This is a genomic window from Pelagimonas sp. KU-00592-HH (assembly GCF_040369695.1).
Taxonomy (GTDB): domain Bacteria; phylum Pseudomonadota; class Alphaproteobacteria; order Rhodobacterales; family Rhodobacteraceae; genus Shimia.
Genome location: NZ_BAABWM010000004.1, coordinates 340,763 through 398,071, shown reverse-complemented (window position 1 = coordinate 398,071; position 57,309 = coordinate 340,763). Strand labels below are relative to the sequence as shown.

General features: G+C 59.6%; 53 protein-coding genes (2 of these 53 only partly in view). 27 read left to right on the top strand and 26 right to left on the bottom strand.

The features are described from left to right. On the top strand, positions 1-939 hold the 3' portion of the coding sequence (locus tag ABWV42_RS17200) for an AEC family transporter (RefSeq protein WP_353341252.1). 3 nt of this gene lie to the left of the window's left edge; only the last 939 of its 942 coding nucleotides appear in the window; its start codon lies beyond the left edge, outside the window; the stop codon is at positions 937-939. Positions 940-963: 24 nt separating this feature from the next. On the opposite strand, the gene ABWV42_RS17195 is transcribed toward ABWV42_RS17200, so the two are convergent. Next, positions 964-2,466: a malonate--CoA ligase gene (locus ABWV42_RS17195; protein WP_353341251.1), complete on the bottom strand. Its 1,503-nt coding sequence runs from the start codon at positions 2,464-2,466 to the stop codon at positions 964-966. A gap of 129 nt (positions 2,467-2,595) precedes the next feature. Here ABWV42_RS17195 and ABWV42_RS17190 point away from each other — a divergent pair, with 129 nt between their 5' ends. Beyond that, positions 2,596-3,516, top strand: coding sequence for a DMT family transporter (locus tag ABWV42_RS17190; protein WP_353341250.1), 921 nt, complete (start codon positions 2,596-2,598; stop codon positions 3,514-3,516). Positions 3,517-3,583: 67 nt separating this feature from the next. Here ABWV42_RS17190 and ABWV42_RS17185 read toward each other — a convergent pair whose 3' ends face one another. After that, on the bottom strand, positions 3,584-4,453 hold the full coding sequence (locus ABWV42_RS17185; RefSeq protein ID WP_255107029.1) for a branched-chain amino acid aminotransferase: 870 nt from the start codon (positions 4,451-4,453) through the stop codon (positions 3,584-3,586). Positions 4,454-4,621: 168 nt separating this feature from the next. Between ABWV42_RS17185 and ABWV42_RS17180 the strand changes: the two genes are divergently transcribed. The 7 genes from ABWV42_RS17180 to dxs all read left to right on the top strand — a co-directional run bounded on the left by ABWV42_RS17180 (position 4,622) and on the right by dxs (position 10,573). Then, on the top strand, positions 4,622-5,116 hold the full coding sequence (locus tag ABWV42_RS17180) for a MarR family winged helix-turn-helix transcriptional regulator (protein ID WP_255107030.1): 495 nt from the start codon (positions 4,622-4,624) through the stop codon (positions 5,114-5,116). Further along, the gene (locus ABWV42_RS17175; protein WP_353341249.1) at positions 5,116-5,817 is read left to right on the top strand and encodes a response regulator; all 702 of its coding nucleotides are present in this window, start codon (positions 5,116-5,118) and stop codon (positions 5,815-5,817) included. The genes ABWV42_RS17180 and ABWV42_RS17175 overlap by 1 nt, the downstream gene beginning before the upstream one ends. A gap of 140 nt (positions 5,818-5,957) precedes the next feature. Continuing rightward, entirely contained in the window at positions 5,958-6,446 is a 489-nt protein-coding gene (locus tag ABWV42_RS17170; RefSeq protein WP_353341248.1) for a hypothetical protein, read from the top strand. Between the two features lie 84 nt (positions 6,447-6,530). Beyond that, positions 6,531-7,466 (top strand): histone deacetylase family protein, encoded by a 936-nt coding sequence (locus tag ABWV42_RS17165; protein WP_353341247.1) that lies wholly within the window; start codon positions 6,531-6,533, stop codon positions 7,464-7,466. Then, a complete protein-coding gene (locus tag ABWV42_RS17160; protein ID WP_255107034.1) occupies positions 7,463-7,705 on the top strand; it encodes an exodeoxyribonuclease VII small subunit in 243 nt (80 codons plus the stop codon). The genes ABWV42_RS17165 and ABWV42_RS17160 overlap by 4 nt, the downstream gene beginning before the upstream one ends. Before the next feature lie 49 nt (positions 7,706-7,754). After that, the gene (locus ABWV42_RS17155; RefSeq protein ID WP_502930974.1) at positions 7,755-8,627 is read left to right on the top strand and encodes a polyprenyl synthetase family protein; all 873 of its coding nucleotides are present in this window, start codon (positions 7,755-7,757) and stop codon (positions 8,625-8,627) included. Positions 8,628-8,644: 17 nt separating this feature from the next. After that, a complete protein-coding gene (gene dxs, locus ABWV42_RS17150) occupies positions 8,645-10,573 on the top strand; it encodes a 1-deoxy-D-xylulose-5-phosphate synthase (RefSeq protein ID WP_353341246.1) in 1,929 nt (642 codons plus the stop codon). 32 nt (positions 10,574-10,605) lie between these two features. On the opposite strand, the gene ABWV42_RS17145 is transcribed toward dxs, so the two are convergent. Then, positions 10,606-11,460, bottom strand: a complete 855-nt coding sequence (locus ABWV42_RS17145; RefSeq protein WP_353341245.1) for an SDR family oxidoreductase — start codon at positions 11,458-11,460, stop codon at positions 10,606-10,608. Positions 11,461-11,539: 79 nt separating this feature from the next. On the opposite strand from ABWV42_RS17145, the gene ABWV42_RS17140 reads away from it, so the two are divergent. Then, positions 11,540-12,178, top strand: coding sequence for a class I SAM-dependent DNA methyltransferase (locus tag ABWV42_RS17140; RefSeq protein WP_353341244.1), 639 nt, complete (start codon positions 11,540-11,542; stop codon positions 12,176-12,178). Here ABWV42_RS17140 and ABWV42_RS17135 read toward each other — a convergent pair. From ABWV42_RS17135 to ABWV42_RS17115, 5 genes are read right to left on the bottom strand one after another with little or no spacing between them, the layout of a single operon-like run. Then, on the bottom strand, positions 12,168-12,593 hold the full coding sequence (locus ABWV42_RS17135; protein WP_353341243.1) for a DUF1810 domain-containing protein: 426 nt from the start codon (positions 12,591-12,593) through the stop codon (positions 12,168-12,170). The genes ABWV42_RS17140 and ABWV42_RS17135 overlap by 11 nt on opposite strands. Beyond that, on the bottom strand, positions 12,590-13,375 hold the full coding sequence (locus ABWV42_RS17130; RefSeq protein WP_353341242.1) for a carnitinyl-CoA dehydratase: 786 nt from the start codon (positions 13,373-13,375) through the stop codon (positions 12,590-12,592). The genes ABWV42_RS17135 and ABWV42_RS17130 overlap by 4 nt, the downstream gene beginning before the upstream one ends. Before the next feature lie 4 nt (positions 13,376-13,379). Next, positions 13,380-15,407, bottom strand: coding sequence for an acetate--CoA ligase family protein (locus ABWV42_RS17125; protein WP_353341241.1), 2,028 nt, complete (start codon positions 15,405-15,407; stop codon positions 13,380-13,382). A 44-nt stretch (positions 15,408-15,451) separates the two neighbouring features. Then, complete coding sequence (locus ABWV42_RS17120) at positions 15,452-15,742, bottom strand: Rdx family protein (protein WP_353341240.1); 291 nt, start codon at positions 15,740-15,742, stop codon at positions 15,452-15,454. 3 nt (positions 15,743-15,745) lie between these two features. After that, complete coding sequence (locus tag ABWV42_RS17115) at positions 15,746-16,909, bottom strand: acyl-CoA dehydrogenase family protein (RefSeq protein ID WP_353341239.1); 1,164 nt, start codon at positions 16,907-16,909, stop codon at positions 15,746-15,748. A 77-nt stretch (positions 16,910-16,986) separates the two neighbouring features. On the opposite strand from ABWV42_RS17115, the gene ABWV42_RS17110 reads away from it, so the two are divergent. Further along, the gene (locus ABWV42_RS17110) at positions 16,987-17,931 is read left to right on the top strand and encodes a GlxA family transcriptional regulator (RefSeq protein WP_353341238.1); all 945 of its coding nucleotides are present in this window, start codon (positions 16,987-16,989) and stop codon (positions 17,929-17,931) included. Here the strand turns inward: ABWV42_RS17110 and ABWV42_RS17105 are convergent. The 3 genes from ABWV42_RS17105 to ABWV42_RS17095 form a co-directional block, all read right to left on the bottom strand. Beyond that, a complete protein-coding gene (locus tag ABWV42_RS17105) occupies positions 17,928-18,653 on the bottom strand; it encodes a sterol desaturase family protein (protein WP_353341237.1) in 726 nt (241 codons plus the stop codon). The two genes, ABWV42_RS17110 and ABWV42_RS17105, sit on opposite strands and share 4 nt — an antisense overlap. Before the next feature lie 242 nt (positions 18,654-18,895). Beyond that, the gene (locus tag ABWV42_RS17100) at positions 18,896-19,903 is read right to left on the bottom strand and encodes a sterol desaturase family protein (RefSeq protein WP_353341236.1); all 1,008 of its coding nucleotides are present in this window, start codon (positions 19,901-19,903) and stop codon (positions 18,896-18,898) included. A 26-nt stretch (positions 19,904-19,929) separates the two neighbouring features. Beyond that, complete coding sequence (locus ABWV42_RS17095) at positions 19,930-20,685, bottom strand: class II aldolase and adducin N-terminal domain-containing protein (RefSeq protein WP_353341235.1); 756 nt, start codon at positions 20,683-20,685, stop codon at positions 19,930-19,932. A gap of 109 nt (positions 20,686-20,794) precedes the next feature. Between ABWV42_RS17095 and ABWV42_RS17090 the strand changes: the two genes are divergently transcribed. Next, positions 20,795-21,688, top strand: a complete 894-nt coding sequence (locus ABWV42_RS17090; protein ID WP_353341234.1) for a LysR substrate-binding domain-containing protein — start codon at positions 20,795-20,797, stop codon at positions 21,686-21,688. Here the strand turns inward: ABWV42_RS17090 and ABWV42_RS17085 are convergent. Both ABWV42_RS17085 and ABWV42_RS17080 read right to left on the bottom strand, forming a co-directional pair. Continuing rightward, positions 21,685-23,958, bottom strand: coding sequence for a calcium-binding protein (locus ABWV42_RS17085; protein ID WP_353341233.1), 2,274 nt, complete (start codon positions 23,956-23,958; stop codon positions 21,685-21,687). The genes ABWV42_RS17090 and ABWV42_RS17085 overlap by 4 nt on opposite strands. 129 nt (positions 23,959-24,087) lie before the next feature. Then, complete coding sequence (locus ABWV42_RS17080; protein ID WP_353341232.1) at positions 24,088-24,507, bottom strand: VOC family protein; 420 nt, start codon at positions 24,505-24,507, stop codon at positions 24,088-24,090. 72 nt (positions 24,508-24,579) lie between these two features. Between ABWV42_RS17080 and ade the strand changes: the two genes are divergently transcribed. The 3 genes from ade to ABWV42_RS17065 all read left to right on the top strand — a co-directional run bounded on the left by ade (position 24,580) and on the right by ABWV42_RS17065 (position 28,372). Continuing rightward, a complete protein-coding gene (gene ade / locus ABWV42_RS17075) occupies positions 24,580-26,388 on the top strand; it encodes an adenine deaminase (protein ID WP_353341231.1) in 1,809 nt (602 codons plus the stop codon). Beyond that, positions 26,385-27,866: an AMP nucleosidase gene (locus ABWV42_RS17070; RefSeq protein WP_353341230.1), complete on the top strand. Its 1,482-nt coding sequence runs from the start codon at positions 26,385-26,387 to the stop codon at positions 27,864-27,866. Before ade ends, ABWV42_RS17070 begins: the two co-directional genes overlap by 4 nt. 218 nt (positions 27,867-28,084) lie before the next feature. Then, positions 28,085-28,372: an HU family DNA-binding protein gene (locus ABWV42_RS17065; RefSeq protein ID WP_255107052.1), complete on the top strand. Its 288-nt coding sequence runs from the start codon at positions 28,085-28,087 to the stop codon at positions 28,370-28,372. A 68-nt stretch (positions 28,373-28,440) separates the two neighbouring features. Here ABWV42_RS17065 and ABWV42_RS17060 read toward each other — a convergent pair whose 3' ends face one another. After that, positions 28,441-29,124, bottom strand: a complete 684-nt coding sequence (locus ABWV42_RS17060; RefSeq protein ID WP_353341229.1) for a Crp/Fnr family transcriptional regulator — start codon at positions 29,122-29,124, stop codon at positions 28,441-28,443. A gap of 216 nt (positions 29,125-29,340) precedes the next feature. Here ABWV42_RS17060 and ABWV42_RS17055 point away from each other — a divergent pair, with 216 nt between their 5' ends. The 4 genes from ABWV42_RS17055 (at position 29,341) to ABWV42_RS17040 (ending at position 31,947) form a co-directional block, all read left to right on the top strand. Further along, the gene (locus ABWV42_RS17055) at positions 29,341-29,769 is read left to right on the top strand and encodes a CBS domain-containing protein (RefSeq protein WP_353341228.1); all 429 of its coding nucleotides are present in this window, start codon (positions 29,341-29,343) and stop codon (positions 29,767-29,769) included. Positions 29,770-29,874: 105 nt separating this feature from the next. Beyond that, a complete protein-coding gene (locus ABWV42_RS17050) occupies positions 29,875-30,750 on the top strand; it encodes a DMT family transporter (protein ID WP_353341227.1) in 876 nt (291 codons plus the stop codon). A gap of 57 nt (positions 30,751-30,807) precedes the next feature. Beyond that, a complete protein-coding gene (locus ABWV42_RS17045; protein WP_353341226.1) occupies positions 30,808-31,521 on the top strand; it encodes a cytochrome c biogenesis CcdA family protein in 714 nt (237 codons plus the stop codon). Between the two features lie 18 nt (positions 31,522-31,539). Beyond that, a complete protein-coding gene (locus ABWV42_RS17040) occupies positions 31,540-31,947 on the top strand; it encodes a thioredoxin family protein (protein WP_353341225.1) in 408 nt (135 codons plus the stop codon). 32 nt (positions 31,948-31,979) lie between these two features. Here ABWV42_RS17040 and ABWV42_RS17035 read toward each other — a convergent pair whose 3' ends face one another. Then, positions 31,980-32,885 (bottom strand): LysR substrate-binding domain-containing protein, encoded by a 906-nt coding sequence (locus ABWV42_RS17035; RefSeq protein ID WP_353341224.1) that lies wholly within the window; start codon positions 32,883-32,885, stop codon positions 31,980-31,982. A gap of 99 nt (positions 32,886-32,984) precedes the next feature. Here ABWV42_RS17035 and ABWV42_RS17030 point away from each other — a divergent pair, with 99 nt between their 5' ends. From ABWV42_RS17030 to ABWV42_RS17015, 4 genes are read left to right on the top strand one after another with little or no spacing between them, the layout of a single operon-like run. Next, positions 32,985-34,505, top strand: a complete 1,521-nt coding sequence (locus ABWV42_RS17030) for a trimethylamine methyltransferase family protein (protein WP_353341223.1) — start codon at positions 32,985-32,987, stop codon at positions 34,503-34,505. Then, entirely contained in the window at positions 34,492-35,667 is a 1,176-nt protein-coding gene (locus tag ABWV42_RS17025) for a mandelate racemase/muconate lactonizing enzyme family protein (protein WP_353341222.1), read from the top strand. The genes ABWV42_RS17030 and ABWV42_RS17025 overlap by 14 nt, the downstream gene beginning before the upstream one ends. A 10-nt stretch (positions 35,668-35,677) precedes the next feature. Beyond that, positions 35,678-38,152 (top strand): GcvT family protein, encoded by a 2,475-nt coding sequence (locus tag ABWV42_RS17020; protein ID WP_353341221.1) that lies wholly within the window; start codon positions 35,678-35,680, stop codon positions 38,150-38,152. A 22-nt stretch (positions 38,153-38,174) separates the two neighbouring features. Beyond that, positions 38,175-39,170: a GlxA family transcriptional regulator gene (locus ABWV42_RS17015; RefSeq protein ID WP_353341220.1), complete on the top strand. Its 996-nt coding sequence runs from the start codon at positions 38,175-38,177 to the stop codon at positions 39,168-39,170. On the opposite strand, the gene ABWV42_RS17010 is transcribed toward ABWV42_RS17015, so the two are convergent. Next, complete coding sequence (locus ABWV42_RS17010) at positions 39,167-39,691, bottom strand: glutathione peroxidase (RefSeq protein WP_353341219.1); 525 nt, start codon at positions 39,689-39,691, stop codon at positions 39,167-39,169. The genes ABWV42_RS17015 and ABWV42_RS17010 overlap by 4 nt on opposite strands. Positions 39,692-39,830: 139 nt before the next feature. Here ABWV42_RS17010 and msrB point away from each other — a divergent pair, with 139 nt between their 5' ends. The 3 genes from msrB to ABWV42_RS16995 are packed head-to-tail and all read left to right on the top strand — an operon-like array spanning position 39,831 to position 42,362. Beyond that, complete coding sequence (gene msrB / locus ABWV42_RS17005; protein WP_353341218.1) at positions 39,831-40,277, top strand: peptide-methionine (R)-S-oxide reductase MsrB; 447 nt, start codon at positions 39,831-39,833, stop codon at positions 40,275-40,277. 1 nt (position 40,278) lies between these two features. Beyond that, positions 40,279-40,782 carry a peptide-methionine (S)-S-oxide reductase MsrA gene (gene msrA, locus ABWV42_RS17000; protein WP_353341217.1) on the top strand — a complete coding sequence of 168 codons (504 nt, stop codon included), beginning with the start codon at positions 40,279-40,281 and terminating at the stop codon, positions 40,780-40,782. A gap of 35 nt (positions 40,783-40,817) precedes the next feature. Then, positions 40,818-42,362, top strand: a complete 1,545-nt coding sequence (locus tag ABWV42_RS16995; protein ID WP_353341216.1) for a cryptochrome/photolyase family protein — start codon at positions 40,818-40,820, stop codon at positions 42,360-42,362. Here the strand turns inward: ABWV42_RS16995 and ABWV42_RS16990 are convergent. The 10 genes from ABWV42_RS16990 to ABWV42_RS16945 all read right to left on the bottom strand — a co-directional run bounded on the left by ABWV42_RS16990 (position 42,359) and on the right by ABWV42_RS16945 (position 56,432). Then, positions 42,359-43,432: a Hint domain-containing protein gene (locus ABWV42_RS16990; protein WP_353341215.1), complete on the bottom strand. Its 1,074-nt coding sequence runs from the start codon at positions 43,430-43,432 to the stop codon at positions 42,359-42,361. The genes ABWV42_RS16995 and ABWV42_RS16990 overlap by 4 nt on opposite strands. A 100-nt stretch (positions 43,433-43,532) precedes the next feature. Beyond that, positions 43,533-45,539, bottom strand: coding sequence for a hydantoinase/oxoprolinase N-terminal domain-containing protein (locus ABWV42_RS16985; RefSeq protein ID WP_353341214.1), 2,007 nt, complete (start codon positions 45,537-45,539; stop codon positions 43,533-43,535). A gap of 49 nt (positions 45,540-45,588) precedes the next feature. Next, positions 45,589-46,647, bottom strand: coding sequence for a tRNA epoxyqueuosine(34) reductase QueG (queG, locus tag ABWV42_RS16980; protein ID WP_353341213.1), 1,059 nt, complete (start codon positions 46,645-46,647; stop codon positions 45,589-45,591). Positions 46,648-46,742: 95 nt separating this feature from the next. Beyond that, a complete protein-coding gene (gene fzlA, locus ABWV42_RS16975; RefSeq protein WP_255107070.1) occupies positions 46,743-47,408 on the bottom strand; it encodes an FtsZ-binding protein FzlA in 666 nt (221 codons plus the stop codon). Positions 47,409-47,467: 59 nt separating this feature from the next. Next, on the bottom strand, positions 47,468-48,187 hold the full coding sequence (mtgA, locus tag ABWV42_RS16970) for a monofunctional biosynthetic peptidoglycan transglycosylase (protein WP_353341212.1): 720 nt from the start codon (positions 48,185-48,187) through the stop codon (positions 47,468-47,470). A 71-nt stretch (positions 48,188-48,258) separates the two neighbouring features. Then, entirely contained in the window at positions 48,259-48,630 is a 372-nt protein-coding gene (locus ABWV42_RS16965) for a DUF4189 domain-containing protein (protein ID WP_255107072.1), read from the bottom strand. A 61-nt stretch (positions 48,631-48,691) separates the two neighbouring features. Next, the gene (locus ABWV42_RS16960) at positions 48,692-49,507 is read right to left on the bottom strand and encodes a hypothetical protein (protein ID WP_353341211.1); all 816 of its coding nucleotides are present in this window, start codon (positions 49,505-49,507) and stop codon (positions 48,692-48,694) included. 54 nt (positions 49,508-49,561) lie between these two features. Next, the gene (gltB, locus tag ABWV42_RS16955; protein ID WP_255107074.1) at positions 49,562-54,100 is read right to left on the bottom strand and encodes a glutamate synthase large subunit; all 4,539 of its coding nucleotides are present in this window, start codon (positions 54,098-54,100) and stop codon (positions 49,562-49,564) included. A 151-nt stretch (positions 54,101-54,251) separates the two neighbouring features. Beyond that, entirely contained in the window at positions 54,252-54,920 is a 669-nt protein-coding gene (locus tag ABWV42_RS16950) for a hypothetical protein (RefSeq protein ID WP_353341210.1), read from the bottom strand. Positions 54,921-54,998: 78 nt separating this feature from the next. Further along, the gene (locus ABWV42_RS16945) at positions 54,999-56,432 is read right to left on the bottom strand and encodes an NAD(P)-dependent oxidoreductase (protein ID WP_353341209.1); all 1,434 of its coding nucleotides are present in this window, start codon (positions 56,430-56,432) and stop codon (positions 54,999-55,001) included. Positions 56,433-56,654: 222 nt separating this feature from the next. Here ABWV42_RS16945 and ABWV42_RS16940 point away from each other — a divergent pair, with 222 nt between their 5' ends. Then, positions 56,655-57,309: the 5' portion of an undecaprenyl-diphosphate phosphatase gene (locus tag ABWV42_RS16940; RefSeq protein ID WP_353341208.1), read on the top strand. It continues 149 nt past the right edge of the window; the window shows 655 of its 804 coding nt (coding positions 1-655); it begins with the start codon at positions 56,655-56,657; its stop codon lies off the right edge, out of view.

The window sequence follows — 57,309 nt, the reverse complement described above, 5'->3', positions numbered from 1 at the left end:
GGCGCAATCCTCGCCATTACCTTTCCGATCTACGCCGCGATTGCCCTTGGCTATGTCGTGGTGCGGATGGGCTGGTTCAGCGCCGGGGACATGCGGACACTTGGCAAATACGTCCTGAACATTGCGCTACCGGCTCTGCTGTTCAACGCGGTGGCCTCGCGTGATCTTGGGGATGTGCTGCATCCCGGTTACATGGCGGTGTTCCTGTTGGGGGGCCTGGCGACGATCTTGCTGGCCTATCTCTGGTTCTCGATGACAGCCCCTGACGCGACTCGACGCGCAGTCGCGGTGATGGGCAGCGCCTGTCCGAACTCGGGCTTCATCGGATTTCCGGTCATGTTGCTGGTGTTTCCGGACATCGCCGGGGTGATCCTCGCGCTCAACTTCCTTGTTGAAAACGTCATCCTGATCCCGATCTGTCTGATCCTGATGGACCTGTCACGGGGCAAGGGACACACCTCGGTCACGCGGCAGATCCTGATGATCCTCTGGGGTGTTGCCAAACGGCCAATGGTGATCGGGCTGGCCCTTGGCATCCTTGTCTCGCTAAGCGGCGTGGCTCTGCCCGACTCGGCGACGCGGTTGTTCAAGATGCTGGCGGCCTCGGCGTCGGCCCTGTCACTGGTGGTGATCGGCGGCTCATTGGTGGGCTTACCGACCAAGGGGAACCGCGCCCTGGCCCTGCAAATCTCGGCGGGCAAGCTGCTTTTGCATCCCGCGATGGTCGCCCTCGCGCTTGTGGCGCTCGCGGCAGTTGGCGTGACCCTCCCGGCGGACATGGCGGTTGCCGTTGTCCTATCCGCCGCAATGCCGATGTTCGGCATCTACTCGGTTCTGGCGCAGGAACACGGGTTGGAGGGTCTGGCCTCTATCGCCATGCTGGTGGCAACCTCTGCCGCCTTTGTGACCCTATCGGCCTTCCTTTTCTGGATGGTCTAGGCGGGTATTGCCCGCCTGCCATGATCAGGCAAACAGACCGGCGTATTCCTCGCGCAGGGCTTTTTTCTGAACCTTGCCCATCGTGTTACGTGGAAGTTCGTCGAGCAGGATCACGGTTTTTGGCTGTTTAAACTTAGCCAGTTGCTCCACCAGTCCCGCAGCAATCGCCTCGGTTGAGGTGCCCTCGCCTTCGGGAACGACAACGGCAACGACGGCTTCTCCGAAATCCGGATGCGGCACACCGATCACCGCGCTTTCCTTGACACCAGGCATGTCGTCAATCAGGGCTTCGACTTCTTTGGGGTAGACGTTGAACCCGCCAGTGATCACCAGATCCTTGGAGCGGCCGACGATGGTGACATAGCCGTCTTCGTCCACCTTGGCCAAGTCGCCAGTGATGAACCAGCCATCCGGCAAAAGCTCTTCCGCCGTCTTCTCGGGCATCTGCCAGTAGCCCTGAAAGACGTTGTCACCGCGCACTTCCAGCACCCCGATCTCGCCCGCAGGCACCACTTCGCCCTCATTGCGAATCCGGGCCTCTACGCCCGGAAGGGGGAAGCCTACGGTGCCGGCCCGACGCTCTCCGTCATAAGGGTTCGACGTGCTCATGTTGGTTTCGGTCATGCCATAGCGTTCGAGGATACGGTGGCCTGTCCGGTCCTCCCATTTCTCATGCGTATCCACCAAGAGCGGCGCAGAGCCGGAAATGAACAGCCGCATGTTGGCGGCGCGGTCCTTGGTCAGGCGCGGGTCATCCAGCAGGCGGGTATAGAAGGTGGGAACCCCCATCATCGCCGTGGCGCGCGGCATGGCCTCGATAATCTGGTCCGCATCAAAGCGGGCGAGGAACTCGACAGAAGCGCCTGCCAGAAGTGCGACGTTGGTGGCCACGAAGAGGCCATGGGTGTGAAAGATCGGCAGGGCGTGGATCAGGGTGTCAGACTTGGTGAACTGCCAGTAGTCGCGCAGCATTTCCGAGTTGCTGGCAAGGTTCTTGTGCGACAGCATCGCGCCTTTCGAACGGCCCGTGGTGCCGGAAGTGTAAAGGATGGCGGCAAGGTCATCGGCCCCGCGCGCAACAGGGGTGAAGCCGCCGCGTCCCACAACGGCCTCTTCCATCGTCCCGCGCCCCTTGGCATCGAGCGTCATCACCTTGGCCGCGCCCGCAACCGTTGCAATCGCCTCGGCCCTGGCCGGGTCACAGACCACGACACGCGGGGTTGCATCGCCAAGGAAATAGGACACTTCGGCGGTGGTGTAGGCGGTGTTCAAGGGCAGGAAGACCCCGCCCGCCATGACCGTCCCAAGGTAGAGCTGGATGGCTTCGATGGTTTTTTCCACCTGAACGGCCACACGGTCTCCGGGTTCCAGACCAAGGTCGACAAGCGCACCTGCCATGCGTTCCGCACCGGCAAACAATTCGCCAAATGTCATGCTCGCACGCTGCGGAATACGAGCGAAATTGCGGGTTTCCTGGCCCACTGATGCGGCATGCAGGCGGGAAATCAGATAGTTGGCGTCATACATTGTGAAACCCTTGAGAAATTGGCTTCGCCTTTTCTCACTTGCACCTGCCCCAAGATCAAGCCCCAACTCCTTGCCAATCTGCCGCAAGAGGGCCACGATAGCTGCGCGCACGAACCCCACGAGATTTCCATGACCCCGTTTCGCGGCATTGCCCTCAAAGTGATTTCAGTCCTGCTGTTTGCGATCATGGCAAGCTGCATCAAGGCAACGGCCCCACATGTACCACCGGGCGAGGCGGTATTCTTCCGGTCATTCTTTGCCCTGCCGGTTATCGTAGGCTGGCTTTTGGTACGTGGCGAATTGCGTACCGGCCTGAAAACCCAAAACAAGATGGGCCATTTCTGGCGCGGTTTCATCGGCACATCGGCAATGGCGCTTGGCTTTGCCAGCCTCGGGCTTTTGCCGCTGCCCGAGGTGACGGCCATCGGCTATGCAGCACCGTTGCTGACCGTTGTCTTTGCCTCGATGTTCCTCGGCGAACAGGTCCGGGCCTTCCGCCTTTCGGCCGTTGGTCTCGGACTGGTTGGGGTGCTCATCGTGCTCTATCCGCGTTTGACGATTTTCGGCACCGGCGATCCCTACAGCGCCGCGACGCTTGGGGCGGTTCTGGTGCTGGGCTCCGCCGTGTTCAGGGCGCTTGCGCAAATCCACATCCGCAAACTTGTCCAGACCGAGGAAACCGCGGCCATCGTGTTCTATTTCTCGATGACGGCCACCCTGCTCTCTTTGCTGACCCTGCCGCTTGGCTGGGTCTGGCCGACGCCGTGGGAAGCCGCGCTGTTGGTCTCCGCCGGCCTGATCGGCGGTGCGGCGCAGATTTTCCTGACGTCTGCTTACAGGTTTGCGCCCGCGTCGGTGGTGGCCCCGTTCGACTATGCCTCGATGCTCTTTGCCATCCTGATCGGTTTCTTCATTTTCGATGAAGTGCCCACCGTCGTGATGCTGATCGGGTCGAGTATCATCATCGGGGCCGGCGTGCTGATCATCTGGCGTGAACGCCAGCTGGGCCTGCAACGCGGGGCACGTCAGAACCTGACGCCGCAGGGGTAAGCAAAGAAAAGGGCCGCCCATGGGGCGACCCGAAGGCCCGTGTCGGACCTAAGATATTCAAGCGCGATTATTCACGCACGAGGCGCTCGTAGCTTTCCGCGATGTCGCGGGTCAGGTCGCCCACTTCGAAGGTATAATCGCCGATCTGGCCAACCGGGGTCACTTCTGCCGCGGTGCCGGTCAGGAAGCACTGTTCGAAATCGGCCATCTCTTCCGGCATGATGCGACGTTCGTGGACGGTAACGCCCTTGTCTTTCAGCATCTGGATGATGGTCTGACGGGTGATACCGTTCAGGATCGCGTCCGGGATCGGCGTGTGCACTTCGCCGTCTTTCACAAAGAAGACGTTGGCACCGGTCGCCTCGGCAACGTAACCGCGGTAGTCCATGAACAGGGCGTCAGAACACCCTTTGGCCTCGGCCGCGTGTTTGGAGATGGTGCAGATCATGTAGAGGCCGGCGGCCTTGGCCGCGGTCGGAATGGTTTCCGGGCTCGGGCGCTTCCACTGGGCGATGTCGAGCTTGGCGCCTTTCATCTTGGCGTCGCCATAATACGCGCCCCACTCCCAGACCGCGATGGCAAGGCGCACGGGGTTCTTGGCGGAGGCCACGCCCATGTCTTCGCCCGCACCGCGCCATGCAACTGCACGCACGTAGGCGTCGGTCAGGCCGTTGGCCTTGAGGGTTTCTTCCTTGGCGGCCTCAATCTGGTCGACGGTCCACGGAATGTCCATGTCGATGAGTTGGCCCGATTTCAGCAGACGCTCCGAATGCTCGCGGCTTTTGAAGATCTTGCCGTTATAGGCGCGTTCGCCTTCGAAAACCGAGCTTGCATAGTGCATCGCGTGGGTCAGGATATGCACGTTGGCATCGCGCCACTCGACCAGCTTGCCATCCATCCAGATCTTGCCGTCGCGATCATCATAAGACCCTGCCATGGTCTTCCCTCCAACTTGGGTTCGTTTTGCATAAGTTGCGCGAGAAATGGCCGATGTGGTCACATTGTTGCGCAAAATCTGCGATTCGCTACCAGTTCGCCCTTGGAGTGTCAATAAAGCTGACTTATTGTGGCGCTAAATTGATCGAAAAACGACTTGGACACTCCAATGGCCGACTCACACAGTGGCGAAAGCCTGCTGTACCTGACCGATGAACAGCTCAGGCAAGGCATTGAGGCGATGTATTTTGCCTATCGCGGCTTTACCGCAGACCCCGACCGAATCCTTGCGACGATGGCATATGGCCGTGCACACCACCGCGCGATCCACTTCATCAAGCGTGCTCCGGGGACCACGGTGACCAACCTCCTCGAGATTCTCGGCGTGACCAAACAGTCGCTGAACCGCGTGCTGCGCACCCTGATTGAAGACGGGCTTGTCGAAAGCCGTGTCGGCTCGGCCGATCGTCGCGAGCGCAACCTGTTCCTGACCGAAGCGGGGGAAGCCCTGGAAAACCGCCTGTCCGACGCCCAGCGCACACGGATGCGCGCCGCCTATCGCGATGCCGGACCGGAAGCGGTATCGGGTTTCCGCCGTGTGCTTGAGGCGATGATGGATGGCGAAATGCGCCGCCGGTACGAAAGTCTGCGGGAGAAGGGCTGATGAGTGACGTTGATCCCCACCTCCTGATCGTTGACGATGACGAACGCATCCGCGAATTGCTCAAGAAATTCCTGATGCGCAACGGGTTCCTTGTGACCTCGGCGCGTGATGCAAGCCACGCCCGCCGCATTCTTTCCGGACTGGATTTCGATCTGATCGTTCTGGATGTGATGATGCCGGGCGAAGACGGCATGTCCTTTACCCGTTCGATCCGCGAAACCTCGATGACGCCGATCCTTCTTTTGACCGCCAAGGGCGAAACCGAAGACCGGATTTCTGGGCTTGAGGCCGGGGCGGATGACTATCTGGCCAAACCCTTCGAGCCAAAAGAACTGCTTTTGCGGATCAACGCCATCCTGCGTCGGATGCCCGAGGTCAAGGAGGCGGATACGGTTCCCAAGGTGCTGAACCTCGGCCCGATCCGCTATGACATCGACCGGGGTGAAATGTGGCAGGGGGATGAGATCGTCCGCCTGACGGCCACTGAAAGCCAGCTGATGCGGATCTTCTCGGCCACGCCGGGCGAGGCGATCAGCCGTGCCAAGCTGGTTGAGGAACTGGGTCGGGATCGTGGACAGGCGCAAGAACGCGCGGTGGATGTTCAGATCACCCGCCTGCGCCGCAAGATCGAGACCGATCCAAAGCAACCCCGCTACCTCCAGACAGTGCGCGGGGCGGGGTACATGCTCGCGCCCGATTGATCGGAGCAATTTGAACCGCGACAAACAGGGGCCGCTGGTCTAGGGTAAGATCAGGACACGGCCCCGTTATCCCGTTGCCTTCCTTGCGATTTCCCGGCGCGACGCGCCTTGGGCACGTGTCGTGAACAGGGGAGGACACTATGAAAAACACTTGTTTCGCACTGGCTCTGGCTTGCGCCCTGCCGACCTCTGCCTTGGCTCAGCAACTCGAGCAATGGGGCACGGCAGGCGGCTGGGACGTGATGATCGACCCATCCATGGGCGATGGTTGCCTGATACAGGCCGAATATTCGGACGGATCGGTTGTCAGGATCGGATTCGACCGCAATGTCGGCGAAGGCTATGTCACCGCGTTCAACATGGAATGGGGCGACATCATCGAGGGCGAACAATACGGCATTCTCTTTGATCTCGACGGCGCAGAGTATGATGCGGTGGCAACAGGCATCTATCTTGACGATGTGCCCGGGGCAGACATCTATTTCGACAATGTCGAGTTCTTCATGGACATTGCCAACCGCTATACGATGACGATCTACAACGAGAACGGATATGTCACCGCGATTGATCTGGGGGGCACGCAGATCGGACTGGAAGCGGTTCTGGAATGTCAGTCCGAGATGGGCTGATACCTCTGGCGTCTTGGCACCCCGCTGACTAACGTGCCGGAAAGCGGCCCGCGCCGCTTGGTCTAAACGGCAGGGAGAACGCGTATGACAACGGCGCTTTACACACACGCAGAGTGTTTGAACCACCGCACACCGGCGGGACATCCGGAACAGGTGGCGCGGCTGGAGTATATAAACGATGCCCTGAGCGCGGGCATGTTCGATGCCCTGGACCGGCGCGAGGCACCCCTGTGCGAGGATGCCGACATATTGCTGTGCCACCCGCAGTCCCACCTCGATACGATCCTAGCCTCGGAACCGGAGACAGGAAGCCGCGCGTTGGATGCAGACACGCATATGTCGCCCGGATCCGTGCTGGCCGCGCGCCGCGCCGTGGGCGGGTGCATCGCGGCGGTGGATGCCGTGCTGGCGGGCGAGGTCGGAAACGCCTTTGTCGCCTGCCGCCCGCCGGGGCACCACGCGGAACAGAGCACTCCGATGGGGTTCTGCCTGTTTGGCAATGCCGCCATTGCGGCGAAACATGCGATGGAGCGTCACGGCCTCGAACGGGTGGCGATTGTCGATTTCGACGTGCACCACGGCAACGGCACACAGGCCCTGCTGTGGAACGAGGCGCGCGCCCTGTTTTTCTCGAGCCACCAGAACCCGCTCTGGCCCGGCACAGGCATGCCCGAAGAAACCGGTGGTCACAATAACGTTCACAATCTGCCCCTGCCCCCGCATTCCGATGGCCGCCTGATGCGCGCCACCTATGAGGCCCAGGTTTTCCCGGTGATCGAACGCTTCAAGCCTCAGCTCCTCATCATCTCGGCAGGATTTGACGCACATTTGGCCGACCCGCTGGCGCAGCTGAACTGGGCCACTGACGACTTTGTCTGGCTGACAGAGAAACTCTGCGATCTGGCCGAAGAACATTGTGATGGTCGCGTTGTCTCGACTCTCGAGGGCGGATATGATCTTTCGGCACTGGCTGCTTCGGTGGCGGCCCACGTAAGCGTATTGATGGAGAAAACCGCATGAGCGACACGCCGGTAAGCGAACTCAGTTTCGAACAGGCCATGGCCGAGCTGGAACGCGTGGTTGGACAGCTGGAACGGGGCGATGTGGCTCTGGAAGAATCGATCGCGCTTTATGAACGTGGGGCCGAGTTGAAGAAACGCTGCGAGGCCAAGCTCAAGGAAGCCGAAGAGAAGGTGGCCGCGATCACGCTTGATGGCGACGGCAACCCGGCCTCCCTTAAGCCGGTAGACGGCCTCTGAACAAAATAGACCAGCCCACCCGAAGGGGTGGCGCGACAAGGACCAGACCATCGTGTTCCAGACCCGCCTGAAAGAGACCGCCGCCCTTGTGCAGGCGCATCTTGAAACCACGCTTGCCCATTATGGCGATCTGCCCGTGATCGAAGCCATGCGCTATGCCAGCGCCGGCGGCAAACGCCTGCGCGCCTTTCTCGTGCTGGAAAGCGCCCGAATCCACGGTGTGGATGCCGATCATGCGATCTGGCCAGCAACAGCAATCGAGGCGATCCATGCCTATAGCCTCGTACATGACGATCTGCCCTGCATGGACGATGACGACCTGCGCCGTGGCCTGCCGACCGTTCACAAGAAGTGGGACGAATGCACCGCGGTTCTGGCGGGGGATGCCCTGCACACCTTTGGCTTTGAATGCGTGAGCCGCCCGGAATGCCATGCCGATCCGCTTGTTCGCGCGGAACTGACCCTGAACCTGGCCCGCGCCGCAGGGGCACAGGGGATGGTTTTGGGTCAGGCGCTCGATATTGCGGCGGAAACCGCCCCCGAGCCGCTGACACTTGACGAGATCACCCACCTTCAGGCGGGCAAGACCGGCGCCTTGATCGCGTGGTCGGCAACAGCCGGTGCCGTCATGGCGCAGGCCGACACCACGCCGCTGATGCGCTATGCGGCGGACCTTGGTCTCGCCTTCCAGATTGCCGACGATATATTGGATGTTGAAGGCGATGCGGAAAAGCTGGGTAAGGCCGTGGGCAAGGACGCCGATGCCGGCAAGGCCACCTTCGTGTCGCTTCTTGGCCTTGACGAGGCAAGAAACCGCGCAAGGCAGTTGGTGGAAGACGCCTGTGATGCGCTGGAAATCTATGGCAGCGAGGGCGATACCTTGCGGGAGGCCGCACGGTTCGTTATCTCGCGGGACAGCTAAGACAGAAAGGCACGTCGATGTCTGCCAGACCCGAAACACCCCTTCTGGACCGCGTGAACACGCCTGCGGACCTGAAACAGCTTTCCGATGCGGAACTGACCCAGCTCGCGAACGAGCTGCGGGCAGAAACGGTTTCGGCGGTCTCTGAAACCGGCGGGCACCTGGGCGCGGGCCTTGGCGTGGTGGAACTAACGGTTGCCCTGCACGCGATTTTCGACACCCCGCAGGACAAGATCATCTGGGACGTCGGCCACCAGTGCTATCCCCACAAGATTCTGACCGGTCGCCGGGATCGCATTCGTACCCTGCGCCAAAAAGACGGCCTGTCGGGCTTCACCAAACGCAGCGAAAGCGTCTATGACCCCTTCGGCGCGGCGCATAGCTCGACCTCGATTTCCGCCGCCCTCGGCTTTGCCGTGGCGCGGGATCTGGGTGGTCAATGCGACGGCGGGCTTGGCGATGCGGTGGCGGTTATCGGCGACGGGTCGATCTCTGCGGGCATGGCCTATGAGGCGATGAACAACGCGGGCCACCTCAACAAACGCCTGTTCGTGATCCTGAATGACAACGACATGTCGATTGCGCCTCCGGTGGGTGCGATGTCGTCGTACCTGTCGCGCCTCTATGCCGGTGATCCGTTTCAAGAGCTGAAATCGGCGGCCAAGGGCGCGGTGTCCCTGCTGCCCGAACCCTTCCGCGAAGGGGCGAAACGCGCCAAGGAAATGCTCAAGGGCATGACGGTTGGCGGCACCCTGTTCGAGGAACTGGGCTTTTCCTATGTGGGCCCGATTGATGGCCACGACATGGAGCAGCTGTTGCCGGTGCTGCGCACCATGCATCAACGCGCCACAGGTCCGGTGCTGCTGCATGTGATCACCAAGAAGGGCAAAGGCTATGCCCCGGCGGAAAACGCCCGCGACCGTGGCCATGCGACGGCCAAGTTCGACGTCTTGACCGGCAAACAGCACAAGGCCCCCTCGAACGCGCCCTCCTATACCTCGGTATTCGGGCAGGCGCTGGTGGACGAAGCCGCCCGTGACAATCGCATCTGTGCAGTTACCGCTGCAATGCCTGATGGCACCGGCCTCAACCTTTTTGCGGAACGCTATCCAAGCCGCTGTTTCGACGTGGCGATTGCTGAACAGCACGGGGTGACCTTCTCGGCCGCGCTGGCGGCGGGCGGCATGAAACCCTTCTGCGCGATGTATTCGACCTTCCTGCAACGCGGCTACGACCAAGTGGTGCATGACGTGGCGATTCAGCGCCTGCCGGTGCGTTTCGCCATCGACCGTGCGGGTCTTGTTGGCGCCGACGGGGCAACTCACGCTGGCAGCTTTGACATCGCTTATATGGCCAATCTACCAGGCATGGTGGTGATGGCCGCCGCAGACGAAGCGGAACTGGTCCACATGGTCGCCACGGCCGCAGCTTATGACGATGGCCCGATCGCCTTCCGCTATCCGCGTGGCGAAGGTGTGGGTGTTGATATGCCGGAACAGGGCGACATCCTCGAGATCGGCAAGGGGCGTATGATCCAGGAAGGCAAGCGCGTGGCGCTCTTGTCTTTTGGCACACGTCTGGAAGAGGTCAAGAAAGCTGCCGAAGCGCTTTCGGCCAAAGGCATCACGCCCACCATTGCCGATGCGCGTTTTGCCAAACCTCTGGACGAGGCGCTCATCCTTGATCTGGCGGCCAATCACGAGGCGCTGATCACGATCGAGGAAGGCGCAATCGGCGGCTTTGGAAGCCACGTGTCTCAGCTACTGTCCGAGAACGGTGTGTTTGATCATGGCTTCAAGTTCCGCTCAATGGTGCTGCCCGATATCTTCCTTGATCAGGCCAGCCCCAAGGACATGTATGACACCGCCGCCATGAATGCCGAGCATATCGAAGCCAAGGTTCTGGATACGCTGGGCATCTCGCAAATCGGCTCTAAATCAGCCTGAAATGCAGCCGAGGGACGCGTCCCCCGGACTTTTCATTCCTGTTCGGCCTCAAGCATCGCGTCCAGTGCCGAAGTGTAGGTCGGGTATTTCAGGACTACGCCCAACTCGTCCTTGATGCGATCATTGCGAACCCGCTTGCTGTCGGAATAGAAGCTGCGCGCCATCGGGCTCATGTTCGCCTCTTCAAACGGCACGGCAGGTGGTGGCTCCATGCCCAGAAGTTTGGCCGCATATTCGATCACGTCCTGCGGCGGGGCCGGGTCGTCGTCACAGACATTGTAAATGCGGCCCGGGTTGGGGTGCATGATCGACGCTTCCAGCACCTGGGCGATGTCTTCGACGTGGGTGCGGCTGAAGATCTGGTTCTTCTTGATCACCCGTTGCGCCACCCCTTTGCGCAGCTTGGCAAACGGACCACGCCCCGGGCCGTAGATCCCCGCGAGACGGAACACATGTACCGGAAGCCCCTCGATATCCAACCATTCGCGTTCAGCCATCACCCGGCGCTGGCCCCGCACCGTCGCCGGATCGGTTGGAGACTCTTCATCGACCCATCCGCCATCATGGTCACCGTAAACACCGGTCGTCGAGAGATAACCAACCCATTCTAACCGGGGCGCGGCATCCACAATCGCCTGCCGCCCGACACGCATGATGGGATCGCCCTCTTCATCCGGTCCCGCAGAGGTCAACAGATGGGTCACACCCTTGAGCGCGTCGCGAAGATCGCAGGGCCACAAAAGCGGCTTCACACCTTCCGCCTCAAATGCCTCGAACTTTTCGGGTTTGCGAGTGGTGCCGATCACGGTCCACCCTTTTGGCACCAGTCGCCGCGCAAGTTCGCGCGCGGAAAACCCGTGCCCCAGTGACAGAAGAACCTTATCCATGTGCGCACCCTGCCGCCGCGCCACGGGACATGCAAGGGAAACCCTTGAATGGAATCGACGGTCACGATTGACTGACGTCATGACAACAGCCGATGATCCAAATCTAGACGCCGCCTACGACCTTGAAACGCCGGAAGACTCTCTCAGGCTCTATGCAAATTGGGCCGAGACCTACGACAGCACCTTTGCCGAAAGCCACGATTATGTCCTGCCGCTGCGGGTGGCAGAGCAGTTCGTAGATGCGGGGGGAACAGGGCCTGTGCTGGATGTCGGGGCCGGTACGGGATTGTGTGGGGCCTGTCTACGCGGGCAGGGCATTACCGATGTCCATGCCACGGACATCTCGCAAGAGATGCTGGACGTCGCTGCGCGCAAAGGCATTTATCAGTCTCTGTTCACCGGCGATCTGACTAAGCGTCTGCCCGTGGAAGACGGCAGTTACGCTGGAATAGTCTCTTCTGGAACCTTCACCACGGGCCATGTCGGACCTGATGCCTTTGACGAACTCCTGCGCATCGTGCAGCCCGGCGGCCTTCTTGCGATCTCGATCAACGGGGTGTATTTCGAGAATATGGGCTTCAAGGCCAAACTGGATGGGTTATCGGATCAGATATCGGATTTGCGGCTGCCCGAAGTGCGATACTACGGCGAAAATGCCAGCGGGGACCACAAGGACGACACCGGTTTTGTAGCTCTGTTCCGCAGGATTAGAGACTGATTTCCTTTGCAGTCAGCGGGCACGGCTCTCCGTCATAGAAAGTGGAAAGAGCTTTGCCAAAGATGGCGGGCGCACCGGGTACGGCCGCAAAAAGCGTGGCAGTGCTGCGCACTTTGAGGGCGTCGACGGGCCCGAATATTTCCTCCGCTGACGAGTCAAAGTGCCTTGTTAGAGCCTCAAACATTTCGATCAGACGCGGCCCCAGAACCGGATGCGCAAGATAGCGGCTGGCCTCATCCAGATCGGCAAGCCCATAGTCATGGGCCCGTTGCGACCGACCAAGGGAGCGCAGCTGTGGCATCTCCCACCAGATCCAGTGGGTCACTTTGCGACCGGCGGTCAACTCGGCCAGTGCCTGTGCATGGGTCGCCTCCTGCCGTGGCAGGAAGCGATCCAGATCCTGGATGTCGATCACTTGCCCTTCCAGACAGGATCGCGCTTTTCGGCAAAGGCGCGTGCGCCCTCAAGCTGGTCATCCGAACGATAGAGGGTATCAACAGTCGTCAGCTGGCTTTTGGTGATCCGGTTCATCGTGTCCTGGAACTTGCTGTCCTCGGCGTCGCGCACGATTTCCTTGATCGCGGCATAAACAAGCGGCGGGCCGCTCGCCAGAAGACGCGCCAGCTCCCATGCGCGATCCATGAGTTGATCCGCAGGCACAATTTCGTTCACAAGCCCCCAGCGGTTGGCCTCTTCGGCATCGAACCAGCGCCCGGTGAGCAAAAGCTCCATCGCGATGTGATAGGGAATGCGCTTGGGCAGCTTCACGCTGGCCGCGTCGGCGACGGTGCCGGACCGAATCTCGGGCAGGGCAAAGGTTGCGTGGTCTGCGGCAAGGATCATGTCAGCCGAAATCGCCAGTTCAAGACCACCGCCGCAGGCGATGCCATTCACTGCCGCGATGATCGGCTTGTTCATGTCGCGCATTTCCTGAATGCCGCCAAAACCGCCGACGCCATAGTCCCCATCAACCGCGTCACCATCCGCCGCCGCCTTGAGATCCCAGCCGGGGCAGAAGAACTTGTCGCCGCCCCCGGTCAGGATCGCGACACGCAGCTCGGGATCATCGCGGAACTCGCGGAAAACCTCGCCCATGATACGGCTGGTCGCGAGATCAATCGCATTGGCCTTGGGGCGGTCCAGCGTGACCTCAAGAATGGCACCCTCGCGCCGTGTTTTCACTACGTCCTGGCTCATCTGTTCAATCCTTCCGTCGCATCAGAGCATCTGCCGCAACCGCGTCGGTTGGCGTGCAGAGCAGCGGGTTGATTTCAATTTCCTCAAGTCCTTCGGCCTTGGCAAGAACATAGGCCTCTACCGCACGAATGGCCCGCAGGATCGCTGCCCGATCTGCCGCAGGAGCACCGCGATAGCCATCCAACAGTTTGGCCACACGCAGGCTATTCAACGCGTTGTCGATCATGCTGTCGGTCGCAGGCAGCAGGAAGCTCGCGCTGTCTTCCATCACTTCGGTTAGGGTACCGCCTGCCGCTACGGTCATGACGAACCCGTGCGCCGGATCCTTGACCACCCCGATCAAAAGTTCGGCAACAGCGCCGGTCACCATTTCCTCGATCAGGAAGTGTTCGGTCGGCATGGCAGCTGCGAGATCACTGACCTCTCGCCCGCTCATTAGGTTCAAGGCCACAGCCCCCGCTTCGGTCTTGTGGGCAATGCCCTCTCCCTTGAGGACCACGGGAAAGCCAAGATCAACGGCCGCTGCCCGCGCCGCCCCTGACGAGTTCGCACGTTTGAAGTTGGGCAGCCTCAATCCGTGCCACCCCAAGCGATGTTTGGCTTCGGCCTCGGGCACGAGTTCAGGTGAAACAGTCTCTGTTGGCAGACACAATGGTGGAACGTCTTCCGGTGCGGGTTGCGCCGCGGCTTCGCAGGCCACAATGGCTTCTGACAGCCCCATCAAGGGCACTACACCCGCCGCCAAAAGGCGCTCAGCCACATCCTCGGGAAGCAGTTCCGGCAGGGTCGCTACCATGGCGACGTTTGCACCTGTCTGCTGTTTCGCGGCAATCGCCGCCTGCACCGTGCATTCCCAATCGTCCGCATCACAGCGATCCGCGCGCGGAAAATCCACGACCATCATGGTCAGGGCGAGATCGGGATCCATCATGGCGGCCCAGGCTTTGGTCATCGCCTCAGTGTCACGCCAGATATAGGTGTGATAGTCGAGCGGGTTCGCGAGGGCCACCATAGGGCCCAGCGCTTCGCGCAGATTGGTCTTCTGGCGATCATTCAATTCAGGGAAAACCACCCCGCGCCCATGCGCGGTATCTGCCGCTAGGCTGGCTTCGCCGCCGGAACAACTTATCGACGCGATCCGGTTCGAAGGCAAGCGCCCGACCACGTGCAAGAGTTTCAGGGTTTCCATGAACTCTGGAATAGAATTCAGGCGCGGGATGCCGAGGCGTGAGAGCAAAGCCCCGGCACCCGCATCGCCCCCCGCAAGAGAGGCGGTATGAGATACGGTTGCCGCCTGTGCCTGATCCGACTTGCCCACCTTCAGGGCCACGATCGGTTTGCCCACGGCACGCGCCTTGGCGGCGAGATCTTCAAAGGCCCGTAGATCACCGAATCCTTCGATATGCAGACCCAGCGCCGTGACGCGCGGATCATCCAGCAGGGCTTGCCCGATATGGGCCACACCCGATTGCGCCTGATTGCCTGCGGTCACGACATAGGCCACCGGAACGGCGCGTTTCTGCATCGTCATGTTGATGGCGATGTTGGAGCTTTGGGTGACAATCGCCACGCCCTTGTCTGTAGCATGTCCGCCGTGCTGATCCGGCCAAAGCAGGGCACCATCAAGGTAGTTCACGAAGCCATAACAGTTCGGTCCGAGGAACGGCATGTCGCCCGCGGCGTCCAGCAGTTGTTCCTGCAAGTCGGCGCCCTCGGCATCCTCGGCCTGCGCTTCGCGGAAGCCACTGGCGAAACAGACAGCGCCCCCTGCCCCGCGTTCAGACAACAGGCGCACGGCTTCGATGGTGATAAACCGGTTCACACCGATAAAGCTGGCATCCGGGGCTTCGGGCAGGTCTTCGATATGCGCATAGACCGGCAAGCCCGCCATTTCCTCGGCCTTGGGATGCACGGGCCAGATTTCACCCGCGAACCCCATCTTGCGGCATTGCTCGATCACGAGACGGCACCAGGCGCCACCTCCGATCACGGCAATCGTTTTAGGCCGGAATAGTCTCGAAAGATCGCGCATCAAGAGTCTCTTTTTCTGTTCTTCAAGCTGCCGGAGCACTGGCGTTAGCTGGATGGGCTGCGGTCGTTGTGACCAAGGTCGCGGTCCGGGTCGATCTGGTCGCGCAGGCGGCGTTTGAGTTCCTTGGCTTCAGGAAACCCGCCATCGCGCTTGCGCTCCCAGATCAGGACGCCGTCCACGGTTACTTCGAAAACCCCGCCAACCTCGCCGGGCACGATGGTGACTCCACCGAGGTCGGTATGGAATGTTTGCAACAATTCCTGCGCCAACCACCCTGCCCGCAAAAGCCAATTGCATCCGGTGCAATAGGTGATGGTCACGCGGGGTTTTTCCATGGATCAGGCTCCGAGAGGTCTCAGCATCTCGCGGCTGATGATGTGCCGCTGGATTTCACTGGTTCCTTCCCAGATACGCTCAACCCGCGCGTCGCGCCAGATGCGTTCGAGAGGCAGTTCATCCATAAGCCCCATGCCGCCATGAATTTGGATCGCTTCGTCGGCCACAAAAGCCAGCATCTCGGTCGCCTTGAGTTTGGCCATCGACATGTCGCTCTCGGTTACGGTGCCCTGATCGTATTTCCAGCCGGCCTCCCAGGTCAGAAGGTTCGCGGCCTTCAGTTCCAGCGCCATGTCGGCGAGTTTGAAGCTGATGCCCTGAAACTTGCCGATCTGCTGGCCAAACTGCTTGCGTTCGGCGGCGTATTCCACGGCGTGTTGCAGCGCGCGTTCGGCGCGGCCCAGACAGGTCGAGGCCACCTGAAGGCGCGTTGCGCCAAGCCAGGCGTTTGCCACTTCGAACCCCTTGTCGACTTCGCCAAGAACCGCGGAGGCAGGCAGGCGGCAATTGTCGAATTCAAGCACCTGGTTGGTATAGCCACGGTGGCTCACGTTGCGATACCCGTCGCGCACCACGAAACCCGGTGTTCCCTTGTCGACGAAGAAAGCTGTGATCTTCTTTTTCGGCCCGCGCGGCGTGTCTTCGACACCGGTCGCCATGAAGACAATCGCGAAATCGGCAATGTCGGCGTGGCTGATGAAGTGCTTGGTGCCGTTCAGAATCCAGTCATCGCCATCTTTTTTGGCCGAGGCTTTCATGCCACGCAGATCAGACCCCGCGTCCGGCTCTGTCATGGCAAGACAATCCCATTTCTCACCGCGCAGACACGGATAGAGGTATTGATCTTTCTGTTCGTCGGTTCCAGCCAGCAGGATGTTCGAGGGGCGGGCGACCGCCGTCCAGTGCAGCGCATAGTTCGCGCGCCCCAGTTCCTTTTCGTACATCAGCCAAGTCAGCGTATCGAGACCTGCACCGCCCACCTCTTCGGGCATGTTGGCCGCATAGAGACCGGCCTCCATCGCCTTTTTCTGAACGTCCTTGATCACGTCCATATCGAGATGGCCGGTGCGTTCAATCTCGGCTTCGTGCGGGTAGAGTTCATTCTCAACAAAGGCGCGTGTCGTCTCGACGATCATCGCCTGTTCTTCGGTCATCCCAAATTGCATCTTGTCGCGCTCCTATGCGGGTTTCCTTCATCTGAAATCACTTGCATCAAAGCACCATGCGTTGATAGGCATTTTTCATGCAAGAATGGGCGAAAACTTCCGCTACACCGCAGCGAATCGGTGTCCTTCTCTTCGAAGGATTTTCCAACCATTGCCTTGCCAACACGGTGGAACCGATGCGGGCCGCGAACATGCTGTCGGGCCGCAACCTTTACGACTGGCAGTTCCTGGCACTGGATGGCGCGGCAGTGGCATCGTCCAGCGGCCTGCAAGTCACGCCACATGCCCGCTTGATCGATCACGCGGGCGACATGCTGGTTGTCATGCCCTCTTACGGATTTCTCGATCACGGCGGCTGGAAAACCCAATCCGCGCTGCGTGGGGCCGCGACGCGCTATGATTTTCTTGCCTCGATGGATACCGGCAGTTGGCTTCTGGCCGAGGCCGGGTTGCTCGACGGGCATCGCGCGACAATTCACTGGGAAGAACTGACCCGTTTTGCAGAGCGGTTTCCCGAAGTCGAGGCGCTGAGAGAAAGGTTCGTTCTGGACCGGGATCGCATCACCTGTTCCGGTGCGATGGCCGCTTTCGATCTTGTCATGCATCTGATCGGGCGCGATCACGGGCAGGCGCTCGCGCTTGAGGTCGCGCAGCTGTTCATGACCCGCGATTCGGCGCGATCTCATGCCGGTGGGGCCAGCTCCTCAAGCCGCGTGGTGAACCAGGCGCTGGCCTTGATGCAGGAACACCTCGAGGAACCTCTGCCGATATCAGAAATTGCCCGCCGCACGGGACGGACACAGAAAGCCCTGGAAACCCGCATGCGGGCGGATCTTGGCGCGACACCTGCCCAGGTTTATCGTCGCCTGCGCCTGAACCTTGCCCGCAAGTTGGTCGTGGAAACCGACCTGCCGGTTTCCGAGATCACGCTTCGGGCAGGTTACGAGAATGCTGCCTCCATGACCCGCGCATTTCGCGAAGAATTTGGCACGACACCTCGCCAGCTCCGCCAACACGATTAGGGCTGGTTGCGGCGTCGCGCGATCCTTTCTCGCATCATGTCCTTGGCCTTGGCGGATCCGTCGTGAAAGGTTCCAAACAGCTTGTCCCAAGGCACTTCAAGCGTGCCATAGTTCACTTCGAAATAGCGATGATGCAGTTGGTGATGGAAATTGCCCAAATGCAGACGCTTGCGCCCTCCTGCCCAGACGCCCTCGAACCCGGTGTGCGTGATGATCGCGTAAAGACCGTAGAACATCAGGTGACAGATCAGGTGAACCGGATGGGTCGGCAGAAAGAAATGCACGAAGATCGTTCCGAAATAGAACAGGTGCTCAACCGGGTGCATGCTCAGGCCGGACCAGGGGCCGATGTCCGTGTTTCGGTGATGCAACGCGTGGAACCGGTAGAATAGTCCGGCGTGTAGAAGGCGATGAATCCAGTAGAAATAGAAACTCTCCCAAATCGGGATCAGGAAGAAAATCGCCACGAACCAGACAGGGTTTTCCGCCCAGGTCAGCACGGGCGCAAGGCCGTTCGCCATCGACCACCAGATCAGCGCCTCGTAACCGCTCCAGACAGTCACGCCCGAGGCAATCGCCCAGAACATGTTGTCGTGAAGCTGATTGCCAAAGGTGAAGACACGACCTTGCCGCGGGAAGGGCCTTGGATCGTATTTGTGGTCGGTGCCCTGCAATTGATAGCGGTGAAAGACAAGGTGCAGGCCATGCGCGAGCAGGAGCACCAGAAGACAATTGCGCAACCAGATTTCAGCTATCCAAAACCCCGGTTGCGCGGCGTCTTCAAGGGTTGGGCTCGCCCAGAAGTAGCTAAGGTAGGCGAGCCCAACGATGCCAAGATTAATCGAAATGGGAAACCAGCTGTCCCAGTACCACCGCAAGATCGCGACCGGGCGCAACGGCCATTGGAAGAGTGGATTTACCCCCAGGGGCAAGTCGGGCGTATAGTTCCACTCTCTCCGCTGTGTCATTTCGTATACATCTGCTTTTTGTGCGCGCGGGTCTGGATCGTCCCCGCTTCGCTACCATCGTGATACGTGCCGAACCACTTGTCGAAGGGAATCTCGGACGTGCCATAGTTGCACTCGAAATACCGGTGGTGCAGCTGATGGAAAAAATCCCCGGTACGCGCCACCTCGTTGTCGGTCACCACGAGTTTTTCAAACCCGCTGTGGCTGAGAACGGGACTGATCTGCTGAAAGTAGGTATGGAACAGCAGATGCATTGGGTGCGACGGTACGATCAGGTGGATGAAGTACGTGGCGAAGTAGAGGATGTTCTCGAACCAGTGGTTCGAGATGCCCGACCACGGCCCCGTGTTCACGTTGCGGTGGTGAACGGCGTGTACGTGTTTGTAGAGACGTGGTGAGTGCTCAAGACGATGCACCCAGTAGAAATGCAGCCCCGACCACATAGGGATGAAGAACATCCAGGCGATGCACCAGATCGGCGAGTCTGCGAAGGTCACGGTTGGCACATAGGCATTCGCCATCGCCCACCAGATGATCCAGTGATAGACGGTTGCAACCGTCATCGCGCTGCCAAGGGTCCACCAGATATTGTCCCAGACCTGATTGCTAAAGGTGAAGGTGCCGTTGCCCCGGCTCAGGTCGCGCCTGTCGAACTTCTTGGTCATCCCCTGGCCCTTGCGGATGTAGAGCCACCAATGCAGCCCCCCGGCAACGACCGTCTGGGCCACCATGTTCATCAGCCAGATGCGGAACATCCAGCCAGCCTGAAACGTTTTCATCTGTTCAAGCGGCGGCAAGGCCCAGAGATAGGCGATCGCGGCAATCGCCATGCAGACAACCAGTGACGTGAGCTGCAACCAGGCGCCCCGATACCAGTTCCAGACCGCACGCGGGTTGGGCGGCCACGCAAAAAGCGGGTTCAGCGCCACCGGTTGTGGCGGCCGATAGTTCCAGCGTGCAGCTTCTCCGTCCGCTGCGAAGTCATTTGTGACATCCGTCGGCATTTCGTCCTCCCAAACGATAGTGTGCCTTAGCTGGCGTAGTTAGACCCTTCCTCATCGAGGATGGCCTTGAGTTCATTGAGATGGCGCACGTCCTGCTCGGGGTAATCCTCGAGCTCTTGTGCGGTTTTCTCGGCAATCTCGTCCGACAGCACGCGTAGCGGCTGGCCGGTTTGCAGGGCGCGGATATAGGTCTCGGCCGCGCGCTCGAAATAGTAGAGCCGGTTGAAGGTATCCGCGACGGACGACCCGATCACCAGAACACCGTGGTTGCCCATGATCATGGTTTTGACCTTCGGATCACTCATCATCGAGGCACAGCGTTCACCTTCCTCCTCGAAGGCCAGGCCGCCGAACTGGTTGTCGACAACGTAGCGGTTGTAGAATGTCGCCGTGTTTTGGTCGATCGGCGGCAGGGTGCTGTCTGCCAGCGCGGCAAGCACGGTGGCGTGGGTCGAATGCACGTGCATCACACAGCGAGCATGAGGGCAGCGGCGGTGGATGCTGCCATGCAGTCCCCAGGCCGTCGGATCGGGCGCATCCGGACCTTCAAGGGTCTTGGGATTGTTGGCATCAAGGAACAGAAGATCGCTCGCCTTGATGCGGCGAAAGTGCATCTGGTTTGGATTCATCAGGAACTGGGTACCATCGTCGTTCACTGCAAGGCTGAAGTGATTGGCGACCCCTTCGTGCATGTTCAGACGTTCGGTCCAGCGAAACGCGGCCGCCATATCGACGCGTTCCTGCCAGAAATCCATATTTGGGCGAAGTTCGGCTACACTCATTTTTGCGCATCTCCCTTAGATGCGATCAAGCCTGCCCAAGGCGGATTTTCTTTACCAACGAAAAAAACAAAGGCATACCATTAGTCAAACTTATGATCGAGTTATAGCCATGCAACCTGGCCTGCCGCCTCTGAACTGGCTCCGAGCCTTCGAAGCCGCCGCGCGCCACCTGTCATTCACGGGGGCGGCGGCCGAGCTGAACATGACGCAAAGTGCCGTTTCCCAGCAGATCAAATCACTTGAAGGCCATCTGGGTCAGCCCCTGTTTTACCGCCGTCCCCGCACCCTCGAACTCACCACGACAGGTCTGATCTATCTTCCCGTGGTGCGCGAGGCCTTTCGCACCTTGCGGCGTGGCACCCGTGCCTTGCTTGGACCGGAAAGCAATGTCTTGCAGGTGCAAAGCAACATCACCTTCGCGATCTACTGGCTTGCACCGCGCATTGGCCGGTTTCACGAGCGTCACCCCGACATCCGCCTGAACATCCGCACCGAACTTTGGGAGCCGCGCGACATGGCCGAAGGGGCCGATGTGGAAATCCGCTATTCCCTGAACCCGGCGCCGCATCTGAATGCCCGCCTTCTCAGGAAAGACCACTACTATCCGGTTGCGGCCCCCGACTATGCCGTCACGCTGGACACACTTGCGGAACAGCCTCTATTCGACTGTTCCAACCTGATGTGCAATTGGCCATCATGGGCGGAAGAACAGTCTCTATTCTGGCCCAATCCGCACATTACCTACTGTACAACCTATTCCGTTTCGATGGCGATTGCGGCGGGTGGCAGCGGCGTCGCCCTTGCGCATGACACGATCGCAGCGGGCCTCTTGCAACAGGGCAAGTTGGTCCCACCCTTTGACCTGCGTGTTGCGATGGAAGAGGCCTACTACATCCTGCTTTCAACACAGGCGCAGGACATGCCGGCCGCCCACGCTTTTGTGGACTGGCTGGAAGAGGAAATGCACCTGTTTGAAACCGAGCTGGAACACCTGCGCCCCTAGATGAAATCAATCCATCCATCGAGGTAATTGAGGCTTCCCTTGCCCTCAATCGTGAGTGACTCACCACCGGAGAAATAGAAGACAAGGTTATTGCCCGCATCGAACTTGGTGTGCTGGTCAATCACTTCGATCACGGTCTTTCCGCCACCCCAAAGGTCTTCATCAAGGGCAAGGCGATCCGACTTCTTGTTCCAATCTGCGATACGGTGCTGGCCATCGCCCAGCCGAAGCACAAAGCTGTCCGCACCGCCTCCGCCAAACAGGCTGTCGGTTCCGGTGCCACCTTCAAGGGTGTCCCTGCCCAAGCCGCCTTTCAGCGTATCGTTGCCCGCCTCGCCAAACAATTCGTCGTGGCTTTCCGCGCCAATCAGGAGATCTTCGTTGTCTCCGCCGAGCAGGGTGTCGTTGCTAGCCCCACCGGTCAGAGTATCGTTGCCGGCTTCGCCATTTGAACTACCGCCATCTTTGCCCGAGAACAGCTTGTCATTTCCGGCACCGCCATAAAGCTGGTTATAGCCATTTCCGCCATAAACCGTATCGCCCCCAACACCACCGTAAAGGTTGTCATCACCGCCACCACCAACGATCGAGTCATTGCCAGCACCTCCATAGATGAGGTCGGAACCGCCTTCGCCCAAAAGCGTATCCCTGCCGCCGTCTCCCCACATCTGATCGGTGCCAAAGCCGCCTTTGAGCAAATCATTGCCACTGCCAGCGCTCATGAAGTCGTTGCCGCTGCCCCCTTCAAGGGTATCGTCATTGGCCCCGCCATAAAGGATGTCATCATCATCTTCCCCCATGAGCTTGTCGTTGCCCAAGCCACCTGAAAGATTGTCATCCCCCACACCGCCGATCAGCAGATCGATGCCATCGCCGCCAACGAGATAGTCAATCCCGTTCTCGCCCAGCAGCGTGTCGTTCCCGTCTCCGCCTTCGAGGATATCCCAGCCAACGCCGCCATTCAGGGAATCATTGTCGGCGCCGCCAAAGAGCTGGTCGTTCCCGACGCCACCAATCAGGGTGTCTGCCCCCGCATCGCCCTTGAGCGTGTCGTTGTGTTTGCCGCCATCAATAAGGTCGGCATCATTTTCGCCGTTGAGGGAATCTTCTCCATCGCCACCAAGCAACGTATCGTTCCCGTCACCGCCAAGCAGGGTATCGACCCCTTCGCCTGCATCCAACAGGTCATTGCCCGTGCCACCCACCAGATAGTCATCGCCATCATTGCCAAACAGCAGGTCATCGTCTTCGTCGCCGGCAACGACATCGTTGCCCTTGCCGCCAACGAGCGAGTCGATCCCGGTGCCACCGCCAAGGGTGTCGTTGTCGGCACCCCCAAGCAGCGTGTCGTTGCCGTTACCCCCATTGAGAATATCCCAGCCATTTCCACCATTGAGAAGATCGGTGCCATCCCCTCCAAACATGGTATCCACACCGGCTTCACCCTTCACGATGTCATTGCCAGCACCGCCATCCATAAAGTCGTGGCCCGTACCGCCAAGCAACGTGTCATTCCCGAGATCGCCCATCATTGTATCGAGGCCATCATCGCCCTTCATCTCATCGTCACCTGCTCCGCCGGACAGGTTGTCGTTATCCGCGCCCCCAGAAAGCGTATCGTTGCCATTCCCGCCATTTACCTGGTCGAATCCCGCGCCGCCCAAGAGTTTGTCGGCATCTCCCTGGCCTTCCAGAAAATCATCGCCGACACCCCCAGAAAGCGTATCCTGGCCCAGACCTCCAAATAGGAAATCCCCGTCCTTGTCGCCGCGCAGAAAGTCGTTGCCAGCGTCGCCGCTCAGGAAATCGATACCGACACCGCCGTAGAGCGTGTCATTGCCATCGCCGCCTTCAAGGTTGTCACTGCCGTCGCCACCATTCAGGAAATCGGCCCCGCCTTCGCCAAAGATGCCGTCATCGCCGCCTTCTCCAAGAAGGCTGTCATTGCCAGAGCCTCCCTTTACGTGGTCGCGCGCGTCCCCGCCCAACAGCGTGTCATTTCCACTGCCACCTTCCAGGGAATCCTCGCCAGCTTCACCCAGCAACTTGTCGTTGCCATTACCCCCCAAGAGCGTGTCAGCACCATAACCGCCAAAGAGTTTGTCGTTGCCGTCGTCGCCGTTCAGCAGATCCTTGTCTCCGCCGCCCCTGATGACGTCATTCTCGCCGCCACCGTTGATCGTGTCGTTCCCGGCGAACCCCAGCAGCGTGTCCTTGCCAATGGTTCCGGCAAGAAGATCTGGATTTGCTGTTCCCTTGATTTTCGGCATGGCGTTGTCTCCCCTTTCGTCTCGCGTACAGACACTCCCATTGCCTGCAACGGTGAACGGCTCATAGCGACCAAGGTCGTGAGCGCACGGGGATTATATCAGAATTCAGGAATGCGAGTCTGACTTATGTCAAAGCGGTCTGGACGGCACCCAGGCATAGCCATCGCCACACAGAAGATAGGCCTCTCTCAGGCCGTGTGGTTTGTCGGTGGGAGGTTGCAGAACGTGCATGCCCGCCGCCTCTGCGCGGTCTGCACACAGATCCGGATCACTGTCATAGAGCCTGATTTCCACGCCAGCCCCACGCGCACCAGCCTCGGGAAGAAGACCAGGGAGAGGATGCGAGTGATACGTCGCATCGCTATGAACCTGAAACACCTGATCGCCATATGTTAGGATTGCGAAATCCTTGGAGACACGGTGTGCTTTCATCTCGAAAACAGTCTCTAACATGGCGCAAAGAGCCTGAACATCGCGTACCAGGATGTTGATCCCGATCCCTCGCAAAGACGCCCCGAAATCGGCCGCGCTGACAGTTTCAAAATCCACCTGAAGCTCCTTTCACGAAACCTTCACCATGCCTAGCCTTGATCACCCCTGCAACGCGTGTCAACGTGGGACATGGAGCCTATTCAACTGAAAACATGGGCCGAATGTGCCCCCCGTCTTGTTGCCGTCGCCGCCGGGCGCGCGCCTGCAGACACCGTCATCCGCAATGGCCGTTGGGTCAACGTCCACACCCGCGAAATTCTTCCAGACCACGATATCGCAATCGCCGAAGGGCGGATTGCCTATGTCGGGCCGGATGCCGATCATTGTATCGGGCCGGAGACCGAGATCATCGAAGCGGATGATCGTTACATGATTCCCGGCCTGTGCGACGCCCACATGCACATTGAATCCGGCATGCTGACGCCAGCAGAGTTTGCCCGCGCCGTCATTCCTCACGGTACAACCAGCATGTTCACCGACCCGCATGAGATCGCCAATGTTCTGGGCCTCGAAGGCGTGCGGATGATGCACGACGAAGCCCTGATGCAACCCGTGAACATTTTCACGCAGATGCCTTCCTGTGCGCCGTCAGCCCCCGGCCTTGAAACCACCGGTTTTGAAATCGGGCCGGATGATGTGTCCGAAGCCATGCAGTGGCCCGGGATCATTGGCCTTGGCGAAATGATGAATTTCCCGGGCGTGGTGAATGGCTCGCAGCAGATGCTGGCGGAAATCGCCGCGACACAGGCCGCGGGAAAAACGGTGGGTGGCCACTATGCCTCGCCCGATCTGGGGCCGGCCTTTCACGCCTACGCAGCGGGCGGCCCCGCAGACGACCATGAAGGCACCTGCGAGGCCGATGCCATTGCCCGCGTGCGTCAGGGGATGCGCTCGATGATGCGCCTTGGCAGTGCCTGGTACGACGTGGAAAGCCAGATCACGGCTGTCACGGAAAAAGGCCTCGACCCACGCAACTTTATCCTCTGCACCGACGATTGCCACTCGGGCACGCTGGTCAACGACGGCCATATGAACCGCGTGGTTCGACATGCCATCGCCTGTGGATGTGATCCGGTGATTGCCCTGCAAATGGCAACCATCAACACGGCAAGCCACTTTGGCCTTGAACGCGAACTCGGATCAATCGCGCCCGGGCGGCGTGCGGACATCATCCTGACCAGTGACATTGAAACCCTACCGATTGAACATGTGATCGCGCGGGGCCGGACCGTTGCCAAGGATGGTGAGATCCTCGTTGATTGCCCGCACTATGCCTGGCCTGAACATGCCCGGAACACCGTTCGTCTTGGCCATGAACTCGGCGCGGATGACTTTGCGATCCCCGCGCCTGAAGGGGCAAGCGAGGTGACGGTCAACGTTATCGGCGTGGTCGAAAACCAGGCTCCGACAAAGGCTCTCACTGCAAATCTTCAGGTCGAAGATGGATTGATTCAAGGTGATATAGAGACTGATATTGCCCAGATTGCCCTTGTCGAGCGCCACCGCGCAACCGGCGATGTGACCAACGCTTTTGTTTCAGGGTTTGGCTACACGGGCAGGATGGCGATGGCCTCGACCGTGGCCCATGACAGCCACCACATGATAGTGGTTGGCACCTCGCGGGAAGACATGGCGCTGGCTGCCAACCGGCTGGGTGAGGTTGGTGGCGGTGTCACCGTGTTCAGGGAGGGCAAGGAAATCGCGCTCGTTGAACTGCCGATCTCCGGCCTGATGTCTGACGCCCCTGCCGCCGATGTCGCGGCCAAGGCGCAGGCGCTGGTCGAAGCGATGGAAGCCTGCGGCTGCACGCTCAACAACGCCTATATGCAGCATTCCCTTCTTGCTCTCGTGGTGATCCCCGAGCTGCGTATTTCCGATCTCGGCCTCGTCGATGTGACGCGGTTTGAATTGACTGACCTTGTGACTGGAACCAAATGACACCTGCCCAAGACCTTGCCACCCTGACGCCCCCCTCCTATGCCGCCGAAGCCTTTACCGATGCGCGTGCGGCCGTGGACCGGCTTGAAGAGCTTTATGAACAGGCAACCCGTTTTCTCTGCGACAGTTTTCGGAACACTTTGAATGACGGCCCACGCGGCAACCGTTTCCGCGCCTTCTATCCAGAGGTGCGGATCACCACCAAAACCTTTGCCCAGGTCGACAGCCGCCTGTCCTTTGGACACGTCTCGGAACCGGGCACGCATGTTGCAACGATCACTCGGCCAGATCTGTTCCGTCACTACCTGGAACAGCAGATAGACCTCCTGATCTGCAATCACGGCGTGCCAGTCATGATCGGTCCGTCGACAACACCGATCCCGATCCACTTTGCCGTAAGCTCTGATGCAGATCTGACGGTGCCGCAACAGGGGGCGGCCGCCTTTACCCTGCGCGACATCTTTGATGTGCCGGAGCTCTCAACGACGAACGACGACATCGTGAACGGCATGCACGTGCACGATACAGATGACACAGGTCCGCTTGCCCTCTTCACCGCCCAGCGCATCGACTATTCGCTTGCACGGCTTTCGCACTACACCGCGACGGACGCCGAACACTTTCAGAACCACGTGCTGTTCACCAACTACCAGTTCTATGTGTCCGAGTTCGAAGCCTATGCCCGTCAGCAGCTTGGTGACCCTGAAAGCGGCTATACCGCCTTTGTCAGCACCGGCAATCACGCGATCACCACGGCGGATGGCACGCTGCCAACCGTAGACAAGCAACCCCAGATGCCGACCTATCACCTCAAGCGGGCGGATGGATCGGGAATTACCCTTGTGAACATCGGCGTCGGGCCTTCCAACGCCAAGACAGCCACCGACCATATCGCCGTCTTGCGCCCGCATGCCTGGGTCATGGTTGGCCACTGCGCCGGCCTGCGCAATTCACAATCTCTGGGTGATTTCGTTCTGGCCCATGCCTACCTGCGCGAGGATCACGTGTTGGATGACGATCTCCCTGTCTGGGTGCCGATCCCGCCGCTGGCCGAGGTGCAGATCGCCCTGGAGACGGCTGTGGCCGAAGTCACCGAGTTGAAGGGCTATGATCTCAAACGCGTCATGCGGACGGGGACCATTGCCACCATCGACAATCGCAACTGGGAGCTGCGGGACCAGTCGGGCCCGGTTCAGCGCCTGAGCCAATCACGCGCCGTTGCACTGGACATGGAAAGCGCCACGATTGCCGCCAACGGCTTCCGGTTCCGGGTTCCTTATGGCACGCTTTTGTGTGTTTCCGACAAACCACTGCATGGCGAATTGAAACTTCCCGGCATGGCTTCGGATTTCTACAAGACACAAGTTGCCCGCCACCTCCTGATCGGGATACGCGCGATGGAAGCCCTGCGGGATATGCCACTTGAGCGGTTGCATTCGCGGAAATTGCGCAGCTTCGACGAGACAGCATTCCTCTGAGAAATGCCGAACGGCGCAAAGTGACGTTACGTCTCGGATTCGTCATAACGACACCAGAAGTGTTCAAGGCGACAGAGACTGGCCCTTTTGGTCAAAAAATTCGTGGATAACCCTAATTTTTTAGGGTTTTCGCGCCCAGATTTCGTTGTGTTCCCTACACTATTCCCCTTAAATGCCGGACACGAGGCCCGGTTCGGGCAGACTAAGGAGACCTGAAAATGGCAAAACCGATGACCAAGACCCAACTCGTTGCTGCACTGGCCGAAGATATGGGCACCGACAAGAAATCCGCAGCAGCAGCTCTGGACGCCGTTTGCAACCTGATCACCCGCGAAGTTTCGGGTGGCGGCGCGGTAACCCTGCCGGGTGTTGGTAAGATCTACTGCCGTGAGCGCCCCGAGCGCATGGTGCGCAACCCCGCCACCGGCGAGCAGATCAAGAAAGAAGCCGACAAAGTGGTCAAGATGACCATCGCGAAGGCCCTGAAGGACAGCGTTAACGGCTAATTCTTCGGATATTCGAATCTGGAAAAGGGTCGTCCTGGGGCGGCCCTTTTTCTTTTCGGCAACCCGCCCTAGGCGGCGTTGTCTTCGACAAAGGCCCGCAGGACGCGCAGGTCATCAACGCTGACATGCCGTACTTCACTGCGCACACCGACCGGCTTGAGCCGCGCGAACGCCCGCGATAGGCTCTCGGGTTTCATTCCCAGTTTGCCCGCCAGAACAACCTTGCCATAGGGAAGCTCGACACGCGTCGCGCCGCCCGCCTTGTCACACAACTCAAGGATGAATTCCGAAAGTCGCTCGATCCCGCTTTTTACCTTCAGGTTTTCGATCTGGGTCATCATAGCATCAAAGTGGCCCGAGGCCGCCGACAGAACCGCGTTGCTGATTTCGCGCTCGGCGCCGGGGCAACCGCAAGTGCAATTTACGTCGATGAGCAACATCGAGCAGTTGGTCACGGCCTCAGCCGAAACCGGGCTGCGCCCGCGTTGCAGCGCTGCGATTTCATCAAAACTGTCGCCCGCCCCGACGGTCGCAAGAATCGCTTCATGCCCACTTGGGGAAACTCGAAACAGTTTGACCCAACCGGATTGCACAATCTTGATGGCATCCGCCGGCTCATCCTGAAGGCTGATCGTGCTTCCTCGCGAAAAGGTTTTCACCCGCGCTTTCGACAATAGACAAGTTCGGATTGGCTCGGACAATTGTTCGAGCAACGGTAACCCCTGTCCGAAATCCGCCATGCGAATCTTCATGCTTCCCCCTAAATGCGCGTGGAGGCTTATTAGAGAGGTTTGCGCTATCGGAAATTGAGGCAGATCAATGCACAAAAAACCGTCACATAGTCCTAAGTTCAGTGCGAAACGAAATCCAATAGACGCATTTTGCAGACAACGCGCCTTAAACATGTGGATTGGCACATATTTACTTTGCGCTCAGCACAATAAGAAAACGCCACGTATGGGGACGCCATGACAACAACAACGATTCGCGCCATTCTTAGAAATCGCCAAGTTTTTTCCGTCTCTCCCGAAACAAGCCTTCGGGACGCGTCCAAGTTGATGGCCGACAACGCCATTGGGGCTGTCGCGGTGATGACAGACCAAACCCTCGTCGGGATCCTGACCGAGCGCGATATTGTTTTCTGTGGCGTTGCTCAGGGCCTTCGAACGGATGAGGGCACTGCTGGGCAATGTATGACAGCCGACCCCGTCACCGTTGAAATCGACGATGCCATCTCCGACGCGCTGGCAGCCAAGCTTGGCGACGCCTTCCGTCATCTTCCGGTGATGAACAACGGAAAGTTGTGCGGCATTCTTTCGTTCCGCGATATTCCTGCCGAATACATCATGATGTTCGAACGCTTCCGCGAGATGTCAGCCGCACACGCGGATGACTAGATCCGGGATTGCGAAATCGTGAGCGCGAAACCTGAACGCGGGCCATTGCGACATTACTGCGAATGAGCTTACATCGCAGCGATGGTTAACAGGTGAGGCAAAGCCATGGATCTTCGCGCAATCGGCATGGGCCTCTTGTTTGCCCTGATCTGGTCATCTGCTTTTACGTCCGCGCGCATCATCGTTGCCGATGCTCCACCCTTCGCGATTTCTGCCATCCGTTTTACCATCGCAGGCATCATCGGTGTCGCGATCGCGCGCGCCCTTGGTCAATCCTGGCACCTGACACGCGATCAATGGCGTGCGACTCTGGTTTTTGGCCTCTGTCAGAACGCGATCTATCTCGGGCTCAATTTCCTCGCCATGACAACCGTCGAAGCCTCTCTGGCCTCGATCATCGCCTCTTCGATGCCGCTCATGGTCGCCCTGGCGGGATGGGTGGTTCTAAAGGAGAAACTCTCGCGCCTCGCGACCTTTGGGCTGGTTCTCGGCTTTGGGGGTGTGATCCTGATCATGGGCACGCGCATAGGCGCAGGCGTCGATATGTTCGGCGTGATCCTCTGCGTAATTGCCGCCGCTGCGCTCACCATCGCCACCCTTGTCATGCGCGGTGCGTCTTCTGGGGGCAACATGATGATGGTCGTCGGTTTGCAGATGTTCGTCGGCGCGGGGGTTCTATTTGTCGCCTCGCTGATTTTCGAAACCTGGGAGTTCAACTGGAACCCCCGGATGCTGACGGCCTTTACCTACACGATCTTTGCGCCGGGCCTGCTGGCCACCTGGATCTGGTTTGCCCTTGTCGCCCGTATCGGAGCGGTCCGCGCCGCCACCTTTCACTTTCTGAACCCGTTCTTCGGGGTCGCGATTGCCGCCGCCCTTTTGGGCGAAGCTCTCGGTCTGATGGACATCATCGGGGTTGTGATCATCTCGGCCGGCATCCTTGCCGTGCAGCTTTCGAAACAATCCCACACGCCCAAGTGATCTCCTGTCAGCAGGGTTTGTGCTGACAGTCGGCCGCTGTGCGGCACATAAAGGGCCATGGAACTCCTGTTTGCATATGGTGCGGGTCTCTTGACCCTGATCAACCCCTGCGTCCTGCCGGTCCTCCCGATCGTGCTGGCAACGGCCCTCCAGGCCAGCCGCCTCGGCCCCCTCGTCCTGGCTGCTGGCATGAGCCTCAGTTTCGTTGCGCTTGGGCTTGGTGTCACGACATTCGGTTATGCAGTGGGCCTGAACGAACAGGACATCGCCAAGGCCGGGGCCGTGCTGATGATGGGTTTCGGCCTGATTCTTCTCGTGCCCCGGTTCTCGGCTGCCTTCTCGACCGCCACTGCCGGCGTCGCCGCGTCTGCGGATGCCGGTCTCGATCAGGTCGATCGCTCAACCCCGCGCGGTCAGTTCCTTGGCGGTATGTTGCTTGGCGCTGTCTGGAGCCCTTGCGTCGGCCCGACCCTCGGCGGTGCGATTTCCCTGGCCAGCCAAGGAGAAAGCATCGGCTGGGCCGCCGCCATCATGGTCTTCTTTGCCCTGGGCGTCTCGAGCATCATCCTCGGCCTTGGCTACGGTGCGCGTTCGGCCCTCATGCGCAGACAGGCCCTCATGCGCCGTATCGCAACTTCGGCCCGCCCTGCCATGGGGGTCATCTTTGTGGCCGTCGGGGCGATGCTCTTCTTCGAAATCCACCACATCCTCGAAGCCTGGCTGGTGATGAACCTGCCGGCCTGGTTCATCGATCTTTCCGTCTCCCTCTGATCCAGAAAGGACATTTTCATGAAACGTCGTGACTTCCTCCTGATTGCCGCCGCATCCGCCACCCTGCCCCGCGTTGCCTTTGCCGCGATGGATTACACGCCCGGCGTGGTGCAAAAACACCTCGACGCAGGTGACACCGTTTTCCTCGACTTCAAGACAAGCTGGTGCACGACCTGCGCCGCACAGGAACGGGTGATCAATGCCCTCAAGAGCGAAAATCCCGCCTACGAAAAGAACATCGTCTTCGTGAATGTCGACTGGGATCAATACGCCAAAGCCGAGTTGAGCACGCGCCTGAACATCCCGCGTCGTTCAACCCTCGTGGCCCTGAAGGGCGACAAGGAACTGGGGCGCATTGTCGCCGGAACCTCCAAGGCGCAGATCAAGGATCTGATGGACACCGCCCTGTCAGCCGCGACCGCCTGACAACTTCGGGTCCGGCGAAAACCGGACCCCACCTAGGCCTCGGCCTGCGCAATCAGCCAGTCCCGGACCCGTTCCGCCTGCGGAATAAGGCGGTTTCGCTTTGACCAGACCAGATAGAAGCCCGCCCCGGTTTCCCAGGCCCATTCCTTGCGCGCGGCAAGAAGGCCCTGATCGATCAACCGTTCGGTCACATGCCGCCAGCCAAAGGCAAACCCCTCTCCAGCCATGGCTGCCTGCAAGACCAAGGCATAATCGTTCAGCCTTAGACCCGCCTTGGGGGTGCGGTCAGACAGGTCGTGATGCGCAAACCAATCCGACCAGGTCGGCCTTTCGCGTACGGGTTCTTCCAGGTGAATCAACCGCTCATGTAACAGGTTCGGAACCGTCTTGAGGTTCACGGCCGCCGCCATCACCTGCGGGCTGGCAATCGGATAGATCACCTCGCGGGCAATCAGGGCGGCATGACAATCCGCCCAATCTCCATACCCTCGCCTTATGCCAAGACTGATGTCTTCAGCATCCAGATCCGGATCACGATCACTGGTCTGAAGGCGCAGGTCGATCCCCGGATGTGCATCGTGGAAGGCCTCGAGACGCGGCACCATCCAGTAGTAGGCAAACGCGGTTGAGGCCGACATGGTCACGTGGTCGTTCTGCCCCCGCTGATGCACCGCACGTGCAGACGCCAGAATACGTTCCAATGCAACGGAAACGTCAGCAAACAAACGCTCTCCCGCCGGTGTGAGCGTGACCGAACGATGCGCCCGAAGGAAGAGTTTCACCCCAAGACTCTCTTCCATCTGGCGGATCGCCGCGCTGACCGCGGGTTGCTGAACATTCAGCTCGGTCGCGGCCCTGGTGAATGAACCAAGCCGCGCGGCCGCCTCGAAAAAGATGAGGTGGCGAGGGGATGTCAGAAGTTTCCATAGCTCTTGCATAACTGTGGTTTATCCATTCGATCAGATTTTTCAAGGATCACAAATGCTCTGCCCCGCCATACCCTGCTCCAATCCAACCTTTCAGGAGCATCTACCCACATGGCACGCCGCGCCCGTTCTTCCCGTTCCCGCGATACCGCGCCCAGCGTCTCTCCGGCATCGCCGCATATCCGGCGCACCCTGCCGTTCTTCGATCCGCTGGACGAGGAACAGCTCGCGCGCCTCGAAGGCCAGGTCGACTGGATCATGCAGGAGGTCGGCATTGCCTTCCGGGATGATCCCGAAGCCCTGCGCATCTGGAAAGAGGCCGGCGCAAAGGTCGATGGCGATATTGTCCGCGCGCCATCCGACTGGATTCGCAACCTCTGTGCAAAGGCACCTCGTGAATTCACCCAACTCGCCCGCAATCCCGCGCGATCGGTCACCATTGGCGGCCAGAATCAGGTGTTCGCCCCGATTTACGGTGCCCCGTTCGTACGCGATCTGGAAGGTGGCCGCCGCTATGGCGACATGGAGAGCTTCGAGAAACTGGTCAAGCTGACCTACATGCACCCGAACCTGCACCACGGCGGTTTCGTGATCTGCGAACCCTGCGACGTTCCGGTGAGCAAGCGTCACTTTGACATGCTCTATGCGCATATGACCCTGTCGGACAAACCGCACCTTGGTGCCATCACCGAGATGAGCCGCGCCCAGGACAGTGTCGACATGGCCGAGATCATCTTTGGCAAAGACGTGATGGACGAAAACTGTGTCATCATGGGCAACGTCAACACCAACTCGCCCCTGCTGGTCGACAAGGTCGTGACCGAGGCAATCCGCGTCTACTCGGCCCGTGGGCAGGGCATTATCGTTGTCCCCTTCATCCTGTCCGGCGCGATGGGTCCGGTCTCAACGGCCGCTTCGGTGGCACAGGCGATGGCCGAAGCCATGATGGTCTGTGCCTTTAGCCAAATCGTCCGCCCCGGCGCCCCCTTTGTTCTTGGCAACTTCCTGTCGTCGATGTCGCTGAAATCCGGTGCCCCCACCTTCGGGATGCCCGAACCGGTGATGTCGAACTATGCCATTGGCCAATTGGCCCGCCGCGCCGGCCTTCCCTTGCGGTGTGGCGGATCGCTGACCGCCTCGAAGATCGAAGATGCCCAGGCCGCCTACGAAAGCGCCGACTCGATGCACTCGACCATGCTGGCGGGCGCAAACTATGTGCTGCATTCCGCCGGATGGCTTGAGGGCGGCCTGTGCACCGGGTTTGAAAAGCTGATCATGGATGCCGATCGCCTAGGCGGCTACCAGAAGGTGCTCGATCAGGGGCTGGATGTCAGCGACGAAGCCCTTGCTCGCGATGCCTATGGTGAAGTCGACCCCGGCGGTCACTTCCTTGGCTCGGCACACACCATGCGCAACTACCAGACCGCCTTCTATGAACCGAAACTCAGCGATTCCGAAAACGTGGAAAGCTGGGAAGAGGGTGGCTCCAAGGACATGCGCCGCCGCGCCTACGAGCGCTGGAACGAAATGCTCAACCACTACGAAGCACCGGCCATGGACGAGGCCAAGAAAGAAGAGCTCGCCGCCTATGTCGCCAAGCGCAAGGAGGAGATTCCGGATGCCTGGTATTAAGATCACCGGCCTACGCGCCACGCCGATCAATATCCCGCTGGAAAAACCCATGTGGTGGACCGGCGGGCACTATCCCGGCACCTCGAAAACCATCATCGAGGTGGAAACCGATCAGGGTCTCGTCGGACTGGGCGAGGCCCCATCGGTAGATGTGGTCGAAACCATCCGCGCCATGGGCGAACGTCTGATCGGGGCCGATCCCCTCGACATTGCAGGATGTGAATCCCTGTGTGTCCCGCCCTGGCAGATCGTTCAGAACACGGATGATTCCAGCGTTGTAAAAGCCTTTGGGGCCATTGAGATCGCCCTGTGGGATTTGCGCGGCAAGGTCTCGAACGAGCCGCTCTATCGCCTGCTGGGCGGCGCGGTGCGCAAGGACATTCCCTTTACCGAGTATTTCGGCTTTCGCGAAGGCGGCGAGATGGACCCGCAGGCCATTGCCGATTACTGCCTGCGCATGCACGAAGAACACGGCTCGACCATGTTCGAAGGCAAGCTGATCCTCGGCGACCCGGAGCTTGAGATCGACACGGTCAAGGCCATCCGGGAAACGCTCGGGCGCAAGGCGATGATCCGCCTAGACAGCAACATGCAATGGTCCTTGCCGACCGCAATCCGCGTCTTCCGCGAAATCGAACCCTACGACATTCGCAACTACGAAGACCCGGTGGCCACCTTCGAAGAGATGGCCGAACTGCGCAAACATTCGTCGATCCAGATCTCGACCCACGTGCCCGATATTCGCCGCGCCGTTGCGCTTGGTGCGCCTGACTATATCGTCACCAACTTCGCGGTTCTCGGCGGCATCGCCCGCGCCGTGCGCTTTATTGGGGCCTGCGAGGCCATGGGCGTTGGCTTTTGGTGCTACTCGGGTGATGCCGGTATCGCGACGGCGGGCTACCTACACATGAAAGCCGCCATGCCGTGGATCACCGAACCCAGCCAATCGCTGTTCCGCTGGCAGATTGGCGACGTGATCGAAGGCGGACCCTTCCGCCAGACCAACAACACGATCCGCGTACCGGAAGGCCCCGGCCTTGGTGTCACGCTGGATCGCGATGCCCTTGCCCATTGGCATACCCATCTCGTCGAGAACGGACCTCTCGATCACTTCCATGACCCCGCAATGCCCGGCCGTTTCCGCCGCTTGCCCCTGAACTGAGGACGCACACATGTCAGACACCTTTGCGCAATCCACGCTGAACATTCACAAAGAGGAAGGCAGCACCGACAAGAAACTCCCCTCCCACGCCAAGGTCGTGGTGATCGGCGGCGGTGTCGTGGGCTGTTCGATCCTGTTCCACCTTGCCAAGTTCGGCTGGAAAGATGCCGTGCTGCTTGAACGTGACGAGCTGACCTCAGGGTCCTCGTGGCACGCGGCGGGCCAGATTCACACGATCTCGTCCGACCCCAATATCTCGCGCCTGCAATCCTACACCATCGACCTCTACAAGGAGATCGAAGAAACTTCGGGCCACAGCGTTGGCCTGCATATCACCGGCGGTTTCTACCTCGCGTCAAACAAGACATGGTACGACTACCTCAAGCGCGAACGGTCCAAGGCGCGCTATATGGGTCTCAATCAGGAATTCATCAGCCCCGAGGAAGTCGCGGAACGTCACCCGCTGATCGACCCCAAACACTACTATGCCGCGCTGTGGGACGATCAGGACGGCGATCTCGATCCGTCGGGCGCAACCTATGCCTTTGCCAAGTCGGCCAAGGTGCATGGCGCACAGTATTTCACCCATTGCGGCGTCACCGCGATGAGCCAGCGCCCTGACGGCAGCTGGGACCTGACCACGCCCAAGGGTGTGATCAACGCCGAGCACGTGGTGAACTGCGGTGGCCTGTGGGCACGTGAAGTGGGCCATATGTCGGGCATCAACCTGCCGGTGCAGCCGATGGAACACCACTACCTGATCACCGACAAGATCGACGCCGTCGTAAACCACGGCTCGCGCCTTCCGGCCGGTATCGACTACGAGGCCAACATCTACTTCCGCCAGGAACGTCAGGGGATGCTGCTGGGCACCTACGAGCCCAAGGGCACGCCATGGAAAGTAGACGGCACACCTTGGGACTTCGGCCACGAACTCCTGCAACCTGATCTCGACCGCATTGCCGACCGTCTGGAAATGTCCTTTGAACGCATCCCGGCGATTGGCGAGGCCGGGATCAAGGACATGATCAATGGCCCCTTCACCTTTGGCCCCGACGGCAACCCGATGATCGGTCCGGTTCCGGGCATGAAGAACTACTGGGTCGCCGTGGGTGTCATGGCAGGCTTCTGCCAGGGTGGCGGCGTCGGCCTGACCATGGCGGAATGGATGATCGACGGCGAACCCTCCATCGACGTCTGGGCAATGGATGTGGCCCGCTTTGGCGAGTTCGCGACACCCGACTGGGGCACCATCAAATCAACGGAAAACTACGAACGCCGCTTCGTGATGACCTTCCCCAATGAGACCCTGCCCAAGGGCCGTATGCAGAAAACCACCGCTCTCTATGACCGGCTGGTTTCCAAGGGGGCCCGCATGGGCCAGGGCTTTGGCCTTGAAAACGCCCTGTGGTTCGCTGACAGCCCCGAAGACGCCCATGAAGAGCCGACCTTCGAGCGCAACCGCTCTCACGACTATGTCGCGCGCGAAGTCAAAGCGGTGCGCGAAGCCGTTGGTGGTATCGAGATCGCCAACTTTGCCAAGCACGAGTTCAAGGGCGCCGGTGCGCGTGCCTACCTCGACCGTGTGCTGGCTGGCTATGTTCCGAAACCCGGCCGCCTGACGCTGACTCCGATGCTGACCCCCAAGGGCAAACTCTATGGCGATCTCACCGTGGCTTGCCTTGCCGAGGATCACTTCATGCTCTTCGGGTCCGGCGCAATGCAGGAGGCACATCGCCGCTGGTTCGAAAAAGACCTGCCCGACGATGTGACCTATGCCAACGTCTCTGACGACTGGCATGGTATTGCCCTGTCCGGCCCCAAGTCGCGCGACCTTTTGCAACGCATCACCCGTGAAGACGTCTCGGGCGAGGCCTTCAAGTTCCGCGACCTTCGCCAGACCTTTGTCGGCGGCGTGCCGGTCATCCTCAACCGGATCAGCTTTTCCGGTGAACTCGGCTACGAAATCTACTGTAAACCGCAGTACCTTCTGCGCCTTGCCGAAGCCATTGAAGAGGCGGGCAGCGATCTTGGCTATCGCTGGTATGGCGCCCGTGCGCTGATGTCGATGCGCCTTGAAAAGGGCTGGGGTGTCTGGACCCTCGACTTCCGTCCCGACTTTGACGCCGTCGAATCCGGAATGGACGTTTTCATCAACTGGAAGAAGGATTTTGTCGGAAAAGAAGCGACTCTGGCCGCGAAAGAGGCAGGCGCCAAGCGCAAACTCGTGACAATGACCATCGACGTGGACGGCATTGACGTGTCGAACGACGAGGCGATCCTCAAGGATGGCGAAGCCGTAGGCTACATCTCGTCGGGCGGATATGCCCACCACGCGAAGAAGTCGATGGCAATGGGCTATGTCACGGCAGAACACGCTGCGGCAGGCACCAAACTACAGGTGGAGATCCTGGGTGAATTCTACGACGCGGAAGTCCTGGGCGCACCCATCTACGACGCCAACGGCGCAAACATGCGCGCCTGAGTCCAGTGCGGAGGATAGTGACATGACCAAACCCATGAACCTGTCCACTGCGGCGGCGCAACCGGTCCATAAGGTTGCGCCCAAGAAATACGTGTTCCTGATCCAGGAAGAGTTTTCGCATCTCTCCTTTACCTGTGCCGTCGAAGCCCTTCGCATGGCCAACGGCTATCGCGGCAAGCACTACTATGACTGGCACATCGTCAGCGAATCCGGCGAACCGGTCCGCGCATCCAACGGCATTGCGGTCAGCGTGGACGGCGACCTGCGAGAGTTGGATCGACGTGAGAACCTGTTGGTCGTCGGTGGTGACAACGTCGAGATTCACAGCACAACCCGCATCCTGAACTGGCTACGCCGCGAAGCCCGTCGCGGCGTTACCGTCGGTGGTATCGGCAGCGGGGCCTATACCATGGCCCGCGCAGGATTGCTCATTGACCGCCCTGTCACGACGCACTGGGAATACCACAAGACCTTCACCGAGGTTTTCCCGGCCGTGAACCTTCAGGAAACCCTCTATTCGATCGATACCGACCGCATGACATGCGCTGGCGGTGCTTCGTCGATGGATTTCATGCTCGCCCTGATCGAACGTGATTTCGATCGTGAACTGGCAAACGTCGTCTCCGAAAAGATGGTCTACACCAACCCCCGTAGCCATTTTCACACCCAACGCCTGTCGTTGCAAATCCGTGCAGGCGCGCGTCACACCAAGTTCGCGGACGCGATCGAGATCATGGCACAAAACATCGAAGAGCCGCTTTCGCCAGTCGAAGTGGCTGATCGTGTAGGACTATCAGGCCGTCAGCTTGAACGTCTGTTCAAGAAACATCTGAACACCACTCCCAAGACCTACTACACCGGTCTGCGTCTCCAGAAGGCGCGGGAACTCTTGTTCCACACCAACATGAGCCTCGCTGAGATCTGCTTTGCCTGTGGCTTCAACTCGCAGACGCATTTTTCCAAGAGCTATCGCGCCAAGTTTGGCGTCTCTCCCAGCCGCGACAACGGGCGCCTCTAGTTCAGAAGCGCTTCCACTTCGCGGGTGATCGCACCAGAGAGAGGCTTGGTTCTCGACCCATAGGTTTTCACCACGGTCCCGTCGGGGCCAATCAGAACCTTGTTGAAATTCCAGCGGGGTACGAAGCCGACCTCGGTCTTGAGAGACCGGAAAAACGGATGCGCAGCCTTGCCTTTGACATGGGTGATCCCGGTCATCGGCAAATCAAGGCCGAACTGCGTCTCGCAGAATTCCTTGACCTTACCTTCGTCCGCCAGTTCCTGCTTGAAGTCGTTTGACGGCACCGCCAGCACCACAAGCCCCTCGTCGCGATAACGATCGTACAGATCCTGAAGCTGGCTATATTGCTTGGTATAGCCACAGCGTGACGCGGTATTCACAACCAGAACCGGCTGACCTGACCACTGTGACAAGGTCAGTTCACCGCCATCTATGTTGTCAAACGGCGCATCCAGCTCAAGGGACCATGCAGGCATGGCCGAAAGGAGGATCGCGAAAACGGCGGCTGTAAAACGGGACATGTCTTTTTCTCCTGTTGAAAACTCTACGTTCAAAACGGGTCTTTGGATCAACATGCTTTGAAACCATTGAAATATTTCTTGGACTTCCCCAAGCGAACGCCATCTAATGCCCAGCGGAAACAAAAAGGGGGAGACGCGCATGACCACCTACCATCGCAATCCTGACGCCATCGCGGCGCTTACGGACGAACAGTTCTGGGTCACGCAGGAAAACGGCACCGAGCGGCCCGGCTCGGGCAAGCTGCTCTACAACAAGGACCCGGGCATCTATGTCGATGTCGTCTCTGGCGAGCCTCTGTTTGCCTCGTCCGACAAGTACGAATCCGGCTGCGGCTGGCCCAGCTTCACCAAACCGATCGAGACGGCGCATGTGACCGAACATCACGACACCACGCACGGAATGGTGCGGACCGAGGTGCGCAGCAAACACGGTGACAGCCACCTAGGCCATGTCTTTCCGGACGGTCCGATGGATCGAGGCGGCCTGCGCTATTGCATCAATTCGGCAAGCTTGCGGTTCGTGCACCGCGATGACATGGAGGCCGAAGGATATGGGGCTTATCTGGACCAGGTTGAGGAGATCTAGAATGACGGAACGTGCAGTTTTGGCCGGCGGATGCTTCTGGGGCATGCAGGATCTGATCCGCAAGATGGATGGCGTTATCTCGACCCGCGTGGGCTATACCGGCGGCGACGTGGCGAATGCCACCTACCGCGACCACGGCACCCACGCCGAAGGGATCGAGATCAACTTCGATCCCGCGCGGATCAGCTATCGCAAGCTGCTGGAGTTTTTCTTCCAGATTCACGATCCGACCACCCCGAACCGTCAGGGTAATGACCTTGGGATGTCCTACCGATCAGCCATCTACTTCACCAGCGAAGACCAGAAGGCCATCGCTCTGGATACCATTGCCGACGTCGATGCCTCGGGTCTCTGGCCCGGCAAGGTGGTGACCGAGGTCGAACCGGTAGGCGATTTCTGGGAGGCCGAAGACTACCATCAGGATTATCTCGAGAAGAACCCCAACGGCTATACCTGCCACTTCGCACGCCCTGACTGGGTGCTGCCGAAGCGGGAAACCGCGTAACTGATCCAAAGGCCATGCCCGGCCGTAATCCGGGCATGGCCTATCAAACTCTGCGCCTCATTCTGGGCGATCAGCTTACCCACACCCTCCCCATTCTTGAACACGGCGATCCATCAACGGATATCGTTCTGATGGCAGAGGTTCATTCCGAAGCCACCTATGTGCGCCACCACAAGAAGAAGATCGCACTGATCTTCTCTGCGATGCGCCACTTTGCCGAAGAACTCCGCGAAGCTGGCTGGAAGGTTCTCTATTTTGCCTATGATGGCACGCAAACGGTTCCCGATCTTTTCAAAGCCCTTGAAACCGCACAATCCATTCACGACTTCGCCTCCGTATCAGTCACTGAACCAGCGGAATTCAGGCTTCTAGAAGAAATCAAACAGTGGTCCGACAGGCTTGAATGCCCTGTCGACATTCTCCCCGATTCCCGCTTTCTGTGCGACCACGCGACCTTTCAAAACTGGGCCAAGGGCCGCAAACAGTTTCGAATGGAATACTTCTACCGCGAGATGCGGCGTGCCTATGACGTCCTGATGTCAGATGGGTCGCCTGTTGGCGGAAAGTGGAACTATGACGCCGAGAATCGCCGCCCTCCTTCAGACGGTCTTGATGTTCCGCCTCCCTTCCAGGCGTCCCCCGACAGGATCACGCAAGAGGTTTTAGCCCTCGTCGAAGATCACTTTCCCGAACACTTCGGCGACCTGCATCCGTTCCACTTTGCCGTAACCCGCACAGATGCTTTGGCCGTTCTTGACCATTTCATCACGACCCGCCTGTCCCTGTTCGGCACCTATCAGGACGCGATGGTTCAGGACGAGCCATGGATGTTTCATAGCCACCTGAGTTTTTACCTGAACTGCGGCCTTCTGGTGCCGATGGAGTGCATCCGTGCTGCCGAGGCGGCCTACCATCGCGGCACCGCGCCCTTGAACGCCGTCGAAGGGTTCATCCGTCAGATCCTCGGATGGCGGGAATATGTGCGTGGACTTTACTGGCTCCGGATGCCCGGCTACGCGTCCGAAAATGCCCTGAATGCCCAGCGCCCATTGCCAGCGATGTACTGGGGAAAGCCAACGCAGATGAACTGTATGCGGCAGAGCATCGACCAAACCTGGAAGTGGGCCTACGCCCACCATATTCAACGGCTCATGGTTCTTGGCAACTTTGCCCTGCTTGCCGGCCTCTCCCCAAAAGAGGTCAATGAATGGTACCTCATCGTCTATGCCGATGCCTTCGAATGGGTGGAATTGCCCAACGTGTCCGGCATGGTTCTGTTTGCCGATGGCGGCCTGCTGGCGTCCAAGCCCTATGCTGCCAGCGGCGCATACATCAACCGCATGTCAAACTATTGCACAACCTGCCGCTATAGCCCGACGCGCAAGAACGGCCCTTCGGCCTGTCCCTTCAACTATCTCTATTGGGATTTCCTTGATCGCAACGCAGAGCGCCTGTCAGGCAACCCGCGCCTCGCGATGCCATACCGAACCCTCACGCGCATGAGCGAAGACAAGCGACAGGCCATCCGCGATGACGCCGCACGTTTCTTCAAGTCTCTGGACAAGGGCGAGGTGGTCTAGCGACCAGCACTGATCATGAGAGGCAGGTGGCCGTTCTTGCGCATCCGGCGCACCAGCTGACGTTGCGCCTTGCGCGTCGGAATGGGCGCAGCAGGTACTCGCGGCTTGCCCGCGGCCAGCTCGGGGAAGATCAACGTGATTTCCTCACGAGCCGCTTCAGAAAGGGCACCCCAAGCCTGCGCCCCCGTATAAAGACTCTCACTCGGAGCGCCTTCGGCAAAAACGATTTCATGCCCGTCAAACAGCAGATGCACATAGTCCACCTCAAGGGCCTCTTCATCCAGGGCAATCCCGGGCATCCCCACAAGGCAGATGGCAGGCACCAGAACTTCGGCTTGTCCAAACATGCGGCGGGCAATCGGCGTAGAGACCAGCATCCGATGCTGGCGCGACACCCGCAGGTCGCGCAACGGTAGCCCTTGGCCCAGCGCCCCGGCGCGGATCAGAACGGGGCGATAGCGCGGTTCCGCCGCCATCTGCGCCTCTGTCACCTCGCGCCGCCCAATCCATCGCACAGGTTTCAGGCCATCCGGCGTCTTCACCAGATCCCCAATCCGGATATCACGCGCCCGACGTGTCCCCATGTCGGTTTCGATCCCGGTATCCCCGGCAAAACAAACCATCAGTTCAATATTGTCGACGATTGCCCCAAGGCTGTTGTCCGGCCCCAGCTCGGTCATGCGCAGGGTATAGTCCCCCGCCGCCGGGAAGGTGACGGGCAGTTGGTAGCCGGTAAAGCTGTTGGCAGTGGGCAAAATGGTGGTCGAGGCGATCACGGCACCCGTGTCGTCAAGGATCTCAACGGTAAACCCCTCGGAACCTGCTTGCCCAAGGGACGCGTTCCGCAACGCGACATCAAGCGTCAGCGTCGTTGTCGTGGCATAGTCAACCGTAAAGGTCTGCTCCATGACGGTGGTCTGGCCAGAGCGCCCGTCCATCTCGGCAACGCGGTTCGAAGACCCGTTTCCAAGATAGGCAGACTCGCGATAGCTAGTCTCGAGATCATTTCCCGACCAGCCAGTGCTGCCACCGTCAAAAGTGCCGTTGATGATAAGGTTCTTGGGAGGCATGAAAATCCTGCGCGCGCAATTGCTCGGAACCAATCATCGCGCAGGACTGTGCAATCAGGCGGGCCGTCTCGTGGCAATTCCAAGACCACGAGACCCCCTGTTACTCGGCCGCAATCCTTGGGCGCCCCGATGCCTCAACGGTGATCGTGCCCTCGATGAACACTTCACGCCCTTCGGCCTCTGCGGTCTTCAGATCCCGTAAAACCGTCACCCGAATTCCCTCGGCTCCCGCTTGCACCGCTTCCTTCTGGGCCAGTGCGGACAGGTGTGTTTCAAGCAGGCTCAGCGCCTCTTCCGCTTCGGCAAAGTCCTTTGGTCCATCTTCCAGATGCACCCGGAATCGCCCTTCGGCAGGCGCCGAAACCTCGCCACTCCGACGGATGGTGACGCGCCCGACAACCGCACCCACGGCGTTTGCAACGCCGGCATGGGTGGGCAGTTCCATCTGGCACCCAAGCCTCTTTCCGACCGCCGGATAATAGCTGGGCGCAGAGGCCCCAAGTCCGATAACCGGCTGGTTCAAACCCGCATCAAGACGCACCAGACCACGATGCCCGTCGAGACCGCGCTGCATCAGGACATGTCGCGCCAACTGTTCGGGCGGCAATCCGAAATCGGCTTCTTCTTCTGCAAAAGCAGTCTCTAACAAGGCCAAAACCGTTTGTTCGGTCAGCTGGTCCACGATGATCCGCGCCATGTCTTTCGGATCAGGCGCCAGCATGTTGCCGCTGCCGGTACGGCGACGTCCGAACAACGACAACGCCTTTTCGGCCGCCTCCCTGTCCCATGCGTCCACATTGCCAAGAACGTGGCTCGCGTCCGAGGGCGTCACCCCTGCCACCTGAACAAGACCACGCTCAACCAACCGTCGCAGCGCCTTGATCTCCATCCGGGTGCGCAGCACATCACCAAGGGGATGTACCTCGTCACCAATCCGCTCCAGCAACGTCGCCTCGCGAGGCGCGAGCCCGTCAGCCCGAAGCCCGGGAACCGCGCGCACGAACCGCGCATCATATTCCCCCGGCGTCGCGCTGCGCATTTGCTGATCCAGCGCCTTGTGAACAACCTCCGGCGCGTCCATCGCCACGAGGGAAACCGGCAACACGCGGCGCGGCCCAAGCGTCACACCACCCTTGAGGCCCTCGCTGATGAAATGCACCTCGCTATCACCCCCAAGACCCGTGGTGCGCATCGCCACGGCCTCAACCATCGTACGATAGGGGCCAACCCGCGCGCCGTCCGGATCAATCGCTGGCCGGCCATCCCGCAGCACGGCAACGTCTGTCGTCGTCCCGCCAATGTCCGACACAAGCGCATCCTGCGCCCCCGTCATCCAGCGCGCCCCGACGATCGACGCCGCCGGGCCGCTCAGGATCGTTTCGATCGGCCGCTCCCGCGCAAACCCTGCCGAGATCAGGGCCCCGTCACCCCGCACCACCATAAGCGGCGCAGTCACACCCAACTCGCCCAGCCGGGCCTCGGCACGGGAAATCAGGCGATCAATCATCCCGATCAACCGCGCATTCAAAACCGCCGTCATCGCCCGCTTGGGACCGTTCAGTTTCGATGACAGGTGATGAGAACAACTGACAGGGCGCTCCGCGATCTGCTGCACCATTTCCATCGCGCGCTGCTCATGCGCCGGGTTGCGCGTGGCAAATTGCGCGGCCACCGCATAGCCGGAAACCTCGCGCCCATGCGCTTCAAGCCACTGGCGCAACGTCTCTTCGTCCATAGGCGTTTTCTGGTCACCCGCATGATTGTGCCCGCCCGCCAAAACAATCGCCGGATCACCGGCAAGCGCATCCAACAGCCCATGTTTGGCCAGGTCGTCTTCCTTGAAACCGATCAGGATCAGCGCAACCCGCCCGCCCTGTCCTTCGACCAAGGCGTTGGTCGCAAGCGTTGTCGACAGCGAGGCCAGAACAATCTCGCCCGGGTCCACCTCGGCCTGCGCCAATACGGCTTCAACCGCCTTGCCAATCCCCTCGGCAAGATCGTGGCGCGTGGTCAGGGATTTCGCCGAGGCAATCACTTCGCGCTCGTCTCGGATTAAAACCGCATCTGTGTAGGTCCCGCCGGTATCGACGCCCAAAGACAATGCCATCGCCTGTTTCCTTCCTGTTCGCCCCCTCCCGATGCCACGGGGGGCGGCCTCATGCCTGCCTGTTTGCGACCCCCGCAAGACGTTCTTCTGCCCATGCCGCGGCCTCGGCAACGGTCTCGTCCGGATCACCTTTCAGGCCCTGCACCTGCGCCAGAAATCCGCGGTCACCGCTGTTGCCAATGGCATATAGAACGTTGCGCACAAAACGGTTCCGGCCGATCCGCTTGATCGGTGACCCGGAAAACTTGGCACGGAAGGCCGCATCGTCAAGCGCGGCCAGTTCGGCCAATGGGGGCGCAACCAGATCATCGCGGGCATGGTACTTCACCTCGCGCGCCTCAATCGCGAACTTGTTCCAGGGGCAGGCCGCAAGACAGTCATCACACCCGTAAATCCGGTTCCCGAGCTTCGGCCGCAACTCGGGATCAACAGGGCCGTGATGCTCGATCGTCAGATAGGAAATGCACCGACGCGCATCGATCTTGCCCGGTGCCGGAAACGCCTCGGTCGGGCAAGCATCCAGACAGGAGCGGCACGACCCACAGTGATCGATTTCCGCTGGATCAGTCTCTAATTCCACCGTCGTGAAGACCGACCCGATAAAGAACCAGGACCCAAGGTCCCGGCTTACAAGATTGGTATGCTTGCCCTGCCACCCGAGACCCGCCGCCTGCCCCAGCGGTTTCTCCGGCACCGGTGCGGTATCCACGAAAACCTTCACCTGCGTCGCGTCACCCGTCTCGGCGATCAGCCAGCGCGCCAGCCGCTTCAGCCGCTTCTTGACCGTGTCGTGGTAATCCTTGTTCTGCGCATAGACCGAGATCGCGCCGCGGTCCTTTAACCCGTGCACATGGGTCGGATCATGATTGGAAGTATAGCTTTCCCCCAACATGATGATCGACCGCGCTTCAGGCCAGAGCGCCGCCGGATTGCCGCGCCAGTGGGTCCGCTCGGCAAGCCACCCCATCTGCCCGTGATAGTCTTGCGCAAGGAATCCCGCCAGTCCCGCAGGCACATGCCCAACCGCGTCCGGCCGGCAGATGCGACACAGGTCAAACCCGATCGCCTGCGCCTCGCTCACAAGTCGCGCTTTCAATTCAGCCGTCACTCACCCGGTCCTTCTTCTTGGACGAAATACCCCGGGGGAAAGGGTGGCCTTGCCAGGCAAGGGCAACCTTGGGGGCAGCGCCCCCTGCTCCCGGTTCAGAAATCAAGATCCGCATAATGTGCGGGCGGCGGAAAACCCGGAATCTGATCCGCCAGGATCGAGCGGAACGCCGGGCGCGACTTGATCTTGGCATACCAGTCCTTGACCACGGCCGAGCGGTTCCAGTCCACATCCGAGATATAATCAAGCGACGACAGGTGCGCAGCAGCCGCGAAATCCGCCATCGACATACTGTCCCCTGCCAGCCAGCGTCGGTGATCCAGCAGCCAGGTCATGTAGTCGAGGTGATACTTGATCTTCTGGGCCCCCGCCTTGACGTTGCGGCTGTCGGGATACCCCTGCCCCATCAGCTTCTTGTTCACCCGTTCATACAAGAGCTTCGAGGTCACCTCGTGATGGAACTTGTCATCGAACCACGCCACGAGGCGCCGCACCTCGTAACGCGCATCCACGTCCCGCGGCATCAGCGTCGGCTCGGGGTATTTTTCCTCAAGGTATTCACAGATGGCGCCGCTGTCGGCCATCATCTTGCCGTCCATCTTGAGGACAGGCACTTTCGCCGCCGGATTGCGGCGCAGGAAATCGGGATCCTGCTCCCAGTACCGCTCTTCAACCAGCTCAACTTCGATCCGCTTTTCCGCAAGTGTCAGGCGCACCTTGCGGCAGAAAGGGGATAGAGGAACGTGGAACAGGCGATTCATGTTGGCATCACGGTAACTATTGGAGGTTGTTCCTCAATATCCCGTTCTCCCGCGTTTGTTCAATCCTCGAAACAACGGGAGCGGCCATCCCGGCGGATCGTCTCTGCCCCATCCCGAATACGGGCTGCCCGCGCACGCAGCTTCTTGCCGGGTTTGGAGGCGGAATAGGTCTTGGGAGACGGCAGAACAGCAGCCAGTTGCGCAGCCTGTGCCGAGGTGAGTTTTTCCGGTCCAACCTTGAAATAATGCCGCGAGGCGGCTTCGACACCGAACACGCCTTCGTCAAATTCGGCAACGTTCACATAGACCTCAAGTATCCGTCGCTTGCTCCAGGCAATTTCAACCAAGGGGGTCAGCAGGGCCTCAAGCGCCTTTCGCCCCCAGCTGCGCCCCTGCCACAGGTAGACGTTCTTGACCGTTTGCTGGCTCAGGGTCGATGCCCCACGGCCACTGCCGTCTGCCAACGCCGCGCGGATTGCCTTGATGTCAAACCCCCAGTGCTCGCAGAAATTCGCATCTTCCGCGGCCACGACCGCGCGCAACATCACCGGCGCGACCTCTTCAATCGGCACCCATTCCTTGTCCAGCCGCCCAAGGCGCTGTTTTTCGGAATACATCGTCCAGGTCATGGGCGGATTGATCACGATATAGATCAGGACGGCAAAAATTGTCAGCGACACCCCCCAGACCGCGCCACGGCGCAGCGCACGTCGAACACGTCTCCAGACCTGCTGGCGCAGGGTCAACTCCGGTGCCGATTTGCCCTTTTTCTTCGCCATGAATCCCTGCTGCTCAAAATCTGCACCGGGGATAAGCTGCCGCAAGCGTCAAGGCAACAGGTTGCATTGCCTCACGGCGAACAAGCCCAGACAATGACGCGGCAGTTGTAGCCGTAGTCCATACAATAGCTCATCGCCGCACTCTCGGCGAGCTCGCGGGTCCTGTCCCAGGCCCAGCCCCACCCGCCGTTGTCGGCTTCTGCCATTGCCCCGCAACTGTTGTAGAACGTGCGCACATTCGTGCAGTTCCAGCCGCATCCAGACTGGGCCGCATTATAAGCCGCTTCTTCGGAAACATGGCTATGTGCCCAGCCATAGGCTCCGTTGGGTCCTATTCCGACAGCGCCCCAGCAATATTCATAGCCGCATTGTCCGGCGGCAGCCCCTTGTGCCAGCCCCGAAGCCAACAGGCCCACAAGGGCCAGGCGTTTCACTTTTCGCATGACATCCTCCCCTTTTGTGTCCCAAGCATACGCGAGGTTCGCATATCCACAAAACGGCAAGCTATTTCTGCTTGGCCCGGCTCTGCTTTTGTTCCCACTGCACACGCCGTATCAGGCCGGAATGAAACATAGCCGGAGTTTCCGCACATTTTTCGATCAGGAGCTGACCTGGAATCAGGCTGTAACCGAAGAACTCCATGAGAGACTCGTGTTTCGAAAGCACGGCGTTTACCTGCTCCCACTCCGAAAAGGACAGAAACGCATGGTGGCGCGGCGACAAATCCATGATTTCGGAGAGCGGATCATTGCCTTTACCGGCAATGGTTTCCCGCGCCTTGACCTCAAGTCCAAGCGCCCGATTCACAATGGTCGGATCTTCGCAAAAGTCCTCGTAGCGCATACGTGGAAACTCGGGGTGTGCCTCGCTTCCCTCTTTCAGAGCTTGCGCTCTCAGTACCCAGGACTCTGCCGCCCTTGCCAACATGGGCGGTCGAAGCGGCGGAGTGTTGTAGTTGAAAAGAATCGACGCGATGAAGCTGTAGGGGCTGGCGATTGAAAACAGGCAACGCGCCTCTTCGCCAAAAGATTTCAAAATCGACGTCACCCGCAAGATGTTTGGCGGCGAGCACTCGATAAACAGGTCTTTCCCGGCCTGCCGCGCCAAGTCGCTCCACGCGTCCCTGATTTCCGGCCAGGGCATGTCGTGGTCGGCCTTCCACTGATCTTTGCGCATGATCTTACGAACGCCGGGTGCCATCTGACCTTCGTTATTTCCAAAGGGAGGCAGATAGCCGTTTGTTTGGGTTTCAAGATATTGGCCAATGATAGTCGAGCCGGAATTGTTGGGACTAAACAGAAAAAGAAATTTTATCGACATGCGAACGTGCCTCGAAAATGGAAAACGGGGCCCGAAGGCCCCGCCAAAATTCCTTTATTCTGCCGGAACAGCTTCCGGCTCTTCCGAAAGCGGTGCCGGCAGGTGCGCCAGCATTTCCTTCGGACAGACCTGAAGGAAGTTGGCCTTTTCGATATCCCAGTGTTGAAGGATATCCGCACCCTTGCGGCTACCGGTTTCCGCGACATGGCGCTCGATCAGGCCCTTGAGCTGATCTTCCCAGTGCTGCACCGCGACCGGACAGGTCACCAGCGTTTCAAGGTTCATCATGTCGGTTGCCTTGCCTTCCGGATCGTAGAGATAGGCCATGCCACCGGTCATACCCGCGCCAAAGTTGGCACCGATCGAACCGAGGATCACGGCAACGCCACCGGTCATGTATTCGCAACCACATGCGCCGCAGCCTTCGATGACCACCTTGGCACCCGAGTTCCGCACCGCGAAACGTTCGCCTGCACGGCCTGCCGCAAAGAGGAAACCATCGGTGGCACCGTAAAGCACCGTGTTGCCAATGATGGTATTGTCTGACGCGGTCAACGGGCTGGCCATCGGCGGGCGCACAACAACCGTACCACCCGACAGACCCTTGCCGACATAGTCGTTTGCATCGCCCGAAACCTCGATCTTGAGGCCCGGAGCCGCGAAGGCACCCAGAGACTGACCGGCAGACCCGGTGAGTTTCACCGTCAGGTGATCCTCTTGCAGCGCGTTGCGCATGCCGAAGTTGCGGACGATATGCGAGGACGTGCGCGTGCCCACGGTGCGGTGCGTGTTCTGCACCGCATAGGACAGCTGCATCTTTTCACCGTCTTCAAGGAAGCGGTGCGCATCACGTACGATTTCCGCGTCCAGCGTATCCGGAACCGCGTTACGGTCCTTGTTGCGATCGTAAACGATGTCCTTGGCACCATCGACGGTGATCAGGAGCGGGTTGAGATCGAGATCATCAAGATGCGCCGAACCACGCGACACCTGCGCCAGAAGGTCGGCACGGCCAATCACTTCGTCCAGCGAGCGGGCACCGATCGAGGCGAGGATTTCGCGAACTTCCTGAGCGTAGAAGGTGATGAGGTTCACAACCTTGTCTGCCGAACCGGTGTATTTTGCACGCAGCTCAGGGTCTTGCGTACAGACGCCAACCGGACAGGTATTCGACTGGCACTGACGCACCATGATACAGCCCATCGCGATCAGAGCGGCAGTACCGATGCCGTATTCCTCGGCACCCATCATCGCAGCCATGACAATGTCACGACCGGTCCGCAGGCCACCATCGGTCCGCAGGGTAACGCGATCACGCAGGTTGTTCATTGCGAGAACCTGATGCGCTTCGGTCAGGCCCATCTCCCACGGCAGACCCGCGTATTTGATCGAGGTCGCCGGCGACGCACCGGTACCACCGTTGTGGCCCGAGATCAGGATGATGTCGGCTTTTGCCTTGGCCACACCGGCCGCAATCGTGCCAACGCCCGAAGACGCCACAAGCTTCACCGTCACCTTGCAGCGCGGGTTGATCTGTTTCAGGTCATAGATCAGCTGCGCCAGGTCTTCGATCGAATAGATATCGTGGTGCGGCGGCGGCGAGATCAGGGTCACACCCTTGGTCGAGTGACGCAGGCGCGCAATCAGGTCGGTCACTTTCATGCCCGGCAGCTGACCACCCTCACCCGGTTTCGCACCCTGGGCGACCTTGATCTCAAGTTCTTCACACTGGTTCAGGTATTCGGCAGTCACACCGAAACGACCCGAAGCCACCTGTTTGATCTTGGCCGACGGGTTGTCGCCGTTCGGCTCGGGAACGAAGTGTGCCGGATCTTCCCCGCCTTCACCCGAGTCAGACTTGGCACCGATCCGGTTCATCGCCACGTTCAGCGTCTTGTGTGCCTCTGGGCTAAGCGCGCCCAGCGACATGCCCGGCGTCACGAAACGCTTACGGATCGCGGTGATCGACTCGACTTCTTCGATCGGCACCGGCTTGCCCAGCGCCTTGATGTCGAGAAGATCACGCAGATGGATCGGCGGGTTGGCCTGCATCGCCTTGGAGTAGTTCTTCCAAAGCTCGTAGGATGCACGGTTACAGGCCGCCTGCATCATGTGCATGGTCTGCGCGCCCCAGGCGTGGGTCTCACCGGATTTCCGCGCCTTGTAGAAGCCACCAATCGGCAGAACGCTTGTACCTTCACCAAAGGCTTGGGCATGGATTTCCGCCACCTTGGTCTGGATACCGCTGACACCGATACCCGAGATCCGCGAGGTCATGCCGGGGAAGTACTCGGCGCACATCGCACGCGACAGGCCGACGGCCTCAAAGTTCAGGCCACCGCGGTAGGAAGACACAACCGAGATACCCATCTTCGCCATGATCTTGAGAAGACCCTGGTCGATAGCATCGCGATAACGGGCAACAGCCGTCGTCAGATCAACATCCAACAGACCGCGCTCGATGCGTTCAGCCAGCGAATCCTCGGCAAGGTAAGCGTTCACGACGGTCGCACCGGCACCGATCAGCACGGCAAAGTAGTGCGGGTCGATACACTCGGCCGACCGCACATTCAGCGAACAGAACGTCCGCAGGCCCTTGCGGGTCAGGTGGCTGTGCACGGCGCTGGTAGCGAGGATCATCGGCATCGCAACGCGCTCGGCATTCTGGCCTTCGTCGCTCAGGACAATGTGTCCGGCGCCCGAACGAACGGCGTCTTCTGCTTCCGAACGGATACGGGCCAGACCGGCTTGAAGCGCACCGCTGCCTTCATCGGCGCCAAAGGTACAGTCGATACGCACTACGGTGTCGTCAAAAGCTTCCAGAAGACGCTCGAACTGGGCCGTGCCCACGAACGGGCTTTCCAGCATCACGATTTCGGTCTGCGATCCGTCTTCGTCCAGCACGTTCTTGAGGTTCCCGAACCGGGTTTTCAGCGACATCACACGATATTCACGCAGGCTGTCGATCGGCGGGTTGGTTACCTGGCTGAAGTTCTGGCGGAAGAAGTGGCTGAGCGGGCGGTATTTCTTGGACAGAACCGCGCTCGGGGTATCGTCACCCATCGAGGCAATCGCCTCTTTGCCATCCTCGGCCATCGGCGCGAGGATCTGTTCAAGCTCTTCCATCGTGTAACCGGCCGCGATCTGGCGCTGACGCAGTTCTTCACCTTCGAACATGGCCTTCTCGGTCACGCCCTTCAGCACGGTTTCAAGATCTTTAATCTTGCCGACCCAGTCACCATAGGGGCGCGATTCAGCCAGCGAATCCTTGAGTTCGGTGTCGTGGTACAGCTTGCCCTCGGCCATATCGACCGCGATCATCTGACCAGGGCCAAGCGCGCCTTTTTCGACAACAGTGGCCTCGTCGGTCGGCACCATGCCGGCTTCGGAGCCCGAAATCAGAAGGCCGTCGCCGGTCACGACATAGCGCATCGGGCGCAGGCCGTTCCGGTCAAGACCGGCACAGACCCAGCGGCCATCGGTCATCGCCAGAGCGGCCGGACCATCCCAGGGCTCCATGACCGAGTTGCAGTACGAATACATGTCACGCCAGCTTTGCGGCAGTTCTACCGCCTGCTTCGACCAGCTTTCCGGAACCAGCATGGTTTTCGCCATCGGCGCCGAGCGACCGGCACGCACCATGACTTCGAACACACCATCAAGCGCCGCCGAATCCGAAGCACCGCCCGGAACAATCGGTTTGATGTCGTCTGCAAGCTCACCAAAGAACGACGAGGCCATGCGAATTTCGTGGCTCTTCATCCAGTTCAGGTTGCCCTTCAGGGTGTTGATCTCACCGTTGTGCGCCAACATGCGGAACGGCTGAGCCAACCACCACTGCGGGAAAGTGTTGGTCGAATAACGTTGGTGATAGAGCGCGAAAGCCGATTCAAAACGCTCGTCCTGAAGATCCGGGTAGAACACGGCGACCTGCTCGGCCAGCATCATGCCCTTGTAAATGATCGAACGACAGGACAGCGACGCAATGTAGAGGCCGGCAATCGACGCGGCGATGGCGGCCTTCTCGATACGGCGACGGATCACATAGAGTTCGCGCTCGAAGGTCTCTTCATCAACACCCTTGGAATTCGAGATCAGGATCTGCTCGATCTCGGGGCGAGTGGCGTTGGCCTTTTCACCCAGACAGGTCACATCGACCGGCACATGACGCCAGCCATAGATGCGGTAGCCCATCTTCAGAACTTCGGTTTCCACGATAGTCCGGCACGCTTCCTGCGCTCCGTGGTCGGTGCGGGGAAGGAACACCTGTCCAACTGCAATCAGCTCGTCCATCTGCGGCTCGTGGCCAGTGCGACGCACCTGATCATAGAAGAACGGTACCGGAATTTGCACATGGATACCCGCGCCATCACCGGTCTTGCCGTCGGCATCAACGGCACCACGGTGCCAGATCGCTTTCAGCGCAGTGATGCCTGCCTCGACAACCTTGCGGCTGGGTTTGCCATCGATCGACACCACAAGGCCGACACCGCAGGAAGAATGCTCTTCCTCTTCACTGTAGAGACCATTCTCGGCCATCCACGCGCGCTTGGCTTCTTCCTCGCGAACCCAGTTCTCGTCATATTTGGTCATTGGCGTTCTCCTGTCCCCGGTCTGGGGTATTCTCGCTGCGCTGTCCGTCGGCATTCCGGGGAGGACCCGATCGCCTGCATCAAACTGCGCGGTATATTTCTTGCGCCCAAGGCGCGGTTATGTGTTGTCGTGGTGTCCGGATCGAAATGAATTAAGATCCGCTACACCCCGCGGGGCGTTGTGTGCTCATGAAACCCGGCGCACCGGGGCGAATGATCTGGGTGGGTGTCCAGGCCAGCTTCTGGGTCTTGCCGAACTGTTCGATCTCGACTTCACCCTCGATGAAGAAGGACGCGTCCGGAGCAGCAAAAACCTCGAAGGACCACTGCGACGACACGCCGTTTTTCTTAACCGTCATCGTGCGCACCAAGGTCCCCTTGCGGAAAGTCTCGCCGCTGATCCGCACTTCCTCGTCGCCGATGGTCAGTGCCGATTCCAGCAGAACCGCATTGCCCTGAAGGACCCCCGACGAGAAGCTCATGTCGCGTGTCCCAAGGCTCTCACCAGTGGCAAGCGCCGTTGTCAAAGAGGCTTCCGGAGCGCTGCCTTCGGCCACGGTTACATCGGTGCGACCACCATCAGCCTGATACTCGACCAAGTCCCAATCGGGGCCAAAGTAGTGCGAGTCGCTCAGCTTGCCGTTTTCAAAACTGTGAACTTCAACGCGATTACCGCATTGCAGATAGTTCGACACCATGCAGCTCTCGCGATGCACAGTGGCAACCGCAACGCAGCCTTCAGGAACAGCTTGCTCTTGCGCGAATGCGGTGGTCCCCACACAGGCGGCAAGAACGGTGACAAACAGTGCTGTTTTCGTCATGTCCCTTTTCCTTTTCTGCTTGGTGCGGATTGCAAATCCGCCCTGGCCAAAATGGCTGTTTACCCCTGCAAACAGGAATTACTCTGCTGCAACCGACGATGCTTTTTCAAAGCGCTCGATGATGGCATCGGCGCAATCGCGGCCATCCTTGATCGCCCAAACGACAAGCGAAGCGCCGCGCACGATATCACCAACAGCATAGACGCCGTCCATCGCGGTCGCACCGGTGGTAAATGCCGCTTTCACGGTGCCCCAGCGGGTCACTTCCAGCGCCTCTTCGCCCCACAGCGTCGGCAGGTCTTCCGGCTCGAAGCCTAGCGCCTTAATCACAAGGTCTGCTTCTTCGACATAGTCGGCACCTTCGATTACTTCCGGCGATTGGCGGCCGGATGCGTCCGGTTGGCCAAGGCGCATACGCTGAACCATCACGCCATTGACCGGATCACCGGTAAAGCCCTTGGGCGCGGCAAGCCATTCAAAGACAACGCCTTCTTCCTCGGCATTGTTGGTTTCACGTTGCGAGCCTGGCATGTTGGCGCGGTCACGACGATACAGGCATTTCACGCTTTCCGCGCCCTGGCGGATCGCGGTCCGGACACAGTCCATCGCGGTATCACCACCACCGATCACGACAACCTTCTTACCTTCCGCGTTCAACTCGCCGCTTTCGTATTCGGCAACCGTGTCGCCAAAGTTCAGGCGGTTCGAACAGGTCAGGTAGTCGATTGCGCGGACAATGCCTTTTGCACCAGCACCCGGTCCACCCAGATCACGCGACTTGTAAACACCCGTAGCGATAATCACGGCGTCATGCGCAGCCCGCAGGTCGGCAAACGAGATGTCTTCACCAACATTGCAGTTCTGCTTGAACTCAACGCCACCCTGCTCAAGCAGGTCAACGCGGCGCATCACGACGTCTTTCTCGAGCTTGAAGCCCGGAATACCATAGGTCAGCAGGCCGCCGGCACGGTCGTGACGGTCATAAACGGTGACCTTGAAACCTGCGCGGCGCAGACGTTCCGCAGCCGCGAGGCCACCCGGGCCGGCACCGATGATGCCAACGCTTTCCGCGCGCTCCACCGACGGCGTGATCGGCTTGACCCAACCTTCTTCCCATGCCGTATCGGTGATGTATTTCTCGACCGAACCGATGGTCACGGTGCCGTGGCCCGACTGTTCGATCACACAGTTGCCTTCGCACAGACGGTCCTGCGGGCAGATGCGGCCACAGATTTCCGGGAAGGTGTTGGTGGCCTGCGACGTGGCATAGGCTTCTTCCAGACGGCCGGTCGCAGTCAGGCGCAGCCAGTCGGGAATGTTGTTGTGCAGCGGGCAATGCGCCTGGCAATAGGGCACGCCACATTGCGAGCAGCGGCTCGATTGCTCGGCAGCTTTCGCATGCGCATACTCGGCATAGATTTCATGGAAATCCTTGTTCCGCTCGCCCGCGTCACGCTTCTCCGGCATGTCACGATCAACGGTCACAAATTTCAGCATGGGTTGCTTGGCCACGGCAGCTGCCTCCTGATTTGTCTGGTGACGCGTGTTTAAGCAATGTTGAAACCGAGTAAAAGTCAATTGTACTGACCTATTTGAAGAAAATTTCCAATCTCAGATGGCGAAAAGGTGCTGAAAACCACATTTTTAAATCCGATCCGGACCTAAATTCAGAGTTTCTTTTTTATTACAATATCTTATACCATGCCCCAAATACAACGCGCGGACAGGGGTCAGATGAGCTTCTTTCACATTCTTCTGGTGGCCATCATCCAGGGCATCACCGAATTCCTGCCGGTGAGCTCTTCCGGGCACCTGATTCTCCTTCCGAATCTCACGGGATTCGCCGATCAGGGGCAGGCAATTGACGTGGCCGTACACATCGGAACGCTTGGCGCTGTGGTCCTGTTCTTCTGGTCGGATGTGCGCAGCGCTCTGGTCGGGCTGCCCCGCCTTCTCACCGGCAAGATCGATACGCCCGGCAGCAAACTCGCCTTCCTCCTCATCATGGCAACCATCCCGGTCATCCTGTTCGGCATCACCCTGAAACTCACCGGATTGGACGACGCCATGCGCTCGATGGCCGTGATTGGATGGACCATGCTCGGCTTTGGTATTCTCCTGTGGTGGATGGACCAGCGCGGCCCCTCCGAGAAGACCGCCGCAGGATGGAACCTGCGCGATGCCCTGATCATGGGGGTCTGGCAGGCAATCGCCCTGATTCCCGGCACCTCCCGATCCGGCATCACGATCACCGGCGCACGTCATCTTGGCTATGAACGCTCCGATGCCGCCCGCCTTTCCATGCTGATGTCGATCCCGACGATCATCGCAAGCGGCGTCTTGCTGGGTGCAGAAGTCGCCGGTAACGCCGACATGCAAACCGCCCGCG

Excerpts from the sequence above, each read along its gene's own strand:
- ABWV42_RS17120 (WP_353341240.1), bottom strand. The coding sequence starts at position 15,742 with ATGGAAAAACCCCGCGTGACCATCACCTATTGCACCGGATGCAATTGG.
- ABWV42_RS17050 (WP_353341227.1), top strand. The coding sequence starts at position 29,875 with ATGGATCTTCGCGCAATCGGCATGGGCCTCTTGTTTGCCCTGATCTGG.
- ABWV42_RS17125 (WP_353341241.1), bottom strand. The coding sequence starts at position 15,407 with ATGCGCGATCTTTCGAGACTATTCCGGCCTAAAACGATTGCCGTGATC.
- fzlA (WP_255107070.1), bottom strand. The coding sequence starts at position 47,408 with ATGAATCGCCTGTTCCACGTTCCTCTATCCCCTTTCTGCCGCAAGGTG.
- ade (WP_353341231.1), top strand. The coding sequence starts at position 24,580 with ATGGAGCCTATTCAACTGAAAACATGGGCCGAATGTGCCCCCCGTCTT.
- ABWV42_RS17065 (WP_255107052.1), top strand. The coding sequence starts at position 28,085 with ATGGCAAAACCGATGACCAAGACCCAACTCGTTGCTGCACTGGCCGAA.
- ABWV42_RS17175 (WP_353341249.1), top strand. The coding sequence starts at position 5,116 with ATGAGTGACGTTGATCCCCACCTCCTGATCGTTGACGATGACGAACGC.
- ABWV42_RS17195 (WP_353341251.1), bottom strand. The coding sequence starts at position 2,466 with ATGTATGACGCCAACTATCTGATTTCCCGCCTGCATGCCGCATCAGTG.
- gltB (WP_255107074.1), bottom strand. The coding sequence starts at position 54,100 with ATGACCAAATATGACGAGAACTGGGTTCGCGAGGAAGAAGCCAAGCGC.
- ABWV42_RS17115 (WP_353341239.1), bottom strand. The coding sequence starts at position 16,909 with ATGCAATTTGGGATGACCGAAGAACAGGCGATGATCGTCGAGACGACA.
- ABWV42_RS17130 (WP_353341242.1), bottom strand. The coding sequence starts at position 13,375 with ATGAGCCAGGACGTAGTGAAAACACGGCGCGAGGGTGCCATTCTTGAG.
- ABWV42_RS17010 (WP_353341219.1), bottom strand. The coding sequence starts at position 39,691 with ATGTCCCGTTTTACAGCCGCCGTTTTCGCGATCCTCCTTTCGGCCATG.
- ABWV42_RS17160 (WP_255107034.1), top strand. The coding sequence starts at position 7,463 with ATGAGCGACACGCCGGTAAGCGAACTCAGTTTCGAACAGGCCATGGCC.
- ABWV42_RS17035 (WP_353341224.1), bottom strand. The coding sequence starts at position 32,885 with ATGCAAGAGCTATGGAAACTTCTGACATCCCCTCGCCACCTCATCTTT.
- ABWV42_RS16965 (WP_255107072.1), bottom strand. The coding sequence starts at position 48,630 with ATGCGAAAAGTGAAACGCCTGGCCCTTGTGGGCCTGTTGGCTTCGGGG.
- ABWV42_RS17015 (WP_353341220.1), top strand. The coding sequence starts at position 38,175 with ATGACCAAACCCATGAACCTGTCCACTGCGGCGGCGCAACCGGTCCAT.
- ABWV42_RS17095 (WP_353341235.1), bottom strand. The coding sequence starts at position 20,685 with ATGAGTGTAGCCGAACTTCGCCCAAATATGGATTTCTGGCAGGAACGC.
- ABWV42_RS17165 (WP_353341247.1), top strand. The coding sequence starts at position 6,531 with ATGACAACGGCGCTTTACACACACGCAGAGTGTTTGAACCACCGCACA.
- ABWV42_RS17170 (WP_353341248.1), top strand. The coding sequence starts at position 5,958 with ATGAAAAACACTTGTTTCGCACTGGCTCTGGCTTGCGCCCTGCCGACC.
- ABWV42_RS17145 (WP_353341245.1), bottom strand. The coding sequence starts at position 11,460 with ATGGATAAGGTTCTTCTGTCACTGGGGCACGGGTTTTCCGCGCGCGAA.
- ABWV42_RS17180 (WP_255107030.1), top strand. The coding sequence starts at position 4,622 with ATGGCCGACTCACACAGTGGCGAAAGCCTGCTGTACCTGACCGATGAA.
- dxs (WP_353341246.1), top strand. The coding sequence starts at position 8,645 with ATGTCTGCCAGACCCGAAACACCCCTTCTGGACCGCGTGAACACGCCT.
- ABWV42_RS16995 (WP_353341216.1), top strand. The coding sequence starts at position 40,818 with ATGGCCTATCAAACTCTGCGCCTCATTCTGGGCGATCAGCTTACCCAC.
- msrA (WP_353341217.1), top strand. The coding sequence starts at position 40,279 with ATGACGGAACGTGCAGTTTTGGCCGGCGGATGCTTCTGGGGCATGCAG.
- ABWV42_RS16950 (WP_353341210.1), bottom strand. The coding sequence starts at position 54,920 with ATGACGAAAACAGCACTGTTTGTCACCGTTCTTGCCGCCTGTGTGGGG.
- ABWV42_RS17085 (WP_353341233.1), bottom strand. The coding sequence starts at position 23,958 with ATGCCGAAAATCAAGGGAACAGCAAATCCAGATCTTCTTGCCGGAACC.
- ABWV42_RS17140 (WP_353341244.1), top strand. The coding sequence starts at position 11,540 with ATGACAACAGCCGATGATCCAAATCTAGACGCCGCCTACGACCTTGAA.
- ABWV42_RS17045 (WP_353341226.1), top strand. The coding sequence starts at position 30,808 with ATGGAACTCCTGTTTGCATATGGTGCGGGTCTCTTGACCCTGATCAAC.
- ABWV42_RS17090 (WP_353341234.1), top strand. The coding sequence starts at position 20,795 with ATGCAACCTGGCCTGCCGCCTCTGAACTGGCTCCGAGCCTTCGAAGCC.
- ABWV42_RS17020 (WP_353341221.1), top strand. The coding sequence starts at position 35,678 with ATGTCAGACACCTTTGCGCAATCCACGCTGAACATTCACAAAGAGGAA.
- msrB (WP_353341218.1), top strand. The coding sequence starts at position 39,831 with ATGACCACCTACCATCGCAATCCTGACGCCATCGCGGCGCTTACGGAC.
- ABWV42_RS17185 (WP_255107029.1), bottom strand. The coding sequence starts at position 4,453 with ATGGCAGGGTCTTATGATGATCGCGACGGCAAGATCTGGATGGATGGC.
- ABWV42_RS17055 (WP_353341228.1), top strand. The coding sequence starts at position 29,341 with ATGACAACAACAACGATTCGCGCCATTCTTAGAAATCGCCAAGTTTTT.
- ABWV42_RS17040 (WP_353341225.1), top strand. The coding sequence starts at position 31,540 with ATGAAACGTCGTGACTTCCTCCTGATTGCCGCCGCATCCGCCACCCTG.
- ABWV42_RS16960 (WP_353341211.1), bottom strand. The coding sequence starts at position 49,507 with ATGTCGATAAAATTTCTTTTTCTGTTTAGTCCCAACAATTCCGGCTCG.
- ABWV42_RS17070 (WP_353341230.1), top strand. The coding sequence starts at position 26,385 with ATGACACCTGCCCAAGACCTTGCCACCCTGACGCCCCCCTCCTATGCC.
- ABWV42_RS17190 (WP_353341250.1), top strand. The coding sequence starts at position 2,596 with ATGACCCCGTTTCGCGGCATTGCCCTCAAAGTGATTTCAGTCCTGCTG.
- ABWV42_RS17060 (WP_353341229.1), bottom strand. The coding sequence starts at position 29,124 with ATGAAGATTCGCATGGCGGATTTCGGACAGGGGTTACCGTTGCTCGAA.
- mtgA (WP_353341212.1), bottom strand. The coding sequence starts at position 48,187 with ATGGCGAAGAAAAAGGGCAAATCGGCACCGGAGTTGACCCTGCGCCAG.
- ABWV42_RS16990 (WP_353341215.1), bottom strand. The coding sequence starts at position 43,432 with ATGCCTCCCAAGAACCTTATCATCAACGGCACTTTTGACGGTGGCAGC.
- ABWV42_RS17025 (WP_353341222.1), top strand. The coding sequence starts at position 34,492 with ATGCCTGGTATTAAGATCACCGGCCTACGCGCCACGCCGATCAATATC.
- ABWV42_RS17110 (WP_353341238.1), top strand. The coding sequence starts at position 16,987 with ATGCAAGAATGGGCGAAAACTTCCGCTACACCGCAGCGAATCGGTGTC.
- ABWV42_RS17030 (WP_353341223.1), top strand. The coding sequence starts at position 32,985 with ATGGCACGCCGCGCCCGTTCTTCCCGTTCCCGCGATACCGCGCCCAGC.
- ABWV42_RS16985 (WP_353341214.1), bottom strand. The coding sequence starts at position 45,539 with ATGGCATTGTCTTTGGGCGTCGATACCGGCGGGACCTACACAGATGCG.
- ABWV42_RS17100 (WP_353341236.1), bottom strand. The coding sequence starts at position 19,903 with ATGCCGACGGATGTCACAAATGACTTCGCAGCGGACGGAGAAGCTGCA.